This window comes from Variovorax palleresanus, from assembly GCF_051144945.1.
Lineage (GTDB): Bacteria > Pseudomonadota > Gammaproteobacteria > Burkholderiales > Burkholderiaceae_C > Variovorax > Variovorax paradoxus_S.
The window spans coordinates 3,968,004-4,023,673 of the sequence record NZ_JBJNVP010000002.1 but is presented as its reverse complement, the minus strand read 5'-3'; the positions used below and the strand labels follow the sequence as shown (position 1 = coordinate 4,023,673).

Sequence of the window (55,670 nt, the reverse complement as noted above, 5' to 3'; positions counted from 1 at the left end):
CTTCGACGGCTGCGGCGTCGTTCACGTTGAGCGCACGGCCGCGGCCGTCGAAGGCGCTCAGGGCCGAGGTGATCTTCGCTGCGCTGTCTTCGGTGGTGCCGGTGCCGACCACCTTGAGGCCGCGGTGCGCCAGTTCGAGCGCAATCGCTGCGCCGATGCCGCGTGACGCGCCGGTGACCAGGGCGACTTGCCCTTCGAATTTGGGAATGCTCATAAAAGTATCGGAGGCCTTGCGCCGTTCAGCCGGCGAGCAGTTGTCGGGTGTCCGCGAGAGTCGCCGGGTCGTACACCGACGCGGCTTCGAGTTCGGGGGCGATGCGCTTGACCATGCCGGCCAGCACTTTGCCCGGCCCGCACTCGATGATGGCGGCTACACCGCGCAGTTTCAAGGCTTGCACGCTTTCAACCCAGCGAACCGGCCCGGCCGCCTGGCGCACCAGGGCGTCGCGGATGCGTTCGGGATCGGTTTCAACGGCCACGTCGATGTTGTTCAGCACCGGAATCTGCGGCGCAGCGAGCGTGATCGTGGTCAGCTTTTCGCGCAGCGCCTCGGCGGCGGGCTTCATCAGGCTCGAATGGAAGGGTGCCGACACGGGCAGCAGCAGTGCGCGCTTGGCACCGTTGGCCTTGACCAGCTCGCAGGCCTTGTCGACGGCTGCCTTGCTGCCCGCAATCACGGTCTGCATCGGGTCATTGAAATTCACCGCCTCGACGATCTCTGCGCTTCCGGCGCCGAAGGACGCGGTCGCTTCCGCGCAGCTCGCCACCACCTTGGCCGCTTCCATGCCGAGGACGGCCGCCATGGCTCCCACCCCGACCGGCACGGCCTGCTGCATGGCCCGCGCCCGAAAACGCACCAGCGGCGCGGCCTGCGCCAAGGTGAGCACACCAGACGCCACCAGCGCGGAGTACTCGCCGAGCGAATGTCCCGCGACGACGGAAGGGGCCGCGCCACCTTCGGCCAGCCATGCGCGCCAGGCGGCAACGCCGGCCACCAGCATCACCGGCTGGGTGTTGGTGGTGAGCGCCAGTTCTTCCTTGGGGCCGTTCTTGATCAGCGCCGCGACGTCTTCGCCCAGCGCCTCGGAGGCTTCACGCAGGGTTTCGGCCACGGCCGGGTGGTCGCCCCAGGCGTCGAGCATGCCGACCGCCTGCGAGCCCTGGCCCGGAAAGACAAAAGCAAAGGATTTCATTGTTTCAAGCGTCATGTCGCACTGCCGCGCCCTGCGAGGGCGTTGCAATGGCTACAGGTTCAATAGCACCGCGCCCCAGGTGAACCCGCCGCCCACGCCTTCGAGCATGACGGTTTCGCCCTTCTTCACCTTGCCGGACCGCACAGCCTCGTCGAGAGCCAGCGGAATCGAGGCGGCCGAGGTGTTGCCATGCTCGTTCACCGTCACGATGAGTTTCTCGCGCGGAAGCTTCAGCTTCTTGGCCGTGCCTTCCATGATGCGGATGTTGGCCTGGTGCGGAATCAGCCAGTCGATGTCGGCTTCGGTCTTGCCTGCCTTTGCAAGCGTGGCGCGGGCCGCGTCTTCGAGCACGCGCACCGCCAGCTTGAACACGGCCTGGCCGTCCATGTGCAGCAGCGGCGTGCCCAGCACGTTGCCGCCCGAGACGTGGCCCGGTACGCAAAGAATGCCGACGTGCTTGCCATCCGCATGCAGGTCGCTCGCGAGGATGCCGGGCTCGTCGCTGGCCTCGAGCACCACGGCGCCGGCGCCGTCGCCGAACAGCACGCAGGTGGTGCGATCGTTGAAATCGAGGATGCGCGAGAACACTTCGGCGCCGATCACCAGCGCGCAGCGCGCGCTGCCGGTGCGAATCATCGCGTCGGCCACGGTCAGCGCATAGACAAAGCCGCTGCAGACCGCCTGCACATCGAATGCCGGGCAGCCGGCAATGCCGAGCTTGTTCTGCAGAATGGCGGCCGACGACGGAAACACCATGTCCGGCGTCGACGTGGCGACGATGATCAGGTCGACCTCTTCGGCCTTGCGCCCCGCCGCCTCGAGGGCGTGCCGCGCGGCTTCGAAGCCGAGATCGCTGCTCGTGACTTCAGGCGCCGCGAAGTGCCGCGCGTGGATGCCGGTACGCTCGACGATCCACTGGTTCGAGGTCTCGATGCCGCGCGATGCCAATTCCTTGGCAAGGTCGTCGTTGGTCACCCGGCGCGGAGGCAGGTAACTGCCTGTGCCGGTGATGCGTGAAAAAGGGCTCATCAAACGTGAAGGGCCGCCGCGTCGGCGGGCACCGCGGGCTCCTGCCGCGCGAGCAATGGCGCGGCGTGAGCAATACGGGCCCGGACGCGGTCGAGCAGGTTGTTGCGAGCGGCATCATAAGCGCGATCCAGCGCATGGCCGAAAGCCACTTCGTCAGCCGAGCCATGGCTCTTGAAAACCAGCCCGCGCAGGCCCAACAGGGCAGCGCCGTTGTACCGGCGATGGTCCAAGCGGTTTTTAAACGCTTTTAGCACCGGGTAAGCAACAATTGCCGCCGCTTTGGTCAAGATGTTCCGCGAAAACTCGACACGGATGAATTCGCCGATCATCGAGGCCACGCCTTCGCTGGCCTTCAGGGCGACGTTGCCCACGAAGCCGTCACAGACCACGATGTCGGTCGTACCCTTGAAGATATCGTTGCCTTCCACGTTGCCGTAGAAGTTCAGATCCTTCGAGTTGGCAGCCGTACGCAGCAGTTGACTCGCTTTTTTGATCGTTTCGCTGCCCTTGATGGCTTCCTCGCCAATATTGAGCAGCCCGACCGACGGGGCTTCGTTGCCGGTGAGCGCGGAGACCAGGGCCGAGCCGAGCACGGCAAACTGAAGCAGGTCTTCGGCATCGCAATCGACGTTGGCGCCCAGGTCCAGCACCGTGGTGGCGCCGCCCTTGGCGTTCGGGAGCTGAGGCGCAATCGCGGGACGGTCGATGCCGTCGAGCGTCTTCAGGAGATAGCGCGCAATGGCCATCAGGGCGCCGGTATTGCCGGCCGAGATGGCTGCTTGAGCGGCACCATCCTTGACCTGCTGGATCGCGACGCGCATCGAAGAGTCTTTCTTCTTGCGCAAGGCGATTTCGACCGGATCGTCCATGCCCACCACTTCGCTGGCGGCAACGATGCGGGCACGCGGATGCGCGGCAAACCCGGCCAAGGCGGCAGGCGCGCCGACCAGCAGCAGCGAAGCTTCGCTGTGCCGTTCGAGAAACGCGCGGCAGGCCGCGAGCGTGACGCGCGGCCCATGGTCACCTCCCATGCAATCGACGGCGAGCGTGATTGCGGAAGGCGCAGCGGTGAATTCGGGGGAAGAAGGCGTAGCCATCAAAACAAAGGCCCGACGCTACGGCAAAAGTAGCTTCGGGCCTTGGCCTTGGGATGCGAGATCAGGCTTCGGACTTGTTCTTGAGCACCTGGCGGCCACGGTAGAAACCGTTGGGGCTGATGTGGTGGCGCAGGTGCGTTTCGCCGGTGGTCGGTTCCACGGCGATGCCGGGCACGACCAGCGCATTGTGGGAACGGTGCATGCCGCGCTTGGAAGGCGACTTCTTGTTTTGCTGGACGGCCATGATGGCTCCTGGACTGTTAGGTGAGTGATTGGATGCGCTCTCTGGCGGTGGCAATACAGGGGCATGTATGGAATGCCTTGGTCTGTCTTGCTGCTCACGGCGGCGCGCGCGAAGCCCATGATTATAGCCTAGCCTGAGGAAAAGGGCTACTTGCCCTCTTCCGGCTTGCGCGAACGCAACGCGCCGAGCACCGCAAAGGGGTTGGGCTTGGCCTCTTCCGCCGCCTGGAAGTCTTCGTCGCTGGACGACAGCTGGATCGGCGTGGGGCAGACCTCGTGCACTGGCATGACGGGAATTTCCATCAGGAGCTCGTCCTCGATCAAGGCGTGAAGGTCGAAATCGCGACTCACGACAAGCAGGTCTTCTTCCGATTCGTCGTCCTCGGCGTCGGCCGTGGCCTCGTCGGCCACGAAGCGGAACCAGCGGTCCGATGCAACAAGCGTATCCACCGGTGCCAGGCACCGCTGGCAAACCAGCGGCACCGTGGTTTCGGCCATCAGGTGCAGCCAGGGCTCGGCCTTGCCCAAGGCGCCGGTGCGCTGCTCGCCCACGGCTTCCCAGTGGACCACGGCATCGAGCGCCGGCGAGGCCAGTTCCTGCGCCAGGCGGGGATAGTTGGGAACGGGATCGTCGGCTGAAAGCGCCGCGGCTTCGGCGGCAAAGGCGGCCACGTCGAGCCGTTCGGGAACAAATTCTCTCTTCATCCGCTCCAGTCTAGCGCGCCGGCCGCGGGAATTGGCGGAGCGCCGCCAAAGGCTTTTTGGCAGCTCACGCACAATCGTCGCCATGCAACGCCCCCTGATCCTTGCCTCGACCTCGCGCTACCGCCGCGAACTGCTGGCTCGCCTCCACCTACCCTTCGACGTGCAGCCCCCCGAAGTCGACGAAACCGCCCAGAGCGGAGAGACCCCGCGCGAACTGGCCGAGCGCCTGGCGCTGGAAAAGGCCCAGGCCGTCGCCGCGCGATTCCCCGAGGCGGTGGTAATCGGCTCGGATCAGGTGGCCGACCTCGCCGGCGAGGCGCTCGGCAAGCCGGGCGACCACGCACGCGCCACGGCCCAGCTGCGCCGGATGCGCGGCCAGACACTGGTGTTCCAGACCGCCGTGGCCGTCGTCTGCCAGGCCACGGGCTTCGTCCAGCGCGACCTGGCGCCGGTTCGGGTGGTGTTCCGCGAACTCAGCGATGCGGCCATCGAGCACTACCTGCAGGCCGAGCAACCTTACGACTGCGCGGGCAGCGCCAAGAGCGAAGGCCTCGGGATCGCCTTGCTGAGCGCGATCGACAGCGACGACCCGACCGCCCTGGTCGGCCTGCCGTTAATCCGCACCTGCCGGATGCTGCGTTCCGCCGGGGTCGATCTGCTGTGACCCGGGGCAAACTCTACCTGGTGCCCGCGCCGCTGGACTTCGGCTGCGATACACAGGCGCCCCTGCAGGACGCCCTGCCCTTGGGCACGCTGCAAGCGGCCGCCGGCATCACCCACTGGATCTGCGAGAACGCCAAGTCGGCACGCGCCTACCTGAAGCGCATCGACGCCGTCGTTCCGCTCGCAGCGCCCCTGCAGGCACAAGACATTCGCGAACTGCCGCGAGAAGTGCACAAAAAAGGCGACCACGCCGGCCAGTTCGATGCCAAGCCATTGCTGGCCGCCGCACTCGAAGGCCACGACATCGGCCTGCTCAGCGAAGCCGGCATGCCGGCGGTGGCCGACCCCGGCTCCTCGGTGGCGCGCGCCGCCCACGAGCTTGGCATTGCCGTGGTCCCGCTCACCGGGCCCGTATCGCTGCTGCTCGCGTTGGCGGCCAGCGGCCTCAACGGACAGAACTTTGCCTTCGTCGGCTACCTGCCGCAGGATTCGAGCGAGCGCCAGGTTCGAATCAGGGAGCTCGAGGCGCTGGCCCTCAAGACCGGCCAGACGCAGCTGTTCATCGAAACCCCCTACCGCAATGCCGCGCTGCTTCAAGCGCTGGTGCAAACGCTGCAGCACAACACCCGGCTGGCCGTGGCGCGCGGGCTGACGCTTGCAACAGCCCAGGTGCGCAGCGAAACCGTGAAGGCCTGGCGCTCCAAGGCGCAAAGCCCGACGGACGAACGCCTGCCCGCGGTATTCGCGATCGGGCGCTGACGATGGTGGTGACTGCCGGCGCCCGCTGGGCCACGCGCGCGCAGTTCTTTTCTTCCGGCTTCATCTTCGCGACCTGGGGCGTGCACGTTCCAACGGTCAAGTCGCACTACGGGATCGACGAAGCCGAGCTGGGGCTGGCCATGCTCGCGGCCGGCGCCGGGGCGATGTTCGGCCTGACCAGCGCGGGGCGCTGGATCGGCCGCCACGGCCCGCGGCGCATGGCCGCCCTCTGCGGCTGCGTCTACGCGCTGCTGCTGGCCGGGTTGATTGCCATGCCGGGCTACCTCTTCCTTTTGGCGCTGCTGGCAGTCTTCGGTCTTGTCACCAGCGTGTTCGACGTGGCCATCAACGCCGAAGCGGCGCAACTCGAGCTGCATGGCGGCAAACCGCTGATGAGCGGCATGCACGGCATGTTCAGCCTGGGCGGCATGGCCGGCGCCGCGAGTGGCAGCGCGGCACTGGCGGCCGGGCTCGGGGCCCAGGCCCATCTGCTGTGGGTGGCGGCGGCCATGGTGCTGGTGGTGGCCGTGTCTTCGTGGCACATGCTCCCCAAGCCACCTGCCGCAAGCGACGCATCCCCGGCCGACCACGCATTCCGGCTGCCTCGCGGCGTACTCGCAGTGCTGGGCTTGCTTGCCGCGCTGGGCCTGATTGCCGAAGGCGCGATCTACGACTGGAGCGTGCTCTACATGCAGCAGGAACTCGGCAGCCCGCAGAAGCAGGCCGCACTGGCCTACGCGAGCTTCTCGGCCGCCATGGCCGCCGCGCGTTTCGCTGGCGATGCGATGCGTGCGCGCTTCTCGCCGGCTGCACTGCTGCTCGGCAGCGGCCTGCTCGCGGCGGCGGCCATGACCCTGGTTCTGCTGACCGACCTGCCCTGGCTCGCGCTGATCGGCTTCGCGGGTGTGGGCGTGGGCTTCGCGAACGTGGTGCCGATCCTGTTCGGCGCATCGGCCCGCGTGCCCGGCGTCGAAGCCGCAACGGGCATCGCGGCCGTCTCGGCCATCGCCTACCTGGGCTTCATGGCCGGACCGGCCGTGATCGGCCTGCTGGCGCGGGCCAGTTCGCTGACAGCCGCGCTCTATGTGGTCGTGGTTTTCGCGGTGGCGCTGGCCGCCTCCGCCCGTTTCACGGACAGCGGCAACCCAAGCTGAGCCGGCCGCCGGCCTCAGCGCAGCGCCGGCGTGGCGAACTGCAGCGAACGCACGGTGGCATCGCCCATCGCGGCGCCGAATTTCTTGGCAAGCTTTTCTGCCACGTTGTCGCGCCGCGTGTAGTCGGTGACCTCTTCGGCCTTGATCACTTCGCGTGCCACGTAGTCCACGTTGCCGAGCTGGTCGGCCAGGCCGAACGCGACGGCTTGTTCGCCGCTCCAGAACAGGCCGCTGAAAAGCCCCGGGGTGTCGAGCTTGAGCCGGTCGCCGCGCCCGGCCTTCACCACGTTGATGAACTGCGTGTGGATCTGGTTCAGCATGGTCTGTGCATGAGCGCGCTGCGCGTCGCTCATCGGGCTGAACGGGTCGAGGAAGCCCTTGTTCTCGCCGGCCGTGAGCAAGCGGCGCTCCACGCCGACCTTGTCCATGACGCCGGTGAAGCCGAAGCCATCCATCAGCACGCCGATGCTGCCGACGATGCTGGCCTTGTCGACGAAGATCTTGTCGGTCGCCGCGGCAATGTAATAGGCGGCCGAGGCGCAGGTTTCTTCGACCACCGCGTACACCGGCTTCTTGTGCTTGGCCTTCAGGCGCTTGATCTCGTCGCTGATGATGCCGGCCTGCACGGGGCTGCCGCCGGGCGAGTTGATCAGCAGCACGATGCCCTTGGCGCCCTCGTCCTCGAAAGCGGTCTTCATTGCGGCTATGACGAATTCCGCGCTCGCGTCGCCGCCGTTGGCGATCTCGCCCTTGATTTCGACGACCGCGGTGTGGGCCGTGGTCTTGGCCGCGCTCGGCGCGTTGCGCGACATCGCGAGCCAGACCAGGAAGATGAAGAAGGCGAGCCACGAAAGACGCGTGAAGGTCTTCCAGCGGCGCGCGGCCCTCTGCTCGTTCAGGGAGGCGAAGGCAAGTTTCTCGAGCGTTGCGCGCTCCCACCCTGGGCGCTGCGTCGGGTCTTTGGCCATGTTTCTTGGCGCGCCCTGCGAGGACGCAATGGGAGTGGCCGGCTCAAAAGGATCAAAACCTTCGGGTTCCGTGCGGTTCGGGTCGGTCATTGTCAAAAAGTCAGGGGGTGGAGGTTCCAGGCAGTATGCCAGTGCACCACGCCGTCACGTTCGCTGAGGGCGATCTTCACGAGGCCGCCGCGGCACGGGCCGCCGGCGCACTCGCCGGTGTCCGGCCTGTAGACCGCGCCATGCGTGGCGCAGAGCAGCCACTGCCCGCTGTCGTCGAAGAAACGGTCGGGCTGGAAATCGAGTTCCATCGCCACGTGGCTGCATCGGTTCAGATAGGCATGCGGCTGCCCTTCGAAGCGCACCGCAAAGGCGCGGCAGGTTTCACCGCCGTAGACCACATCGAATGGCACGGCCCGGTCGCCTTCGACCAGGTCCGAGGCGTTGCAAAGGGGGATGGGCTCTTCTTCGCTCATCGCGAGATTTTCAGGCGTTGTCCAGAAGCCATGCTTCGAGGCTGGCCACCGAGTGCGCGACGAACAACGGCTTCAGCACGTCGAAGCTCTCGGGCTCGTGCGCGCCGTAGCTCACGCCCACGCTGGCGCAGCCGGCATTGAGCGCCAGCTGCAGGTCGTGCGTGGTGTCGCCGATCATCAGCGTGCGCTCGGCCGGAATGTCGAGCTCTTCCATCAGCTCAAGCAGCATGCGCGGATGCGGCTTGCCGAAAGTTTCGTCGGCCGTGCGTGAGGCATCGAAGCGGTCGCGCAGCGCCATCGACTTCAGCGCCTCGTTCAGGCCGCGGCGCGATTTGCCGGTGGCCACCGCGAGCTTGTGCCCGCGCGCGCGCAAGGCGTCGATCATCTGCAGCACGCCGTCGAACAGCACGAGGTCGTCCTGGTGCTGCAGATAGTGATAGCGGTAGCGTGCGCCGAGCTCGGCGTATTTTTCCTTCGGCACGTCGGGCGCCGCGCGCGCCAGGGCCTCCGCCAGGCCCAGGCCGATGACCCATGCGGCATCGTTCTCGCTTGGCTTGGCGCCGCCGACGTCAATCACGGCCGCCTGGATGCAGCGCACGATGAGCCGCGTGGAGTCGTAAAGGGTGCCGTCCCAATCGAAGGCGATCAGGTCGAAACGCAGGGGTCTGGAAGATTCAGTCATTGGCCGTGGGAGTCGGGTGTTGGGCAAGCGCCTCGAGCGCATGGGACGGCATCAACGCGTGCAGTTCGGGCGGCAGGCCGGCCTGCAGCGCCACACGCTCGCCGGTCGCGGGGTGGTTGAACTGCAACCGCCAGGCATGCAGGAACATGCGCCGGAGGCCGAGTTTATGGAGCACGCGCTGGCGTTCGAAGTCGCCGTACTTGTCATCGCCCGCAATCGCATGGCCGGCCGATGCAAGGTGCACGCGGATCTGGTGTGTGCGGCCGGTCTTGATGGTGACCGCCAGCAGGGACAGCGGCGCGGCATCGCCGGGCAGCGTGAGCCGCGCCAGCACGCGCACCAGCGTCACCGCGCGCATGGCGTCGGGATGGTCCTTGGCGACCACGCGCACGCGGCGCTCGCCGGCGCCGGCACCGTCGCCCGGCAGCAGGTACTTGGCGAGTGGCGCGTCGAGCACCTTCTTGTTGGCGGGCCAGGCACCTTCGACCAGCGCGAGGTAGGTCTTGCCCGTCTCGCGCTCGCGGAACTGGTCCTGCAGCGCCACCAGCGCGCTGCGCTTCTTCGCCACCAGCAGGATGCCCGAGGTCTCGCGGTCGAGCCGGTGCACCAGCTCCAGGAATTTCGCGCCCGGCCGTGCCGTGCGCAGCTGTTCGATCACACCAAAACTCACCCCGCTGCCGCCATGCACCGCCACGCCGGCGGGCTTGTCGATGGCAATCAGCGCGTCGTCTTCCAGCAGCACCGGAAATTCGCGCGCGGGCGCGGGTGCCGTGGCGCCCTCTTCGGCACGCGGCGAAATCCGCACCGGCGGCAGCCGCAGCACGTCGCCGGTCTCGATGCGGGAATCGGCCTGCGCCCGACCCTTGTTGATGCGCACCTCGCCCGACCGGATGATCCGGTAGACATGCGTCTTGGGGACGCCCTTCAGATGGCGGAACAGGAAGTTGTCCAGCCGCTGCCCAGCGGATTCCGCGTCCACAGTAATGAATTTGATGGACGCGTGCGGCGCCCCGGCATCGGCCGCGGCTTTTTGATCTGCGGGATTTGGAGCGGCCGCAGGGCTTTGCTTCGCACCTATAATGTTTTTCACCAGCGCGGTCGTGTAAGTGCTTGATTAGACAGAAGTTTAGATCACTGCAGTCAAACGCCCAGGACAACGCTGCGAGGTCGATGCCGCTTTGGCGCCGAGACTGCAAACCCCGCGCAATGGCGCAAAGTGGCAGACCCTGCACCCAAGTTAAGCCGACACCCACGAAACACCGATACGGAATACCCAGCCTGCAGCTTCCAAGCTGCAGGCGGATCGAAGCGAGTCCCTTGTGTTGATGCTGCTGATTCAAATGTGCCTGCGCTGGCCCACCTGGCTTCTGCCAGCGGCCTCAGGCATCGAGTCATCCGCACCGCGCGCCACCATTGCGCAACCAGCTATCAATAAGATAGCTGCTCAACACCGAATCTGGCTCGCGCCCATCCACGCGCCCCCACCCCGGCTGTCTTCTTGAGCTGACGCTCAAGAGGCCTGTTCGCGCTTGCCGCGGCAGTGACAGCAACCGGGGCCAAGCGGCAATTCCCCTCGTTTCGCGGGCGTCGTCCGTGCATCGTTGGCCCGTCATGGGCCGCAAGAACGATACATATAAGGACAACGCATCATGAAGCGGATGCTGATCAACGCCACGCAGGCCGAAGAACGCCGCCTGGCCATCGTCGACGGGCAAAAGCTCCTCGACTACGAAATCGAGATCGAAGGGCGCGAACAGCGCAAGGGCAACATCTACAAAGCCGTCGTGACGCGCGTCGAGCCCTCGCTCGAAGCCTGTTTCGTCGACTACGGTGAAGACCGCCACGGCTTCCTGCCGTTCAAGGAAATCTCCAAGCAATACTTTGCCGAAGGCGTTTCCGCCAACCAGGCACGCATCCAGGACGTCATCCGCGAAGGCCAGGAACTGGTCGTCCAGGTCGAAAAGGAAGAACGCGGCAACAAGGGCGCGGCCCTCACCACCTTCATCTCGCTGGCCGGCCGCTACGTCGTGCTGATGCCCAACAACCCGCGCGGCGGCGGCGTGAGCCGGCGCATCGAGGGCGACGACCGCGCCGAACTCAAGGAGGCGATGGACCAGCTCGAGTACCCGAAGGGCATGAGCATCATCGCGCGCACCGCCGGCATCGGCCGCTCGGCGCCCGAACTCCAGTGGGACCTGAACTACCTGCTCAAGCTCTGGAGCGCCATCGACGGCGCGGCCAAGGGCGGCAAGGGCGCCTTCCTGATCTATCAGGAATCGTCGCTCGTCATTCGCGCCATTCGTGACTATTTCAATCACGACATCGGCGACATCCTGATCGACACCGACGACATCTACGACCAGGCGCAGCAGTTCATGGCGCACGTCATGCCCGAGCATGCCGCCCGCGTGAAGCGCTACCGCGACGACGCCGCGCTGTTCAGCCGCTTCCAGATCGAGCACCAGATCGAGTCGGCCTATGCGCGCACCGTGCAGCTGCCCTCGGGCGGCGCCATCGTGATCGACCACACCGAAGCGCTCGTGTCGGTCGACGTGAACTCGGCCCGCGCCATCAAGGGCGGCGACATCGAAGAAACCGCCACCCGCACCAACCTCGAAGCCGCCGACGAAGTGGCCCGCCAGATGCGCCTGCGCGACCTGGGCGGCCTGATCGTCATCGACTTCATCGACATGGACGAGTCGAAGAACCGCCGCGAAGTCGAAAGCCGCCTGCGCGACGCGCTGCGCCAGGACCGCGCCCGCGTGCAGTTCGGCTCGATCAGCAAGTTCGGCCTGATGGAAATGAGCCGCCAGCGCCTGAAGCCGGCGCTCTCGGAAGGCTCGTCGATCCCCTGCCCCCGCTGCGGCGGCTCGGGCCACATCCGCGACACCGAATCGAGCGCGCTGCAGATCCTGCGCATCATTCAGGAAGAGTGCCTGAAGGACAACACGGCCGCCGTGCACGTCCAGGTGCCGGTCGAAGTGGCGTCATTCCTGCTGAACGAAAAGCGCCCCGAAATCGCCAAGATCGAGCTCAAGCAGCGCGTCACCGTGCTGATGGTGCCCAACAAGACGCTCGAAACGCCGAACTACAAGCTCGAACGCCTGAAGCACGACGATCCGCGCCTCGACCACATCGAAGCCAGCTACAGGATGGCCGACGAGATCGAAGACCCGACGGCCGTGACACGCCGTTCGCAGGAACCCACCAACAAGCAGACGCCGGTCATCAAGGGCGTACTGCCCGACGCACCGGCGCCCGTGGTGCCGCCCAAGCCCGAAGCCGTGCGCGCACCCGCCGTGGCCCCGGCACCGGTCGCACCGCCCGTGGCAAGTGCACCGGCTCCGGCCGAAATGGGCTTCTTCGCGCGCCTCAAGAGCTGGTTCGGCGGCACGCCGGCACCGGCTCCCGCACCGGCCGTGATTCCGGTCGAGGCACCGAAGCCCGCGCGCCGTGATGGCGGCCGCTCCGGCCGCGACGGTGAAGCGCGCGGCGCCCGCGATGGCGAGCAGCGCCGCGGTGGCCGCGGTGGCGAAGGCCGCAGCGAAAACGCTGGCCGCTCCGGTGGCCGCGACGGCGAACGCCGTGGCGGACGTGGTGGCGAGCGCCGTGGTGAAGGACGCGAAGGCCGCAGCAGCGAACTGCGCAGCGAAGCCGCCCAACCGCGCGAGCAGCGTGAGCCTCGCGAACAACGCGAACCCCGCGAGCAGCGCGAACCCCGTGAAGCACGTGGTCCGCGTGAAGGCGAACAACGCCGCGGCGGCCGTGGCGAACGCCGCGAAGGCGAAGGCCGCGAGGCCCGGCCAGTGGCTGCCGAATTCGACGGCAATCTCGAAGCACAGCAACTGGCGCCCAACGCGCCGGCTGGCGACGAAGGCAATGCACCGGCAGAACGCGCGCCCCGCGCCCGCGGCGAACGCCGGGAACGTGGCGAGCGCGGTGAACGTGCTGAGCGTGGCGAACGCAGTGACCGCGGCGACCAGCGCAATGCCGCCGAGGCACCGCGCGACGCGTTCGGTGGCGACAACGCCGACGCCCAGGACGGCACGCAAGCCGAACGCGCCCCGCGCGGCGGCCGTGAAGAGCGCGGCCCGCGTGGTGAACGCAGCGACGGCCGCCGCGAGCGCCGCGGTGAAGGCCAACCGCGTTTCGCCAACGGCGAAGCACCAGCACCTGCCGACGAAGCGGGTCTGCGCGGCGCCGAGCCGGCTGACGTCGCGCCCGGCAACGAAGGCGAGATCGGTGGCAACGAGCAGCAAGCGCCGCGCCGCGAAGGCGAAGAGCAGCGCCGCGGTCGTTCACGCGACCGTTATGGCCGCGACCGCCGCGAACGCGGTCCGCGCGACGAGAGCGAAGCCAATGTGGCCGGCGCATCGGCCGAGGCGAACGAAGCGCCCGTGCGACAGCAGCCGGAACACGCCGAAGCCCGCGCCGCAGTGCCCGAAGAAGCCTACACACCCGCACCGCGGAGCTACTTCGACCGTCCTGCAGCGGCACCGGCGCCCGCAGCAGTCGCTCCCGTTGCCGTTGCCGCAGCGCCCACCGTCGCTCCCGTCGTGGTCGAGAGCAGCGTCAGCAGCAGCAAGCCTGCCGCCAACGGCCGCGCCTTGCCGAAGGTTCAGCCTTTCGAACTGCCGCTGAGCGAACTGGCGCAGATCGCCGAGACTTCGGGTCTGCAGTGGGTGAACTCCGACGCCGAGCGCATTGCGCAGGCCCGTGCAGCCATCGCGGCCGAGCCAAAGCCGGTGCATGTGCCGCGCGAACGCCCGCCCGCCATCGTGCTCGACGCCGGTCCGCTGGTACTGGTCGAAACCCGCCGCGAACTCGGTTCGATGACGCTGCCTTTCGAAAAGGCGCCGTCCGACGCACAAGGCGTGAACTGAAGCATCCCGGGCCCGACGGCCCGAGAACAATAAAAAACGGCGCCAATTCGGCGCCGTTTTTTTATGGGGAACGAAACCGCTGAACCGCAGGAGCGGCCACTGTCTGGTGCACCGCGGGCAGCGTCAGGGGCTGCCAGCCCCTTCAGACCTTCTCGGTCTGCGCGGCGCGCTTCCAGGCCTCGGCCGCGTGCTCTGCATCCCCGCGCGCTTCGGCCAGTTCTGCGAGCGCGAGCCATGCACGGCGATAGAGGTCCGTGTCCTGCAGGCCCAGGCCGGCCTGGGTGAGCAACTGCTGGGCCTTGCCCCAGAGCTGTCGCTTCATGCACGCCATGCCCGCGAGGTACTGCAGGTTGGGGTCGCGCGGATTGTTTCGCTGGGCCGATTCGATGCGGGCGAGCCACTCCGCGTCCACTGAATCGAGCCCCGCTTCGAGCGCCCGCGCCAGCTTGACGCGCAGGGCGTCGCCCAGCGCGCGAGGCTGCGACACCATGCGCTCCCAGGCGGGCAGCAGCCATTCGCGCGCCAGTGCCAGGTCGCCGCGCAAGGCCACCATGCGATGGGCGGCATGAATCGCCACCTCGGGCATTTGACGCTCGGCCATGTCGAGTTCGGTCCAGGCACGAAGCAGTTGCGCCGGGTCGTGCGCGCCGGACAACAGCTCGGTCGCGAGGCCGCGCACGATGCTCTGCGCCGCAGCGTCCGAGAACGCGCGGTGCTTGGCGAGCAGGCGCGCGGTTTCCAGCGCTTCGAGCGTGCGCCGATCCTGGCGCGCTGCCTTCAGGCGAATGCGGAGCGCGAGGGTTCGCCGTTGCACGCCTTGGGGAAGCTCTTCGAGCCGGGCCAGCGCCGCCGCAGGATCGCGGTCTTCGAGCGCCCAGCGCGCGGCGCGCAACTGCACGCCTTCACGCGTTTCCGGCGTGGCCAGCATGGTGCGATCGGCGCTTTCGTTGAGGGCTTGCTGCAGGTGGGCATCGCGCGCCGGCCGGTCCTGCAGCGCCTGTGCGCTCTCGGCGGCCAGCAGGTGCGACAGCACGCGAACCTGATGAGCCTGCGGCAGGCTGGCATCGAGGGCCGCCAGCGTCCTTTCCTGGACCAGCGCCGCTTGCGCGGCCTTGCGCGCGCGCGAGAAGCGCCCCGACAGCAGTTGCACCATCGAATCGAGCAAGGCCGAATGCAGCATGCGTTCCTTCTGCTGCAGCCGCCATTGGCGGGCCTGGGTCGGCAGCGAGAACAGCGCCGCCAGGCCGCGCAGCGCAAGGTGCAGCAGGACAAAAGCGCCGAGCAGGATCACCAGCACCAGGTTGAGCGAAAGATCGACCCGCCATGGCGGCCAGAACACCGTGATCGTGCCCTGGTTGTTGCCGGCGAACAGGGCCACCGCCGCCGCAATGGCGAACAGCGCCAGGAGCCAGAGTGCTGCCCTCATGTCAGTCCTCCCGCCGGGCCGCCCCAAGGCAGGCCTGCGCCCCCTCGGGGGGCAGCGAATACACGAAGTGAGGAACGTGGGGGCTCATATCAGCGCCCCGCGGCCGCGGTTGCCAGCGCGGCCAGCGTGTCGTCGATGCGCGGAGCTTCGGAGGTCTTCACCTGGGCCTGGAGTTGCTGCAGCAGTGTTGCGGCGGCCTGTGTGCGCCGCGACGCCGGATCGAAATAACGGTTCAGCGTTGCCGAAACCGTGGCGAGCTCGCTGCGTGCGACATCCACCTGCCGCGACAGCAGCGAGAGGCGCGCATTGAGCAGCTTGAGCTTGAGGTTCTCACGCAGGAAAAAAGTCTGGTCGGGCGCCAGCAGCACGGCCTCCGGGCGATCGATGCGCCCGACCCGCACCAGCGACCGCGCCTCGGCGCGCACCGTGAGAAGCGCCCGCTCCCACCATGGCGCGTCGGCCGGAATGGGTTCGGCCTGCCAGGCGTTGAGTCCGTTCCCGCGCATGGCCACCGCATTGAGCGGCGGCAGATCGTCCACGCCGCGCGTCAGCTCGTCGATCTTCTGCAGGGCTTCGCCGCTGTCGAGGCTGGCGCTGCTGCGCAAGCGGTCGGCATCGCGCTGCATGGCGCGCTGCAGCGGCGCAAGCCGGGGTTGCGCCGCGCGCGCAATGCGCTGATCGCCGGCCTTGAGGGCCGCAAGCAGTGGCTCCACGCTGCCCGTGACCTGGGCCTGCTGCAGAGCAAGGCGCACGGCCGACTCGATGTCGACCACCAGGTTCTCGTCGCGCGAGCGCGAGAGGCTCTGCATCAGTTCTTCGAGCTGCGATCGCTGGAGCGCGACCTCGGCGACGCGGGTTTCGGTGAGGGCGGCACGCGCCGCGGTGTCGCGCACGGTCTCGATGGCCTGCCGTGCGAGCGTTCGCGCTTCGAGCGACTGGGCTTGTGCATCTGCGCTCTGGCGCGCCAGCTGCTCCTGCATACCGCTGACCTTCTGCCACAGGGAAATGGCAATCACCAGCGACGCGAGCGACACCAGGGCCAAGAGGCCGAGCCCGATGCGTGACAGCGTGGTCGCGGCGGCCGCCAGCGACTCCGGCGACTGCGATGCCGCCAGCGGTGCAGGCACCGGTGCGGTGGCGGATGGGGGGAGAAGTCGTCGGACGGGGACGCGGCACTCATGTGAAGGATTCTATCGACGCGATCAGTGCCTCACGCAGCGGCTTGCACACCCGCACCACGCCGAATCCCGCGGCCCGCGCGGCCTCGGCGATGCGGGCATGGGTAGCCACGGCGCCGGCCGCATGCCACTTGGTGCCGGGCATCGCATCGCACAGGTTCGCGATGGCTTCGGAGCTGCTGAACAGCCAGATCGCACGGCCCGCGGCGCCCTCGAGCGCCAGCGCGCGCGCCGCGTCATCGAAGGACGGCGGCAGGCGCCGATAGGCGACCACGGTGTCGCGGCAACCCTGCGCGGCTTCGATTTCGTTGGCGAGCCAGTCGCGCCCGCTCGGATGGCCGGCCGCGTCGCCGCCACGAACGATCAGCACGCGCACGCCCGCCGAGACCTGGGTTCGCACCCGTTCCCACAGCGCTTCGGAGTCGAAGCGCGCGGCATCGGGCAGAGGTGCATCGATGGCCTCTTTGGGCACGCCCGCACGCAGCAGCGCGCGCGCGGTGCCCGGACCGGTGGCCCAGAAACGCAGGCCCGCCGCAATCGCGGCTTTTGCTTGTGCGCCTTCCGCGTGAAGAAAGAAATGCTCGACGGCCGCGGCGCTCACGAACATCAGCGCCGCGTAGTCCGACAGGCGCTTCCAGGAGGCCCGCAGCGGCTCGGCGTCGACGGCGGGCTCGATGGCGATCAACGGCAGCGGGGCCGCCTCGAGCCCCGCGGCGCGAAATTCGTCCACCCACTGCACGGCCTCGCGCGCCGGCCGCGTCACGATCACGGGCTTGGCGGCAGCCATGTCTCTTGGGTCGCCTGCTTCAATGAGCGCCAGCGGCGCGCAGCAGCGCGGCGGCCTGCTCACCCAGCACGCCGGCCTGCGCAAAATCGGCCGCTTCAGCCTCTGCATGAACCCGCACCAGCGGCGCGTTGCCCTCGGGATCGCCCCACGCGGCATCGATGCGCAATGCGCCGTCGGCCTGCCAGCGCGCATGGGCCGCCAGCGGCATGGAGCAGCTTCCGCCCATCGACCGGCTGACCGCGCGCTCGGCGGCGGTGGCCAGCCAATCGCCCCTGTGATTTAGGGACGCAAGCAGCGCGATCAGGTCGGCGCGGTCGGCCCGCATCTCGATGCCGAGTGCGCCCTGCCCCGCGGCCGGCAGCATGGTGTCGGGCTCGAACGCGACACGGATGCGCTCTTCGAGGCCGAGCCGCTTGAGCCCGGCCGCCGCGAGCACGATGGCGTCGTACTGGCCTTCGTCGAGCTTGCGCAGGCGGGTGTCGAGATTGCCGCGCAGCGGCTCGATGCGCAGGTCGGGCCGCAGGGCACGCAACAGCACCACGCGCCGCAGGCTGGAGGTGCCGACGACCGCGCCCTGGGGCAGTTCGTCGAGCGAGGCATAGCGCGGCGACACCAGCGCGTCGCGCGGATCTTCGCGCTCCAGCACGCAGGCCAGCACAAAGCCTTCGGGCAGATCCATCGGCACGTCCTTGAGCGAATGCACCGCGATGTCGGCGCGGCCTTCCTCGAGCGCGAGCTCGAGCTCCTTCACGAAGAGGCCCTTGCCGCCCACCTTGCTGAGCGACTTGTCGAGGATCTGGTCGCCACGCGTGGTCATGCCCAGCAGGCTCACCGAGTGGCCTTTTTCTTGCAACAGCGCCTGCACGTGCTCGGCCTGCCACAAGGCCAGCCGGCTTTCGCGCGTGGCGATCACGATATTGCTCAAGACCGTCCCCAAAAAGTACAAGTTTCAGACCTCCGGAATGCTAGCATGTTGCGCCGCAGCAACGCAGGCGGCGCGTCCATTCAAGTCCCCAGGAACAACATCGAATGAAAGCCAGCACGACCCCTGCCGCGCCCAAGCGCCGCCAAGCCGAAGACCAGCCGCTGATCGACGACATCCGGCTTCTGGGCCGAATCCTCGGCGACGTGATCCGCGAACAGGAGGGTGAGGAGAGCTATGCGCTGGTCGAGAAGATTCGCACGCTGTCGGTGTCCTTCCGCCGCGATGCCGACCATGCCGCCGACCGCGCGCTCAAGAACCTGCTCAAGGGGCTCAGCGCGGCCGAGACGGTGCGCGTGATTCGCGCCTTCACCTATTTCAGCCACCTGGCCAACCTGGCGGAAGACCGGCACCTGATCCGCCGCCGCACCGAGGCCGAGCGCGCCGGCGAAAGCGCCGACGGCGATCTGCAAACGGCCCTCGCGCGCATCCGCAAGGCGGGCGTCAAGCCTGACGAGGTGGTGGCTTCGCTGGCCCACAGCTACGTGTCGCCGGTGCTGACCGCACACCCGACCGAAGTGCAGCGCAAGAGCATCCTCGATGCCGAGCGCGCCATTGCCCTGCTGCTCACCACGCGCGACGAGATCAAGCTGCGCCAGAACGCCTACGCGGGCGGAAAAGACGCGCTCTCCCCGCTCGAATTTGCCGAGAACGAAACGCAGATGCGCATCCGCGTCACGCAGATCTGGCAGACGCGCCTGTTGCGCTTCTCCAAGCTCACCGTGGCCGACGAGATCGAGAACGCGCTGAGCTACTACGAAGCCACGTTCCTGCGCGAAATTCCGCGCGTCTATGCCGACCTTGAAAAGGCGCTGGGCCAGGGCGGCACCGTGCCTTCGGTGGCGACCTTCCTGCGCATGGGCCAGTGGATCGGCGGCGACCGCGACGGCAATCCCAACGTCACGGCCGAAACGCTCGAATACGCTCTGCGCCGCCAGGCCGAACTGGCCTTGCGCCACTACCTCACCGAAGTGCACTACCTCGGTAGCGAACTCTCGCTTTCCGCCACGCTGGTGGACGTGTCGGTCGAGATGCAGGCGCTCGCCGAACGCTCGCCGGACACCAGCGAACACCGCAAGGACGAGCCCTACCGCCGCGCACTCACCGGGGTGTATGCGCGCCTTGCGGCCACGCTGCGCGACCTGACTGGCGGGGAGGCCGCGCGCCATGCCGTGCCGCCGCAAAACCCCTACACCCGGGCCGAGGATTTTCTGGCCGATCTTCACACCGTGGAACAGTCGCTCGCCGAGAAGCACGGCAGCGTGCTGGCCGCACCGCGCCTGCGGCCGCTGATCCGCGCGGTGGAGGTGTTCGGCTTCCACCTGGCCACGGTCGACCTGCGCCAGAGTTCGGACAAGCACGAGGCCGTGATCGCCGAGCTGCTGTCCACCGCGCGCATCGAGCCCGCCTACGCCTCGCTGGCCGAAGAGGCCAAGCAGACGCTGCTGCTCAAGCTGCTCGACGATGCCCGTCCGCTGCGCGTGCCCGATGCCGAATACTCGCCGCTCGCGAAGAGCGAACTCGCGATCTTCGCGGCCGCGCGCACATCGCGTGCGCGATACGGCGTGGCGGCCATCCGCCACTACATCATCAGCCACACCGAAACGGTGAGCGACCTGCTCGAAGCGCTGCTGCTGCAAAAGGAAGTGGGCCTGTTGCGCGGCGCGATGAACGGCAACGCCACCTGCGACCTGATCGTGGTGCCGCTGTTCGAAACCATCGAAGACCTGCGCAACGCCGCGCCCATCGTGCGCGCCTTCTATGCACTGCCGAACATCCAGGCGCTGATCGAGCGCTCGGGCGCCGAGCAGGACGTGATGCTCGGCTACAGCGACAGCAACAAGGACGGCGGCATCTTCACCAGCAACTGGGAGCTCTACCGTGCCGGCATCGCGCTGGTGGCGCTGTTCGACGAGCTCAACAAGAAGAAGAAAACCAACCCGATCCGTCTGCGCATGTTCCACGGCCGCGGCGGCACGGTGGGACGCGGCGGCGGCCCGAGCTACCAGGCGATCCTCGCGCAGCCCCCGGGCACGGTGCGCGGACAGATCCGCCTCACCGAGCAGGGCGAAGTCATCGGCTCGAAGTACGCGAATCGCGAGATCGGCCGGCGCAACCTCGAGACGCTGGTGGCCGCCACGCTCGAAGCCACGCTGCTGCCCCAGGCCAAGTCGGCGCCCGCCACATTCCTTTCGGCAGCCGGGGAGCTTTCGACCGCGAGCATGGCGGCCTACCGCAAGCTGGTCTATGAAACCCCGGGCTTCGGCGACTACTTCTTCGGCTCCACGCCGATCCGCGAGATTGCCGAACTCAACATCGGCTCGCGTCCTGCCTCGCGCAACCCGAGCCACAAGATCGACGACCTGCGCGCCGTGCCGTGGAGCTTCAGCTGGGGCCAATGCCGGCTCACCATTCCCGGCTGGTTCGGCTTCGGCTCGGGCGTGGAGCAGTTCCTGGCGTCGGCCGAAACGCCGGCCGCGCGCAAGGAACGCGTCGCGCTGCTGCGCCGCATGTATGCGCAGTGGCCGTTCTTTCGCACCCTGCTCTCCAACATGGACATGGTGCTTGCCAAGAGCGACCTCGCACTGGCCTCGCGCTACGCCGAACTCGTGACCGACCGCAAGCTGCGCCAGAAGGTGTTCTCGATGATCGACACCGAATGGCACCGCACCTCCGACGCGCTCACCCTCATCACCGGCGCCAAGCAGCGGCTCGAAGGCAATGCCGAGATGCAGCGCTCGGTGCGCCACCGCTTTCCGTACATCGACCCGCTGCATCACCTGCAGGTCGAACTGATGCGGCGCTATCGGGCGGGCGAAGGCGGTGAGCGGCTGCAGCGCGGCATCCACATCTCCATCAACGGGGTCGCGGCGGGCTTGCGCAACACGGGCTGATGCGAGTGAATCCATCGGTAAGCGCTCGTTCATGAGCACCATCCAGTCTCGCCGCAAACTCATCGTCATCATCCTTCTGTGCGTGGCGATAGGAGGAGCGCTCGTGCGGCACTACGCCGAGCGCGGGTCGACCACGCGCGACATCGGCACGCTTCTGATGGTGCTTTGGGTGCCCATCATCGGCAACGTAATCGGCTGGCTCATCGGCAAGCTGCCGCGGCGCACGCCGCCGGCCGAGCCCGTGAGCTTCGATGCGGCTGGCGCGTTCACGCCGCACCTTCGCATCGAACTCACGCTGCGGCCGACAGCGCTGCTTTCGCACAACGTGCCGCTTTCCGCCGGGGAATACCGCTCGGCGCTGGTGGTGGGCAACCAGGGCTTCTCCGCGCGATGGTTCGTGCCGCAGGGCGAAGTGCTCGAGCGGGGCACGCCGCATGCGATCGACGTCGAATTGCTGACGCCGGACACGGCAAAGGCGCACTTCCCCGAAGGTGAGGCCTTTCGTGTGCTGGTGGGCGACTCTTTCATTGCCGACGGCCGCGTGCTGCAGCTGCACGCAGCCCGCATCTAGCGGATCGAGAGAAGAGCGCGACAAGCAAAAGGGTCGATTGTTCGCTCTGGGGAAACTGACAACTGCTGGCGAGCCCCTTTGTGAAGGGCGCTTGCGCCTGGACACTGGGTGGCCTTTCGCAACAACGTGTCGGCACGCGCTTCGCCGATGCGATCCCAGGACCTCCTTCCCATGATGAATTCACCCAGCAGCAACCCCTGCGTCGACGATCTCGTGCACGAGCCGGCCAAGGTCGCCCGCTCCACCCGTTCCGACTGGTTGGCCGTCGGCTCGATTGCCGTGGGCACCTTCGCGATGGTGTCGACCGAGTTCATGCCCATCGGCCTTCTGACCGACATCGCCCGCGGCCTCCACGTGTCCGACGGCACGGCCGGCCTGATGATCACCATGCCCGGCGTGCTGGCCGCCTTCGCCGGGCCGGCGCTGATCGTCGCGTCGGGCCGCCTCGACCGGCGCACCGTGCTGATCGCGCTCACCACGCTTCTGATCGCCTCGAACCTGCTCGCCGCCTTTGCGCCCAACTTTGCCACCATGCTGGTCGCGCGGCTGATGCTCGGCCTGTGCGTCGGCGGCTTCTGGACCTTTGCGCCGGCCGCGGCCACGCAGCTGGTGCCGGACGCCTCCAAAGCGCGGGCCATGTCGCTGGTGCTGGCGGGCGTGTCCGCCGCCACGGTGCTCGGCGTACCCGCGGGCTCGTTCCTCGGCACGCTGTTCGGCTGGCGCGCTTCCTTCGCGGTGACGGGCGCGCTCGCGGCGCTGGTGCTGGTGGTGCAGCTGTGGCTGCTGCCTGCGATACCGCCGGTGCGCGCCATCGGTGCGCGCGACCTGCTCACGCCGTTGACGCGGCGCATGGCCCAGGTCGGCCTGCTCGCGGTGCTGTTCTTCATTGCCGGCCACTTCGCGGCCTACACCTACCTGAAGCCGCTGCTGCAGCAGGTATTCGGGCTGGCGCCGAACTCGGTCTCCACGCTGCTGCTGGTCTACGGCGCGGTGGGATTCATCGGCACCTTCATCGGCGGCAGCCTGGTGGCGCGCAGCGTGCGCGGCACCACCCTGCTGGCGGCGCTGATGCTCGCGACCGCGCTCTTGCTGTCCACGGTGATCGGCAGCGGCTTCGTGGCCGGCGCGGTCGTGGTCTTCATCTGGGGCGTGGCCTTTGGCCTGATCCCTGTGGCGCTCACGGGCTGGATGATGGAAGCCGTGCCCGATGCACCCGAAGCCGGCCAGGCCCTGCTCGTGAGCGGCTTCCAGGTGGCGATTGCTTCCGGCGCACTGATCGGCGGCGTCACGGTCGACAACTACGGCATCTCGAGCGCGATGGTGCTCAGCGGCGTGCTGGTGCTGATTGCCGCGCTCATCGTCGGCACGCTGGGCCGCGCACGCGGTGGCGCGGCGGCACTGGCTGCTTCGTCGGCCGAGTAAGGCGCCCGCCTCGGCTACTCCCCCAGCAACTCGCCGATCGGCTGCAGGTCTTCGACCCGGTCGCAGATCGACTTGATCACCATGGTGATGGGAATGCCGAGCAGCAGCCCCCAGACGCCCCACAGCCAGCCCCAGAAGATCACGCCGACGAACACGGCCACGGGGTTCATGCGGCTGGTGCGGCTGGTGAGCCAGGGCACCAGCAGGTTGCCGACGAGGGTGTGGATGACCAGCGAGGTGCCGGCCACCAGCAGGCCCATTTCGATGGTGTTGAATTGCACGAAGGCCACCAGCCCCGCCGCGGACATGACGATCACCGAGCCGATGTACGGCATGAGATTGGTCACCGCCGCCACGATGCCCCAGACGGCCGCGTTGTCCAGGCCGAGGGACCAGAACGCCAGCCCCGTGGCAACGCCCACAAGTATGCTGGTCAGGATCTGCACCAGCAGATAGCGCTCGATGTTTTGCGTGATGTCGTCCAGCACGTGCACGGTGATCTTTTTCTTCTCCAGGCTCGGGCCGGTGATCTTGATCAGCTTGCGCCGGAACGTGTTGCCCGAGCACAGCGCGAAGAAGGTGAGAAAGGCCACCAGGGTGAGCTGCCCCACGGCGGCGAGCAGCCCCACGGTGCCGCTCCACAGGTACTCGCGCACGTTGAACGGCGGCCGCTCGATGATGACGCGCGCCACGCCTTTGCGCGCCGCGACGCGGGCCGAGTTTTCCTCGGCCGCGCGTTCGAGTTGCGCGGCGGCCTGCTGCACGCTGTCCAGCGGCGTGGCGGCGGCGTTCTTGTCGCTGCGCGTGGCCTGGCGCAGCTTCTGCGCCGCCACCGGCAAGGCATCGAGAAGCTCGGAGGCGCTGCCCGACAGCGAATAGCCGGTCCAGCCCAGGCCGCCACCCAGGCTCAGCAGGATCACCGCCGCACCGATCCAGCGCGGCACCCTCCAGCGCTCGAGCACGTCGACCAGCGGCGACAGCGCGTAGCTCATCAGGAGGCTCAGCATCAGCGGAATGAAAACCGCCGACGCCCATTGCAAGGCAAAGACGCTGGCCAGCACGGCGAGCACCACCAGCGATGCGCTGCGCACGTCGACCGGCATGTGCAGCAGCACGCGGTCGGGCTCGGGTTCCGGTTCGGGCTTTGTTTCCGGTTCCGGTTCCGTGGCTTCCCGCAGCGGCTCGGGCACGGGTGCGGGGGGCAGTTCCGGCGGGGGCTCCACGACTTGCGGCTCCTCTTGCACCGCCGCATCCTGGCCGGCCGTTTTCTTGTCGTCGCTCATCGCGGTTCCTTCAGCACTTCGCGCACTGCAGCCAGTTGCCGCCGCGACACCGCGACGGGTTCGGGGATCGCGTCGAGCCGCAGGGCCCAGCCTTCGGCGTCTTCCCCGTCGTCGTATTTCTCGAGCGCGCGGATGGCCGAGCGTGCTACCAGCGCATTGCGGTGCACCCGCAAAAAGCGTCCCGGATACCGCTCCTCGAATTCATTCAGCGAACCGTCCAGGATGTGGCTGCGCGAGGCGGTGCGTACCGTGAGGTACTTGTACTCCGATTTCAGGTAGAGCACTTCGGACAGCGGCACCCGCTCGGCGCGGCCGCGGTCCTGGATGAGCACGCTTTCCTGCAGGGCGTTCGCCTGCAGCGCGCGCCGCTCCTTGAGAAAACGCTCGGCCTTCTGCAGCGCCTGCTGCAGGCGCTCGGCCCGCACCGGCTTGGTGAGGTAGTCGACCGCGTCCAGGTCGAAGGCGGTCACCGCATGGGCCGCATGGGCGGTCACGAACACCACGGCCGGCGCATCGGCCTGGCTGCGCAGGGCGCGCGCCACCTCGATGCCGTCGACGCCGGGCATGTGCACGTCGAGCAGCACCAGGTCGAGCGCCATGCTCTCCAGGTGCTGCAGTGCCTCGGCGCCCTGCGCGGCCTCGGCCACCACTTCGGCGGCGGGCGATCGGCAGTCGCGCAACAGGGTTCGCAGTCGCGAGCGGGCCAGGGCTTCGTCGTCGACGATCAGGGTCTTGAGAGTCATGGTTCGGCGGGAATGGCAATGCGTACGCGATAGTTCTTCTGGTCCATGCCGGCGCTGAACTGCATCTGCATGTCGTGCAGCAGCCGCAGGCGGTCGCGCACGTTGGCCAGCGCAATGCCATGGCCACGCGGCAGGGGCTCGTCGGCCCAGCGCAGGGGCGGCAGGCTGTTGACCACTTCGATCACCACCACGCTGCCGCGGCGCTCGGTACGGATGCGCAGCCTGGCGCCTTCGGGGCTGGGCTCCACGCCGTGCTTGATGGCGTTTTCCACCAGCGGCTGCAGCAGCAGCGGCGGCAGCCGGGCGTTGCTGGCGGCGGCATCGAGGTCCCAGCGGATGCGCAGGCGGTCGCCGAATCGCACCTGCTCGATGGCCAGGTAACGCTCGGCCAGCGCGATTTCGTCGGCCAGCGTGCCGGATTCGCCCGGGTCGGCCAGCGCCTGGCGAAACAGCTCGGCCAGGTCTTCCAGCATGGTCTCGGCCTTGGCGGGCTCCTCGCGCACCAGGGCAATGGCGCTGTTGAGCGTGTTGAACAGAAAGTGCGGCTGGATGCGCGACTGCAGTTCCTCCAGCCGGGCCGTCATGGCGGCCGGCGTCTGGCCGCGCGCCCGCAGCACCATCGCGGCCATGACCAGGCCCGAAATGAAGGCGCCCGCCACGGCGCTGGCAAGCCACGGCGCCGTGCCAAGAACGCCGGTGAGCCGCAGCAGGCCGCAGCCGTAGAGCGAGGACAGGGCACCCAGCGCGGCACCGGCCGCGTACTGCGCCTGCCGCGGCAGGCGCCCGAGCGGCTTCTTGAGCCCGCAGGTGGCCACCAGCCACAACAAGGTGGCAGGCAGGGCGCCGCCCGTGACGGTGGCGGTCTGCACCAGCCATCCCGTGGGGGAGGACGACACGAAGAGCGTGGCGGTCGCGACCAGCGCTTCCACGAAGAGCACGGTGCGCAAAACCACCCCGATCTGGCAGGCGTCGAACAGCCCGGCGCTGCCGCGCGCAGGCAAACGCCCTCTTTCCGGCGGGGCCGCAGGCGTGGGGGTGGAGGTGGCCGATAAAATCGACGGCTTGCGCATCACAGATACATTGGGTAACCAACCCATTATTGCCTCTCGAACGGCTCCCATGACTCAAAACCAACTCGACAAGAAATCCGAAGCCTGGTCGGCCCTGTTCTCCGAACCCATGAGCGACCTCGTGAAGCGCTATACCGCGAGCGTGTTCTTCGACAAGCGTCTGTGGCAGGCCGACATCGAGGGTTCTCTGGCGCATGCCGGCATGCTGGCCGCCCAGGGCATCATCGCCACGCAGGACCACGCCGAGATCGAGCGTGGGATGGCGCAGATTCGCAGCGAAATCGAATCGGGCGCCTTCGAGTGGAAACTCGACCTGGAAGACGTGCACCTGAACATCGAGGCCCGGCTGACCCAGCTCGTGGGCGACGCCGGCAAGCGCCTGCATACCGGCCGCAGCCGCAACGACCAGGTCGCCACCGACGTGCGCCTGTGGCTGCGCGGCGAAATCGACCTGATTGCCGAACTGCTCGTCGCGCTGCAGGTGTCGCTGGTGGACATCGCCGAGAAGAACGTCGAGGTCATCCTGCCCGGCTTCACGCACCTGCAGGTGGCGCAGCCGGTGAGCTTTGGCCACCACATGCTGGCCTACGTGGAAATGTTCAGCCGCGACGCCGAACGCCTGCAGGACGTGCGCAAGCGCGTCAACCGCCTGCCGCTGGGCGCCGCCGCGCTGGCCGGCACCAGCTATCCGCTCGACCGCGAACTGGTCGCCAAAACGCTGAAGATGGACGGCGTGTGCCAGAACAGCCTGGACGCCGTGAGCGACCGCGACTTTGCCATCGAGTTCACCGCCGCCGCCAGCCTGTGCATGGTGCACATCAGCCGCATGAGTGAAGAACTCATTCTGTGGATGAGCCAGAACTTCGGCTTCATCCAGATCGCCGACCGCTTCACGACCGGCTCTTCGATCATGCCGCAGAAGAAGAACCCCGACGTACCCGAACTCGCGCGCGGCAAGACCGGCCGCGTGGTCGGCCACCTGATGGCGCTCATCACCCTCATGAAGGGCCAGCCGCTGGCCTACAACAAGGACAACCAGGAAGACAAGGAGCCGCTGTTCGACACCGTCGACACGCTGAAAGACACGCTGCGCATCTTCGCCGAGATGATCGGCGGCATCACCGTGAAGCCCGAGGCCATGGAAGCCGCCGCCCTGCGCGGCTACGCCACCGCCACCGACCTGGCCGACTACCTCGTGAAGAAGGGCCTGCCCTTCCGCGACGCGCACGAAACCGTGGCCCATGCGGTGAAAGCCGCCACCTCGCACCAGGTCGACCTCGCGGAACTGCCGCTGGCCGTGCTGCAGCAGTTCAATCCGAAGATCGAAAAGGACGTGTACGACGTGCTGAGCCTGCGCGGCTCGCTCAATGCGCGCAACATTTTGGGTGGCACCGCGCCGGCGCAAGTGAAGGCGCAGATCGCGCGCCATCGCGCACGCCTCGCCTGAGCGAAAGCCCACTTGTTCTACGCCATTCCGCTCGAGAACAAACCGAGCTGGCGCAATCCACCGTGGATGACGGTGCTGCTGATCCTCGTGAACATGATCGTGTTCTGGGGCCCGCAGCGCAGCGAAGAAAAGGCCGACGAACGCGCGGCCCACTACTACGCGCACAGCGTGCTGCCCGAGCTGGAACTGCCGCCCTTCGTGGCCTGGCTCGAAGAAACGCGCTCGCCCCGCGCCAAGGCCGCCCGGCGCCTGCTGGCGCATGAGGAAACAGGGCTGCTGCTCGACGGCATGCAGCACGAGACGGTGTTCCTGCAGAAACTGCGGGCCGACGCCGTCGTCACGCCCGCCAATCCGCGCTACGCCGAGTGGAAGCGCGACCGCCAGCAGTACGAATCGATGCGGCCCGCGCCGTTTACCGAACGCTGGGCGCAGGACTACACCAAGGACGCCGAATTCAAGCCCTGGACCTGGATTACCGCGGCCTTCCTGCATGGCAGCACCGGGCACCTGCTGGGCAACATGCTGTTCCTCTTCCTGTTCGGGTTCTCGGTCGAGCTGGCGCTGGGCCGCGGCACCTACTTGACCTTCTACATCCTGGGCGCGGTGGGCGCCTCGATGCTGGCCGACTGGGCCTATGCGGGCAAGGGCAGCTACGGCCTCGGCGCCTCGGGCGCGGTGTCGGCGCTGATGGGCATGTACGCGGTGATGTACCGGCTGCGGCGCATCCGGTTCTTCTACCAGCTCTTCTTCTATTTCAACTACGTCACCGCGCCGGCCCTGCTGCTGCTTCCGGCCTGGATTGCCAACGAGCTACTCCAGCATCTGGTGGGCGGCCAGGGCATTGCCTACATGGCGCACCTGGGCGGCCTTCTGGCGGGCGCCACGCTGATGGCCTGCGCCACGGCGCTGGGCCGGGTGAAGACGCCGGAGACGGTGGCCTCCGAACAATCGGCCGACAACGGCGATTTCGATCGCCACGTGGCCGCGGCGCGCCGGATGGGCGCCGCCATGAAGTTCGAGGCCGCCACGGCCGAATGGCGTGCCGCCGCCGCATTGCGCCCCGGCGACACCGACACGCTGCGCGCCTGGTTCAACACCGCGCGGCTGCAGCCCGGGGGCGAAGATTTTCACCAGGCCGCGCGCCGCATCTTCCGCCTGCCGGCCACCGATCCGGACACGCTGGCCCTGCAACACGCCAGCTACACCACCTACCTCGACCAGGCCAAGCCGGGCGCCCGGCTCAAGCCCGACGACATGGCCCGGCTCGCGCGCCGCTTCACGCGCGTGCGCCAGTTCCAGGATGCCGACAAGCTGTGCCGCGTGCTGCTGAAGACCGCGCCCGACCATCCCGAGCTGGCCGACACGCTGTCGGTCTGCGCCAATGGCCTGCTGCATGCCGGCGAGCGCGACATGGCCGTCGGCTGGCTGCCGCACCTGCTGCGGATCGCGCCCAACGACATGGTGACGCGCGCCCTCGAGCGCGCTTGATCAGCCGGGCAACCTAGGCAGTCGGCCGCAGCAGCCAGCGCACTTCCTGCGTCTGCTCGCTGTCCGGAAAGCGCGATTCGAGCGTCGTGAGAATGGGCTGCGCCATGTCGGTGCGGCCCAGCCCCTGCACCAGCACCCGCGCTGCCAGCTCATAGGCTTGCGGAATGGCCGCATGCCCGCGAAACCGCCGGTCGAAACCCGACAGCAGCGCCAGCGCGGCATGCGCATCGCCATTGCGCCACTCGGCCTTGGCCAGCAACATCACCGTGGGTGCGTCGTCGATCGCAAAAGCCTTGTCCTTTTTGCGGCAGGCCCTGAAGACCTTGAGCGCCTCGGACGCCAGGTCGCGCCGCAGCAGCAGCGGTATGTAGCGGTGTCCATGGTCGAGCAAGGTGGCCGCCTTGTCGGGCGAGACCAGCAGCACCCGGTGATAGCGCCGCTGCGCCGCCAAGTCGTCGGGCGATGCCACGCGCTGCGCCTCGTAGGCCACGCCCAGCGCGCCGGCCAGGTCGCCCTCGGTGACCAGCTGCGCCACTTCGGCATCGGTACGCTGCGCGGCAATCTGCTCGGGCGTGCGGCGATCCGCCGGCGCGCCGTCGTCCACGCCGCCGCCGGGCAACAGGTCGATGCCGAAGGCGTCGTGGTGCTGGTACATCACGTAGCCCAGCAGGCTCGCCATCACCCAGCCGAAATAGATGAATGCGAAATTGGCGATCGGCAGCACGATGACCCCATCGATCATCGGCAGCAGCACGCCGATGGCGATCTGCGCCCCCGTGCTCAGCAGGAACAGGAAGAAGCACAGCAGCGCATAGGGCCAGCCGATGATGCGCATCGCATCCATCACGTGGCCGGGGTTCATGGCCTGGAAGAAGCTGCCCGACTGCACCAGCACGATCACCGCGGCCGGAAAGGTGAACGACACCACGAACAGCGCCACGGTGCCGAGCACCGGCTCGAACCATGCCAGCCAGCCGATCAGCGCGCCCTGCACCACCGAGATGGCGAACAGCTTCCACGGCAGGTTGACCCAGTCCTCGTTGAGCTCGCGCGGAAAATCGGCCGAGCGCCAGATGCCGCGCGAACCGAGCGCGGTCACCTTGAAACCATAGCGGCTGGCCGCGAGCACGATGCCCAGCTCGATCAGCAGCAGCGACAGCCCCGGGTGGACGAAGGGAAGCGCCTCGAACAGCAGGCTGCAGAACGCGAGCCCGAGGCCATACATCAACGGCCGCAGCTGGAACGGAAACGCGAAGAAGCTGTTGAGGCGATGCCAGAAAGGCGGCGGGGGCGGCAGCGAATCGTTGGCGAGCATGATGGCGGCGCCTGCCGTTACTTGAAGAAGTCGCTCTGGCTCATGGCGCCGCGCCCGCCCAGGCGCACCACCGTCACGTCGTCGCCGCGCACGAGCCGCATCTGGCCCATCTCGCGCTCCAGACGCTGCGTGAAGCTGCTCTTGAACTGCATCGCGGCCTCGCCCATCTTCAGCACGCTGGTGCCGGCGACAGTGGCGCTCTTGCGGTCGCTCGCGATCTCGACGCTGTCGATGTGGTACTCGTACTCGATGGTGAGAATGCCGCCCATCCCCTCGCCCACCATCTCGAACATCTTGAAGGTCTTGCGCAAGGACTCGCAGGCCTGTTCGCGGTCGCTGGTGGTCTCCTGCGTGCGGCCCATCATGACCGTCTTGCTCTGGAGGACGACCTTCTTGCTGAGCTGCTTGCACAGCTTCTCCGCGTCGCGCGAATAGATGGCGTGCGCCTCTTTCTCGTAGTACTGGCGCACCATGGCATCGTCGAGCTTGCGCCCGCCGATGAAAAAGTACCACGCGCCCACGCAGAGCGCGACAACGATCGCTATTTGTTTCATTCCCTGCCCCGCACCGTGGTGCGCCCCGCTCCGATTTTGCGAGGCAGTATACGTTGCCAAATGTTTTCCGGGTGACGGAAAGCGGGGCCCGAAGACGCTCAGATGGCGCGGTAGAAGATGTAGTCGGCCTGGTACTTCACAACCTGCTTGCGGCCCATGGCCGAGGCGTCGCAGGCCGCGGCCGGGGCCACGCCGCCTTGCGTCGACACGCGCTGGATGTAGCTCACGCCCTGCATGGCGCCCGTGCCCATCGCCGGATTCGCCTTCACCAGCTGGTGCGGGATGTTGCCGCTGCCGTTGGGCGCCACCGCCACCTGCGTGGCCGTGACCTTGGAGCCGTCCATGCTCTCCCAGGTGGCTGGCGGGCCGTAGTACCTGCCCACCTGCTTGCCGCTGCGGTCCATCAGCCTGGCGTCGGGGCCGACGAAGACCCATTCGTGCTGGCCGGGCATGCCGGCCTTGGCCCGGCATTCGTAGGTGATGTCGCCGGCGCCCACGGTCTCCATGGCCACCGCATGGCCGGCCGGCACCTTCACGGCATCCGGCAGGCCGGCCTGGGAATACATCGGGGGCTTGGCGCCCATGCCGGAACAGGCGGCAAGGCCGGCGGCGGTGGCGAGCGCGGTCAGGATGCGGATGGTCATGGTCGGTTCCTTTTTCTTTCGTATCGATGGCGGGTGAATGGACAGCGAGCCCGTGCTTGGTGTCGTGCGTTTCGACGGCCTCGCAGGCCTGTACGGAGGCCGCGGCCAAATGGATTCACGGCCGCCGAAGTGAATCTGCCCGGGCCGCCCCGCCGTATCTTTTCCATGCAGGCCAATGCCCCACAATCCGCGCATGACAGCACCCAGCCCCGATGCCGAACTGATCGCGCTGATCGATCGCATCGGCCGCCGCGACGAGGCCGCCCTGCGCCAGCTCTACGACCAGACGGCGCCCAGGCTCATGGGCCTGGCGATGCGGGTCGTGCGGCAGCGCGAGTGGGCCGAGGACGTGCTGCAGGAATCGTTCATGACGGTCTGGCGCGTGGCCGGCGACTACCGCGGCACGCTGAGCCCGCCGCTCGCCTGGCTGGGGCTGATCGTGCGCAGCCGCTCGCTCGACCTGCTGCGCCGCCGCACCGCCGACCGCGCCCAGCTCACCCAGGAGTTCGACGAGCTGATGGCCGAGACCCTCGAGTCCGACGCGCCCAACCCCGCCGACACGGCCGACGCCAGCGAGCAGGCCTGGGCGCTGCACCAGTGCCTGAGCCAGCTCGAGGCCCGCCAGCGCGAGGTCGTGAGCCTGGCCTACCTGCGCGAGCTGAGCCACGGCGAACTGGCCGAGCAGCTCAAGCTGCCGCTCGGCACGGTCAAGACCTGGATCCGGCGCGGGCTCGAAAAACTGCGCCTCTGCATGGGGCGCTTCGCCTAGCCGCGACGCCGACGACAAGCTTTCCATGAACCTTCTCGCCCACCCCGAACTGCTCGACCTGTTAGCCGCGAGCCATGCGCTCGGCACGTTGCGCGGCGGCGCCCGCAGGCGTTTCGAGACCCTGGCGCGCGAACAGGCGCCCGTGCGCGCCGCGGCGCTGGTGTGGCAGAGCCGGCTCGCGAGCATGACCGAGCTGCAAAGCCCGGTCGTCCCCGACGCGGCCGTGTGGACCCGCATCCGCAACATGATCGATGCCGAGCAGGCGCAGCACGCCATCGAGCGGCAGCGCGGTGCGGCCCCCAACGCTTCTCCGGCAGAGGGCGGCTGGCTGCGCAGCCTCGCACTCTGGCGCGGCGCCGCGGCGGCCGGTGCGCTTGCCACCGTCATGGCAGTGGGGGTCGGTCTGAACCTGCGCGACCAGTTGCAGAACGCGCCGGCCGTCCAGTACGTGGCGGTGCTGTCCGACGACAAGGCCACCGCCTCGATGCTCGTGACCTTCGATCCCAGGAAGCGGCAGCTGGTGCTGCAGCGCGTGGGCAGCTACGACGAAGGCGCCGACAAGTCGCTGCAGCTCTGGGCCCTGCCGCCGGGCGGCACGCCGCGCTCGCTCGGCGTGCTCGACCACGCGCCGGCGCTGCGGCTGCCTGCGTCAGAATCCGAAGTCCACGCCGTGCCGGCCCTGGCCGTTACCTTGGAAGCCAAGGGCGGCGTGCCACCCGGCAGTGGTCCGAAGGGCCCCATCGTATTCAAGGGCGCCCTGATTGAGAAAACCATCTGATCTGCTTCGTGTCTTCCCGATGTCTTCGATGAAATCCGCGCTGCTCGCAGCCGCACTATTGACGGCAGCGCTTGCCTCGCATGCCCAGACCGCATCGGCCGCCTTCCCTTACGAGGCGGACGGCGCCACCGCCGCGGACGCTTCCTCCGAATACCTCGCCGCAAAGGCGCGCTGGCACAACGAGCTGGCTGCCTTCGCCCGGGCCGACCAGCAACAGTTCCCACCACCCGGCGGCGTGGTGTTCGTGGGCAGCTCCACCGTGCGCATGTGGAAGAACCTCTCGCAGGATTTCCGCCAGGTACCCGGCATCGTCAACCGCGGCTTCGGCGGTTCGACCATGGCCGACTGCAGCCTGTTCGCGCGCGACCTGGTGGTGCGCTACAAGCCGCGTCAGGTGCTGGTGTATGCCGGCGACAACGACCTGGCCGAAGGCCGCACGCCGCTGCAGGTGCTCGAAAGTTTTGCGCGCTTTGCCAATGCCGTGCGCGCCGAGCTGCCCAACACGCGCATCAGCTTCATCTCGGTCAAGCCGAGTCCCTCGCGCGAACACCTGATGCCGCTGGTCCGCGAAACCAACAACGTGATCTCGGCCTACCTCAACCGGCTGCCCGACAGCGAATTCATCGACATCTTCACGCCCATGCTCGGCGCCGACGGCCGGCCGCGGCCCGAGCTGTTTCGCGGCGACCGGCTGCACCTGACCGACGAGGGCTACCGGCTCTGGCAGTCGATCATCTCGGCGCGCTTGCCGGGGGCGGTGCCGGCATCAATTCCCGCCCCGGCGGCTTCTCTGCCCTGAACGGCCTCAGGCGCGCGCAGGCTCGGCAGGCATATCGTCCGCCGGCGGCGGCACGTCGGCCCCGCGCGTGAAGCGCGCCACCGCGTACATGCCCACGAACACCGCCAGCAGCAGCAGGCCGTCGCCCCACCAGGGGCGCGCGGTCTGGCTGTCGCCATAGAACGCCAGCACCAGCAGCACCGCCACCAGGTGCGCGCAGAACACCGGCAGCGAGGCCGAGCCCATGGCCTCCAGCCAGTGCAGGCGCGGGATCTTGCGCATGAACCACGGTCCGAAGCGCACCGCCAGGATGCCCAGCGCCACCAGGTTGACGATGCGCAGCGGCCCCAGTTGCCACTTGTCGAACAGCAGGTTCAGTTCCACGTCGCCGCCGAACGGCGCCTGGCCGTTGATGCCGTGGTGGCGCCACCAGAACCCATAGAGCGCAATGGCCAGCGCCGGCGCCCACAGCCAAGCCGGAAAGCGCAGCGGCCGCGCATCGGGCCGGTTGCGGCTGGCGCCGAGGCAAAGGCCCGAAAACCACAGGAACTGCCAGGCATAGGTGTTGAAGGCGCCCATTTCGTGGAACGGAACCGGCAGCCCCAGGTGGCGCTGCGCGAGCTCGTAGATCCATTCGCTCAGGCCGAACTGCGCCAGCGTCCACAGCAGGGCGCTGGCACCCATCACCAGCGTCCAGCCGTGCCGCATCGCAAAGGCCAGCACCCACGGGCTCATCAGCATGAAGAAGATGTACATCGGCAAGATGTCCAGCAGCGGGGGCTCGTAGATGAGCAGCAGGCCGAACAGGAAGCCGTCGCGCGGCTCCGCGAGGTAGTAGGACACCAGGTTCTTCACGGCCGGCTGGTCGATGTGCAGCCCCAGCGCCGCAATCACGGTGAAGAGAAACAGCAGGATCGCCGCCTGGCAGAGATACACCTTGAGCACGCGCCGCCAGAAGGCCTGGCGCATCGAGTCGACGCCGCGCACGTAGCCGATGCGGCTGTAGACCAGCCCGGCCACGAAGGCCGACAGCAGCACGAAGCCTTCCGCCGCCGAGACGAAACCGAAGGGCTGGCCCAGCGGGTCCGTGAGCCGGGTCGGCAGGTGGGTGACGGTCATCAGCACGAGCATCAGCCCGCGCAAGGCGTCTATTTCCCAGTAGCGTTTCATCGGTCGGCGGCGAGGTCTTGGTGGCGGTCCGCGCGGCGCACGCACGACAGTGCCGATTGTATGAAGTCGGGGCGAGGCATATGGCGACTGGCACAGCCGAAGCGTCGTGCAAATCGGCTACGCTGCGCGTGCTTCAAGGTGGAGAAAAAATTGAAAAGAAATATTCCAGCGTTGCTCCTGGCCGGCAGCGCCTTTTTGGCCGCGCCGGGCCATGCGCTCCAGATCACCAGCCTGACGCCGCAAGGCGAAGTGGCGCGCGTGCGCCAGATCGTCGCCAAGTTCGACCAGCCCGCGGTCAATTTCGGCGACCCGAAGGCGCCCGCGCCGCTCACGGTGAGCTGCACCGACGCGCAAGCCGGCAAGGGCACAGGCCGCTGGACCGACGCCAAGCAGTGGGTCTACGACTTCGAGAACGACCTGCCGCCCGGCGTGCGCTGCACCGTCACGCGCATCCCTACCTTCAAGCCCAGCGCCGGCGGCGAGCTGACGGGGCCGGATCGCTATCAATTCAATAGCGGCGGACCGTTCGTGCGCAATTTCATGCCGGGCAGCTATGGCCGGATCGACGAACAGCAGATGTTCGTGCTCGAACTCAACGGCGCGGCCACGGTGGAGAGCGTGCGCCAGAACGTCTGGTGCGCGGCCGACGGCATCGGTGAGCGCATTCCGGTCAAGCTGCTCGACGGCGAGCAGCGCACCGGTCTGCTCAAGGCCTTCAGCCGCGAAAAGGAAGCCGCGAAGGACCCGCTGCGCTTCATTGCGCTGCAATGCAACCGCACGCTGACGCCGGGCAGCAAGGTGCAGATCGTCTACGGCAAGGGCGTGGCCACGCCATCGGGTGTGGCCAACAACGTGGAGCGCCGCCTGAGCTTTCAGGTGCGCGAGCCGTTCGCGGTGTCTTTCACCTGCGAGCGCGAGAACGCGCAGGCCGCCTGCCTGCCGCTGCGGCCGATGCAGTTGCAGTTCAATGCGCCGGTCACGCGCAAGCTGGCCTCGCAGATCCAGCTCAAGGGCGGCGGCAAGACGATTGCCGCCACGCTCGAGAACGACGGCGGCGCGGCCAGCGAAGACGACGTGGTCAGCTCCGCGAGCTTCAGCCCGCCGCTGCCGGAAGACACCAAGTTCACCATCGAACTGCCCGCCAAGTTCGAGGATGCCTCGGGCCGGGCGCTGGCCTCGCCCGGCACTTTTCCGCTGAAGGTCGCGACCGGCGCGATGCCGCCGCTGGCCAAGTTCGCGGCCTCGCCCTTCGGCGTGGTCGAACGGCTCGCCGAACCCGGCATGCCGGCCATGATGCCGGTGACCGTGCGGCGCGTGGAACCCGCGCTCATGGTGCAGGCGCTCACGCCCGGCAAGGTCAGCGACATGAACCCGAAGACCGACGCCGAAATCATCGCGTGGTTCCGCAAGGTGCGCCGCTACGACGAGTACACCGTGAGCCGCGACCAGGCACGCAAGGACGTCAAGGGCACGCTGCCCGCGGTCATTGAATCCAGCGAGCGCAGCCGCGTGCAGAGCCGCATGCTCTCTCTTCTCGCGGGCCAGCCGGGCGTGAAGGCGCTCGACATGCCCAAGGCCGAGAGCGGCGATCCGCGCCCCTTCGAAGTCATCGGCATTCCGCTGACGCCGGGCTTCCACGTGCTCGAGATCGCCTCGCAGAAGCTGGGCGACGCGCTGCTCGACGAGCGCTACGGCGCCAGCCGCACGATGTACGTGCGCACCACCGCGCTGGCCACCAACCTGGCCGTGCACTTCAAGCTCGGCCGCGAGAACTCGATGGCCTGGGTCACCACGCTCGACAAGGGCAAGGTGGTGGCGGGTGCCGAGGTGCGCGTGTCGGGCTGCGACGGCAAGGCCGTGGCCACCGGCACCACCGACGCGAACGGCATCGTCAACCTCACGGGCATCTCGCCCGAGGCGCCCAACTGCAATGGGCCGGACGAATACAACGCGGGCGCCTGGTTCGTCAGCGCCCGCGCCAAGGACGACAAGGGCGTCGAGGACCTGGCCTTCACCTGGAGCGACTGGCAGCGCGGCATCGAGCCCTGGCGCTTCAACGTGCCCACCAACCTGCAGCCCGAGCCCGACCGCGTGGCGCACACCATCTTCGACCGCACCTTGCTGCGCGCCGGCGAAACGGTGTCGATGAAGCACCTGATCCGCACCCAGACCAGCAAGGGCTTCGGCCTGCCCGAGAACCGGCCCGACACGCTGGTGGTGACCCACACCGGCAGCGGCCAGCGCTTCACGCAGCCGCTGGCCTGGCGCAAGACGCCGACCGGCGGCCTGAGCGCGGAAAACACCTTTGCCATACCGCCGGCCGCCAAGCTCGGCGTGTACGAAGTGATGCTGCGCACCGGCAAGGGCAAGGACGCCGACAGCGGCGACTCCGAAGGCGAAGGCGACGAGAGCGGCCGCAACCGGAGCTTCTCCACCGGCCAGTTCCGCGTCGAGGAATTCCGCCTGCCCGTGCTCGAAGGCCGCATCGCCCCGACCGACAAGAAGCCGCTGGTGAACGTGCTCTCGGTGCCGGCCGACGTGCAGATCAACTACGTGGCCGGCGGCGGCGCCGCCAACCTGCCGGTGCGCGTGTCGGCCATGGTGCGCGGCAAGAGCCTGAGCTTCGCCGACCATGACGCCTTCAGCTTCAACCCGCCGCGCGTGCAGGCCGACGGCGCGCAAGCGGCCGCGGCTGAGACAGCAGGCGGCGAAGAAGACATCAACAGCGCCAGCGACACCCGCGTGATTGCCGACAAGCTGCCGCTCACGCTGAACAAGGACGGCGCCGGCAAGGTCACGATCGACAAGGTGCCCAAGGTCAAGGCCGCGCGCGAGCTGCTGCTCGAAGCCACCTATGCCGATCCGAACGGCGAGGTGCAGACCATCCGCAGCACGCAGACGCTGTGGCCCGCGTCGGTCATCGCGGGCATCAAGACCGAAGGCTGGGTCTCGACCAGCCAGAAGCTCAAGTACCAGGCACTCGCGCTCGACCTTTCGGGCAAGCCCCAGGCCGGCGTCACGCTCAACGTGCGCGCCGTGGCGCGCATCACCACCACCAGCCGCAAGCGCATGGTGGGCGGCTTCTACACCTACGACAACAAGACCGAGACCAAGGACATCGGCACCGTCTGCAGCGGCAAGAGCGACGCGCGCGGCCTGCTGCTGTGCGAGTCCGAGTTGAAGGAGCCCGGCGAGGTCGAACTGGTGGCCAGCGCCACCGACAGCGAAGGCCGCGACAGCCGCGCCGCCAGCTCGGTGTATGTGACCAAGCAGGGCGAACTCTGGTTCGGCGGCGAGGACAACGACCGCATCGACGTGCTGCCCGAGAAGAAGAGCTACCAGCCCGGCGAGACCGCCAAGTTCCAGGTGCGCAGCCCGTTCCGCTTTGCCACCGCGCTGGTGTCGGTGGAACGCGAAGGCATCATCGAAACCCGCGTGGTGCAGCTCGACGGAAAAGACCCGACCGTGAGCCTGCAGGTCAAGCCCGAGTGGGGGCCGAACGCCTACGTGAGCGTGCTCGCGCTGCGCGGCCGCCTGCGCGAAGTGCCGTGGTACAGCTTCTTCACATGGGGCTTCAAGGCACCGCGCGAGTGGTGGACCGCCTTCTGGTACGAAGGCAAGGAATACGTCGCCCCCACCGCGATGGTCGACCTGAGCAAGCCCGCCTACCGCCTCGGCATGGCCGAGATCCGCGTCGGCACGCGCGCGCACCAGATCGACGTGACCGTGACCAGCGACAAGCCCAGCTACCCGGTGCGCAGCAAGGCGCAGATCACCATCTCCGCCAAGCTGCCCGACGGCAAGCCCGCGGCCGGTGCCGAAGTGGCCTTGGCCGCGGTCGACCAGGCCTTGCTGGAGCTGATGCCCAACGACAGCTGGAACCTGCTCAACGCCATGCTGCAGCGGCGCAGCTGGGGCGTGAGCACGTCTACCGCGCAGATGGAAATCGTCGGCCGGCGCCATTACGGGCGCAAGGCCGTGCCCGCGGGCGGCGGCGGCGGCAAGGGGCAGACGCGCGAGCTGCTCGACACCCTCCTCTTGTGGAACCCGAAGGTGGTGCTCGACGCCAACGGCCAGGCCGTGGTGACGGTGCCGCTCAACGACGCGCTCACCACCTTCAAGATCGTGGCCGTGGCCGATTCGGGCACCAGCCTCTTCGGCACCGGCCAGGCCAGCATCCAGGCCACGCAAGACCTGCAGATCATCAGCGGCCTGCCGCCGCTGGTGCGCGAGGACGATCAGTTCCGCGCCCAGATCACGCTGCGCAACACCACGCAAAAACCCATGAAGGTGGAAGCCACGCCGCGCGCCACGCTGCTCACGCTCGAAACGCAGACCGTGGACATCCCGGCCGGTGAAGCGCGCGAAGTCGCATGGACCGTGACCGCACCCGCGCAGCTCGCGCAGACGCGCGCCGAAGCCATCCTGTGGGAGATCGAGGCCAAGGACACGCTCGGCGGCGCGCGCGATGCGCTCAAGGTGCGCCAGCGCATCGTGCCCTCGGTGCCGCTCACAGTGCAGCAGGCTACGCTGGTGCAGGTCGATGGCCCCTTCACGCTCGACGTGGCGCCGCCCGCCGACGCCCTGCCCGGCCGCGGCGGCCTGAAGCTTTCCCTGCAACCCAAGCTCGCCGAAGGTTTGCCGGGCGTGCAGGACTGGTTCGCGAACTATCCCTTCAGCTGCCTCGAACAGAAGACCAGCAAATCGGTGGGCCTCCGCGACGCGAAGATGTGGCAGGGCGTGCTGGCCCAGCTGCCGACGTACCTGGACAGCGACGGCCTGGCCAGCTACTTTCCGCCGCGCGACGGCGAATCCAACCGCGGCAGCGACATCCTCACCTCGTACCTGCTGGCGGCAACGCACGAGGCGGCGGCGCTGAACCCGGCCTTTGCGCTGCCCGACGAAGCGCGCGCGCCGATGGAGTCGGGCCTCATCGCTTTTGTCGAAGGCCGCATCCAGCGCGAGTTCTGGAGCCCGCGCAAGGACCTGGACGTGCGCAAGCTCGCCGCGCTGGAGGCCCTGTCGCGCTACGGCACGGCCAAGGGCAGCATGCTCGGCAGCATCACCATTGCGCCGAACCAGTGGCCCACCGGCGCCGTGATCGACTGGCTCAACATCCTGAAGCGCGTGCAGGACGTGCCGCAACGCCAGCAGCGCCTGGACGAGGCCAACAACGTGCTCAAGGCCCGGCTGTCGTACCAGGGCACCAAGCTCGTCTTCAGCACCGAGCAGGACGACTACTGGTGGTGGCTCATGACCAACGGCGACGTCAACACCGCGCGCCTCCTGCTCAGCGTGATGGACGATCCGGCCTGGAAGGACGACATCGGCAAGCTGGCCAACGGCTTCATCGGCCGCCAGCAGAACGGCGCCTGGCACACCACCACCGCCAACCTGTGGGGCGGGCTCGCGCTCGAGAAGTTCTCCAAGGTGTTCGAAAGCACGCCGGTGGCCGGCGTTACCGCCGCCACGCTGGGTGCCGTGAAGGCCCAGGTCGACTGGCGCAACGTCACGCGCGTGAAGACCACCGACGCGGCCGGCGCGCCGAACCAGGCCACCTTCTTCGGCGCGCCTGCTTCGCCGGGCAACCTGAAGAACAACACCATGTTCCTGCCCTGGTCCGCATCACCCGCGGGCGCGCCGGTGCGCGACACGCTGCTGGTCACCCAGCAGGGCACCGGCAAGCCGTGGCTCACGATGCAGTCGATTGCCGCGGTGCAGTTGAAGGCGCCGTTTGCCGCCGGCTATGCCATCAAGAAGACCATCACGCCGGTCGAACAGGCCGTCGCGGGCAAGTACACCCGCGGCGACGTGCTGCGCGTGACCGTCGAGGTGAACGCCAGCACCGACATGACCTGGGTCGTGGTCAGCGACCCGATCCCGGGCGGCGCCACCATCCTGGGCAGCGGCCTGGGCCGCGACTCGCAGATCGCCACGCAGGGCGAGAGAAAGTCGGGCGCCGGCTGGCTGGCGTTCGAAGAGCGCAGCTTCGAGGCCTTCCGCAGCTACTACGAGTACCTGCCCAAGGGGGTTGTGAAGGTCGAATACACCGTGCGCCTCAACAACGTGGGCGACTTCGCGCTGCCGCCGAGCCGCGTCGAAGCGATGTATGCGCCGGAGATGTTCGGCGAGACGCCCAATGCGCGGGTGAAGGTGGAGGCGACGAAGTAAGGCGCGGCGGGGATCTGCACTTCTATGGAGATCCCGCTGCCGCAAGCGCCGCCTGGTACACGGCAAGGTCCGCGTCCGAGAAGCAGCAGAACGTGACCTCTTCCACGCTGGCACTCTCCGCCAGCGCCGATCGGACCGTGGCCACCGCAAGGGGTGCCGCGAGTTCGATCGGGTAGCCGTAGATGCCCGTGCTGATCGACGGAAACGCAACGGTCCGTGCGCCGCACTGCGCTGCGAGTTCCATCGACTTTCGATAGCACGACGCCAGCAGCTCCGGCTCACCGTTCGAGCCGCCGCGCCAGACCGGCCCCACGGTGTGAATGATGAACCGGGCCGGCAGCCGATAGCCCTTCGTCAGCTTGGCGTCGCCGGTCTTGCAACCCGCCAGCAGGCGGCACTCGTGCACCAGCTCGGGCCCGGCCGCGCGATGGATCGCGCCATCGACGCCGCCCCCGCCCAGCAGCGATGAATTCGCTGCATTGACGATGGCATCGACCTGCAGCCTGGTGATGTCGCCGCGCACGGCGCGAAGAGCTTTCTGCATGGCTTTGATCTGCGTCATCTGCGTCGAATGGAATGGTTGGCAGGTTACTCCCAGCTCCAGATCCATGCCGGATGCCCGGCTGTTCGCGCAGTGGGTTCTCCTACCGATAGAACGCCTCGACCCGGCCCTTCAGCTTGATCAGCAGCGGCTTGCCCTTGCGGTCCACCGTCTTGCCAGCGGGCACCTTGATCCAGCCTTCGCTGATGCAGTATTCCTCCACGTCGAGGCGTTCCTTGTCATTGAAGCGGATGCCGATGTCGTGCTCGAAGACGGCGGCCACGTGATGGGGGCTGCGCGGGTCCGTGGACAGGTGATCGGGCAGAGGCGGAAGGGGATTGGCTTCGGTCATGGCTAAAAACGGTTTCCTGAAAGCGATACCGCCCCGGACTCGTTCGCTGCGGGGCCGGCGGTGAAGACGCGGATGATATGGCTTCTCTCGCGGGCCGCGGCCAGCGGCCTGTCCTAGCGCCGCTTCTTCGTGGTCTTGGCGGCAGGTTTGGGCGCAAAGCCCAGCGAGGCACGCGCGAGCGCGTCGGCCTCGTGGTTGCGGTGCCGCGGCACCCATCGGAGGTGCGCCTCCTCGAACGAACCCAGCAAGGCGCGGGCATCCTCGAACAGGCCGGCCATGCGTGCGATCGGCCTCGCACCGGGCGCGCCGAGCTGCTCGACGAGGATGCTGTTGTCGGTATAGGCCAGCACCGAGGTCGCGCCCCTTGCCTTCAGTTCTTCGAGGGCGAGGGTCAGCGCCCGGAGCTCGGCTTCGTTGTTGCAGCCAATGGCATGGCTCGCGAGCGACAAGGTGTGGCGGGTGCCATCGGGCTCGGTGATGACCGCACCGGCTCCCATGCGGCCGGGGTTCGGCATCGCGCTGCCGTCGCAATACACGGTCCAGTGGCGAAGTTGCATCGGCTCCGGCGGCTCAGCAGTTGTTGCGCTTGATACCCGCGAGGTTCTGGCAGGGCCGCTGGCCCGGCGGCGGGCCCGGGTCTTCCTGCGGGCGGGGGTGCCGTGGACGAACGATGGGGCGGCCACCGTCGTAGTAGGGCTCCGGCCCCCAGCTGTAGACCGGTGGTGCCGGCTCGGGCACCTGGCGCGGCTCATCGACGTTGCGCGGAATGATGGCCGGCCCCTGCGGCGCATTGCCGGCCTGCTGCTGCTGCTGCTGCGGCGGCGGCTGCGGCAGCGCCGCGCGCGGCGGGGGCGTGGACGACGGCCGGCGCGCTTCGCCGGGAGAATCAGACGGAACCACCCTCACCGGCTCGGTGAGGGGTACCTGGCGCGAGAGCCGGCTGCCTGGGGGGCAAGGGCCGTCGGTATAGACGGTGTTTCCGCTGGCATCGGTGCAGCGAACCACGTCGGCAGCCTGCGCGCCGATGGCGGCGACGACCGCTGCAGCGGCGAGCGCCGGAATGAAGAGAACCGATGTGCGCATCATGCGACCTCCGTTGTGGGCTGCCGAAGACGACCGTGTCTCCCTGAGCCGCATTCTGGCCCCAAGTCGCGCCTCGCGCCGGTCCGCGTGGCCTTCGCGGTTTTCACGCCGAGACGCGCAGCCGCGCGGGGCCTTGCTCCATCCGGCCGATGACGGCGGCCTGCGCAAAGCCTTCGGCCCGAAACACCTGCAGTACCGCATCGGCCGATTCGGCCGCGCAGCTCACGAGCAGCCCGCCCGAGGTCTGCGGGTCGCTCAGCAGCGCCTGCGCGGTGGCGGGCAGGCCGTCTGCCAGCTCGATGTCCTTGCCATACCCGGCCCAGTTGCGTCCCGAGGCACCGGTGACGAAGCCGTCCGCCACCATCGCGGCCACGCCATCGAGCAGCGGCACGCGCGGCCAGTCGATGGTGGCGGTGAGCCCTGCGCCGCGCGCCAGTTCCAGCGCATGGCCGGCCAGCCCGAAGCCCGTGACATCGGTCAGCGCGTGCACGCCGGGCATGGTGGCCAGCGCAATGCCCGGCGTGTTGAGCCGCGTGGTGTTCTCGATGAGCTGCCGATAGCCGGCAAGCGACAGCTTCTCTTTCTTGAGCGCGGCCGAGAGCACGCCCACGCCCAGCGGCTTGCCCAGCACCAGCACGTCGCCTGCGCGCGCCTCGGCGTTGCGCTTGACGTGGGCCGGATCGACCAGGCCCATCACCACGAGGCCGTAGATCGGCTCGACCGAATCGATGGTGTGGCCGCCCGCAATCGGAATGCCGGCCGCGCGGCACACGTCCTGCCCGCCGCGCACGATGTCGCCGATGACCTCCACCGGCAGCTGGTTGATGGGCATGGCAACCAGCGCCAGCGCCATGATCGGCTTGCCGCCCATTGCGTAGACGTCGCTGATGGCGTTGGTGGCGGCAATGCGGCCGAACTCGTAGGGGTCGTCGACGATCGGCATGAAGAAGTCGGTTGTCGCTATCAGCGCCTGCTTGTCGTTCAGGCGGTACACGGCCGCGTCGTCGGCGGTTTCGATGCCCACCATCAGCTCCGGCGGAATCAGGCCGCCGCCGCTGTTCTTCAGTATTTCCGACAGCACGCCGGGCGCGATCTTGCAGCCGCATCCGCCGCCATGCGAGAAGCTGGTGAGCCGCAGCGGCGCCAGGGGGTTGAGCGGAGAAATCGTCGGGGTGTCGGTCATGGCGCAATTCGGATCGGGGCGGTCGTCCATTATCGAAGGGGGCCGCAAACGGCACCCGCGCGCGGGTTTCTACAATCGAAGGTTGTCCGTCCTCCATTGCGCCATGCCGCGCCACCCCATGAAACCCCTCCTTCGCATCGCCCTTGCACTTTCGCTCTCCGTCCTCGCCCTGGGTGCTTCGGCGCAGGGCAAGGTGCTGCGCGTGTCCGCCATTCCCGACGAGGCGCCCACCGAACTGCAGCGCAAGTTCACGCCGCTCGGCGACTACCTGAAGAAGGAAACCGGCATGGACGTGCAGTTCACGCCCGTGACCGACTACGCCGCCGTGGTCGAAGGCCTGGCGACGAACAAGATCGACCTGGCCTGGCTCGGCGGCTTCACCTTCGTGCAGGCTCGCATCCGCACCAACGGCGGCGCGGTGCCGATCGTGCAGCGCGCCGAAGACGAGGTGTTCACGAGCAAGTTCATCGTGCCGGTCGATAGCACCGCCAAGACGCTGGCCGACCTGAAGGGCAAGACCTTCGCGTTCGGCGCGCCTTCGTCCACCTCGGGCAGCCTGATGCCGCGCTATTTCCTGATGCAGGCGGGCATCGATCCCGAGAAGGACTTCAAGACGGTCGCTTTCTCGGGCGCGCATGACGCCACCGTGGCCTTCGTGGCCGCCTCGCGGGCCGAGGCCGGCGTGCTGAACGCATCGGTGTGGGAGAAGCTGGTCGAAAGCAAGAACCCGAACGCCGCCAAGGTGCGCGTGTTGGCCACCACCCCAACCTACTACGACTACAACTGGACGGTGCGCCCCGGCCTCGACCCGGCACTGACCAAGAAGCTCACCGAGGCATTCCTGAAGCTCGATCCCGCGGACCCGGCCATGAAGGAGATCATGAGCCTGCAGCGCGCGAGCAAGTTCATTGCCACCAAGTCGTCGAACTACGACGGCATCGAAGCCGCCGCCAAGTCGGCCGGTCTGGTCAAGTGATGCCATCGGGGCGCACCGCCGGAGCCGTCGCGTGAGCTTTTCGCTCGACGACGCCGGGCTGGTGCACCCGAACGGCCATCGTGCGCTGCAGGGCGTGTCGCTTGCCGCGCGCGACGGCGAGCGGCTGGCCGTCATCGGCCCCTCGGGCGCCGGCAAGACCACGCTGCTGCGCGTGCTCGGCGCAGCGCTGCGGCCGGGCGAAGGCACGGTGCAGCTGCTCGGCGAAGCGCCGTGGGGCCTGGCCGCGCCGGCGCTGCGCAAGCTGCGGTCACGCATCGGCACCGTGCACCAGAGCCCGCCAATCGCACCGCGCCTGCGCGTGGTCACCGCCGTGCTCTCGGGGCGGCTCGGGCAATGGAGCGCGATGCGCGCGCTCGGCTCGCTGCTGCGTCCGTCGGACCTCGAAGGCGCGCACGAAGTGCTGTCGCGGCTCGCGCTGGAAGACCGGTTGTTCGACCGCTGCGATCGCCTCTCCGGCGGCCAGTTGCAGCGCGTGGGCATTGCGCGCGTGCTCTACCAGCGGCCCGCGCTGCTGCTGGCCGACGAGCCCGTGTCCGCGCTCGATCCGACGCTGGCCGACGCCGCGCTGCAGCAGCTGGTGGCGCAGAGCGAATCGACGGGCGCCACGCTCGTGGCCTCCTTGCATGCGGTGGACCTGGCGCTGCGCTGGTTTCCGCGCATCGTGGGCATGCGCAGCGGACAGGTGGTGTTCGACGAGCCCGTCGGCAACGTGACGGAACCGATGCTCGCGGCGCTCTATGCCAGTGAGGGCGGGTTGCCGATGCAGGCACCTGGACTGCCGCTGGACATGCCATCCCGAAAATTCACCGCGGCTTCCGCGAATTCCGTCGAACGGCCGGATTGCCTGTGACCACTGCGCAATCGCTGCCGCCACGCACGCCGCCCGCCCTGCGCGATCCGATGGCGCGGCGCCGCGTAGTGTGGCTCCTGGCCGCACTCGTCATCGCCTGGCCGATGCTGCAGCTGTCGGGCTTCGCGCCCTCTGCCCTGTTCGCGCCGGGCAACCTGCAGGTGATCGGCGGATTCCTGGCCGGCTTCATGCCGCCGGAGACCGCGCCGGACTTCCTCGCGATGCTGGCCAAGGCCACGCTGGAGACACTGGCCATGGCCACGGCGGGCACGGCGCTGGCTTTCGCCATCGGTGCGCCGTTGGCCTTCGTGACCACGCGCGCGCTCTCGGTCTCGCGCATCGGGCCCGGCCCGGGGCGCGCGCAGGCCGCCGTGGTGCGGCAGGCCGGGCGTTCCGTGCTGATGGTGCTGCGCGCCATTCCGGAAATCGTCTGGGCGCTGGTCTTCGTGCGCGCGCTGGGCCTCGGCCCCGCGGCCGGGGTGCTGGCGCTCGCCATCACCTACGGCGGCATGCTCGGCAAGGTGTATGCCGAGGTGCTCGAATCCACCGACACGCGGCCCGCCCGCGCATTAATGGAAAGCGGCAGCGGCCGCATCGCCGCGCTGGTTTACGGCCTGTTGCCCCACTGCGGGCAGGAACTCGTCTCGTACACGGTGTACCGGTGGGAATGCGCCGTCAGGGCCTCGGTCGTGATGGGCTTCGTGGGCGCGGGCGGCCTGGGCCAGCTCATGGACCAGTCGATGAAGATGCTCAACGGCGGCGAAGCCAGCAGCATCCTGCTGGTGTTCCTGGTGCTGGTGCTGCTCGCCGATGCGCTGAGCAATGCGTTGCGGCGGTTGCTGGCATGAAGGACAACGCCGCGCAATTCGCCCGTCCGCCCCGATGCATTCGCTGCTGGGCCGCATCGGCGCTGGTGCTGGTGGCTGTGGTGGCCAGCTTCGCGTACCTGGCCATCGACTACAGCGCCCTCTTCACGGCCGAATCGATCGGTTTCATGGGCAAGTTCATCGCCGAGTTCTTTCCACCGGATCTTTCGAGCGCCTTTCTTGCCAAGACCGCATGGGGCGCGCTGCAGACACTGGCCGTGTCGGCGCTCGGCACGCTGCTGGCGGCCGCGGGCGCCGCCGTGCTCGCGCTCCCGGCCTCGGGGCGATCGGGCCTGCTGGTGCGGCAGGGCTGCCGTTTTGTCCTCAACTTCTTGCGCAGCGTGCCGGAGCTGGTGTGGGCCGCACTCATGGTGCTGGCCGCGGGCATCGGCCCGTTCGCGGGCGCGCTGGCGCTCGCGCTGCACACCACCGGCGTGCTCGGCCGCCTGTTCGCCGAAAGCCTGGAGAACGCGCCGCGCGAACCCGAACAGGCCCTGGCGCTGGGCGGTGCCGGCGCGGTGGCGGCCTTCGGCTACGGCAGCCTGCCGCTCGTGCTGCCGCAATGGGTGGCCTATGCGCTGTATCGTTGGGAAATGAACATCCGGATGGCCGCGGTGCTGGGCTTCGTCGGCGGCGGCGGCCTGGGGCAGCTTCTCTACTTTCATTTGTCGATCTTTCAACAGCAGCAGGCCATGACCGTACTGATTGCAATGTTCGGGCTGGTGGCCCTCGTCGACCTGGCGAGCGGCCGGCTGCGGCGCAACCTGGGGCACGCCCATGCGTGAGCACGACAGCAACCCGCGCCACCAGCCCACGCGCGTGGCCGACATGCACCGGTTCGACACCGTCATCGACGCGCGCTCGCCCTCCGAGTTCGCGCTCGACCACATTCCCGGCGCCATCAACTGCCCGGTGCTCGACGACGAAGAGCGCCGCATCGTCGGCACCATCTACAAGCAGACCGGCGCCTTCGAGGCGCGGCGTGTCGGCGGCGCCATGGTGGCCGCCAACCTCGCGCGGCACCTGCGCGAGCGCTTTGCCGAACAGCCCGCCAACTGGCGGCCGCTCGTGTATTGCTGGCGCGGGGGCTTGCGCAGCGGCTCGATGGTGACCTGGCTGCGTCTCGTCGGCTGGGACGCGCAGCAGCTCGCCGGTGGCTACAAGAGCTTTCGCCATCACGTGCTGGCGCAGATCGAAGCCACCGTACCCAAGCTGCAGCTGCGGGTGATCTGCGGCGCCACCGGCAGCGCCAAGACGCGGGTGCTGCAGGCGCTTGCCGCGCGCGGCGAACAGGTGCTCGACCTGGAGCATTGCGCCAGCCACAAGGGCTCGCTCTTGGGCGCCCTGCCCGGCGTGCCGCAGCCTTCGCAAAAGCAGTTCGAGACGCGCATCGCCACCTGCTTCGATGCGCTCGACCTCTCGCGCACGCTCTATGTGGAAGGCGAAAGTGCGCGCATCGGCCGGCTCTCGGTGCCGATTCCGCTGGTTGCGCACATGCGCGCGGCAGCGTGCATCGAAATCCAGGCCGATGCGGCCACGCGGCTCGACTACCTGCTGCGCGACTACGCCTACCTCGGCGACGACCGCGCCGCGCTGGCGGCGCAGCTCGACAGGCTGAAGGAAATGCAGGGCAAGGCGGTGGTGCAGCGCTGGCAGGAGTGGGCGCTCCAGGGCGATCTGCCGCCGCTTTTTGCGGAACTGATGGCGCTTCATTACGATCCGCACTACGAACGCTCGCAGGCGCGCCATTTCGAGAAGTGGCCGCTGCGGCAGCAGGTGGCGGCAGCCGACCTCACGGACCCCGGCATCGAGGCCGTGGCGGACGCCATCCTGCGGTTGAACCCCGCCGGCTGACCGGCCCAACAAGAGGCACGCTCCATGACACTCGAATGGCGCCATTCGCTCGAAGACATCGATTGGGAAGAACTCTCGCGGCTCTACCAGGCCGCGCCACTCGGCAACAAACAAGCGGACGGCCTGAAGCTCGTGTTTTCCAACAGCATGTTCAAGTGCTTTGCGTATGACGACAGCCGACTGGTCGGCGTCGGCCGCGCCATGGCCGACGGGCTCGACTGCTCCTACATCTGCGACGTGGCCGTGCATCCGAGCCACCAGGGCACCGGCCTTGGCAAGGAGATCGTCTCGCGGCTCGTGGCGGCCTCCAGCGGGCACCGCAAGATCATTCTGTATGCGGTGGCCGGCAAGGAGCCCTTCTACGAAAAGTTCGGCTTCAGGCGCATGAAGACCGCGATGGCGATCTTCGAGAACCCGGCGCAGGCCGTCGAGCGCGGGCTCGTCGAATGAACACGCGCTTCGTCTCGCGCGCATGAACCATTCCGTCGTTCCCACCGCGGAGCAACACTTCGAGAGCCTGCACAAGGCGCTCGATGTCGTGGCGCGCGAGCAGAGGTATCTTGCGCTGACCCAGGCGCCGCCGTGGGAGCAATCGCTCGCCTTCTACCGCAACGTGCTGGCAGCGGGCTTCCCTCATTTCGTGGCGATCGATGGCAACGGCAAGGTCGTGGGCTGGTGCGACGTTTCGCCGGTCTTCGGCCACTCGCGGGCCCACATCGGTGTGCTGGGCATCGCCATGCTGCCCGAGACACGGGGCCGGGGACTCGGCGCAGCGCTGCTGCAGGCGGCCATCGACAGGTCGTGGTCGCGCGGGCTGACCCGCATCGAGCTTTCCGTTCGCGCGGACAACCTGAAGGCGAAGGCGCTGTACGAGCGATTCGGTTTCGAACACGAAGGCCTCATCCGCCGCGCCAGCCTGATCGACGGCATTTATCACGATGCCCACGCTATGGCGCTGCTTCGCTAGGGCCTGTCAACAGGCTCTAAACTGGCGCATCCCCTGCCGTATGGAGTTCCCATGTGCAGAAGCATCAAGACCCTCTACAACTTCGAGCCTCCCGCCACCGAGCAGGAGATCCGCGCCGCCGCGCTGCAGTTCGTGCGCAAGCTCAGCGGCTTCAGCGTGCCATCGAAGGCGAACCAGGAAGCCTTCGAGCGCGCGGTCGATGAAATGGCCGCCAGCGCAACGCGGCTCATCGATTCGCTGGTAACCACGGCCGAACCGCGCGACCGCGCCATCGAGGCCGAACGCGCGCGGGCCAGGTCGGCCGCGCGCTTCGGCGCCTGAACATCACAACAACCTTGGAGACTCTTCATGCCCGTTGAACTCTGGCTCGCCTTCGTTGCCGCATCCGCCGTGCTCTTGATCATTCCCGGCCCGACCATCCTCACGGTGATCAGCTATTCCATGTCGCACGGACGCCGCGCCAACGTGCCGCTGGTGGCCGCGGTGGCGCTCGGCGACTCGACCGCGCTGGTGGTTTCACTGCTGGGCCTGGGGGCGCTGCTCGCCACCTCGGCGTTCTGGTTCACGGTGGTGAAGTGGGCGGGCGGCCTGTACCTGATCTATCTCGGCATCAAGCTGCTGCGGGCGGGCATCACATCGGCGGACATGGCTGCGCCGGCGGCGCCCGCTTCGCGCTGGAGGCTGTTCGCCAACACCTACCTGGTGACGGCGCTGAACCCCAAGGGCATCGTGTTCTTCGTAGCGTTTCTGCCGCAGTTTCTGAGTCCCACGGCCGACGTGACGCGCCAGCTGTGGGTGCTGGCGGTCACCTTCGTGGCCATGGCCGCGCTCAATGCCACGCTCTACGCGGTGTTCGCGGGATCGGCCCGCAGGCTGCTTTCCTCGCCGCGCGCGCAGCGGCGCTTCAACCTTGCGGGCGGCTCGCTGCTGAGCGCGGCAGGCGTGTGGGCGCTGCTCGCGCGCCGGCCCGCCTGAGGTGCGCTCCCGCCAGCGTCAGCGGTAGTACGGGTTCCTCGGATTGCGGTCGTAGCGGTTCGGCACGCCGTCGCCATCGCGGTCGCGGTCGTAGCGGTTGGGCACACCGTCGCGGTCGCGGTCTCCGTAGCCATAGTGCGGACGCGGCGCCGGCCGGTCATAGGGTGCAACGACGCAGCCGGCCAGAGCGGCCGATGCGGCAAGCAGAACGGCCAATGTCTTCACCATCATTTGATTTCTCCTTGGAGTTCTAAAAAGACGGCTTGCCTCCGCAAGCCGGCAACTGCATTGAAGGCCACCTCCGTCTCGGCTCCGTATCTGCAATGAGGCCGGGGCGTGAAGTTCGTTACCGGATGTGGAACGTGCTGCAAACTTTGGCGCTAAGTTCTTACGCGCGCAGACGGCGGCGCGCCCGTCTGCAAGTAGGTGCAGTTCCCGTGGCCGCATGGCCGAGAATGGCGCTCCGGGGCGCCGATTTCCGCCCCTGCCTTCACACCGCTTTTCATGCACCGCTCGCCTCTCGCCGCAAGCCGCCGTTGCCTTACCGCAACGCTGACGACCATCCTCTGCGCGCAGCCGGGGCTGGCATTGGCCGGCATCGTGAGCTTCGACGAGGTGAAGCGCGAGTTCCGTTCTTCCGACACCGCGGTGCTCGATCGCAACGGCGAGCTGCTGCAGCGCGTGCGCACCGACGCCACCGTGCGCCGCGGCCAGTGGATTGCGCTGGCCGACGTTTCGCCCGCGCTGCGCATGGCCATGGTGCTGAGCGAAGACCGGCGCTTCTACGAGCACAGCGGCATCGACTGGCGCGCCGTGTCGGCCGCCGCCTGGGGCAACCTGTGGAACACGCGCACCCGCGGCGCATCGACCATCACGATGCAGCTCTCCGGCCTGCTCGACGAAGACCTGCGCCGCGCCAACAGCGGACGCACCTTCACGCAGAAGATCGGCCAGACCGTGGCGGCCACGCAGCTGGAACGCAGCTGGCGCAAGGACCAGATCCTGGAGGCCTACCTCAACACCGTGCCGTTCCGCGGCGAGATCGTGGGCATCGACGCGCTCTCACGCACGCTGTTCGGCAAGGCGCCGAACGGCCTCGACGCGCGCGAGGCCAGCGTGGCCGCCGCGCTGGTGCGCGCGCCCAACGCCAAGCCAGCGCTGGTGGCGCAGCGCGCTTGCGAGCTCATGCGCGCCATGGAGCCGGGGCAAAAGATCGATTGCGATGCGATCGACATGTTCACCAGCGCGGCGGTGCAGCGGCGCGCCTTCGATGCGAACGAAGGCATTGCGCCGCATGCGGCGCGGCGTGCGCTGCGCGAGTTGCGCGACGCCGGTGAAGCGGCCGCCGCCGCTTCTTCCACGACACCCGCGCGGCAAGCGGCAAACAAGGAGACGGCCGTCAGGACCACGCTGCGCGCACCATTGCAGCGCTTTGCGCTCGGCGCGCTGCAACGCCACCTGAAGGAACTGCGCGGCCGGCACGTGGAAGACGGCGCGCTGGTGGTGCTCGACAACGCGAGCGGCGAGGTGCTCGCCTGGGTCGGCTCGTCGGGCCCGCTGAGCCAGGCGGCCGAGGTCGATGCAGCCACCGCGCTGCGACAGCCCGGCTCCACGCTCAAGCCGCTGCTCTATGCGCAGGCCATCGCCGAGCGGCGGCTCACCGCGGCATCGCTGATCGACGATTCGTCGGCGCAGATCAGCACCGCGAGCGGCCTCTACATTCCGCAGAACTACGACCGCCAGTTCAAGGGGCCCGTGTCGGCGCGCACCGCGCTCGCCGCCTCGCTCAACGTGCCGGCGGTGCGCACGCTGGTGATGGTGTCGCCCGAGTCGTTTGCGCGGCAGCTGCGCGCGGTGGGCCTGCCGCTGCGCGAAAGCGGCGACTACTACGGCTACAGCCTCGCGCTCGGCAGCGCCGAGGTGTCGCTGCTGTCGCTCACCAACGCCTATCGCATGCTGGCCAATGGCGGGCGCTACGGACCGACGATGCTGACTGCGCGGCCTGCGACACCGGCTTCAACCGCGAAAGCGAGGGCTGGCGACGACTCGGCCGCGCTCGTCCTCGATCCGCGCGCCGCCTTCATCGTCGGCGACATCCTGTCCGACGCGAATGCGCGCACGCGCACCTTCGGCCTGGACAGCATTCTTTCCACGCGCTTCTGGACCGCGGTGAAAACCGGCACCAGCAAGGACATGCGCGACAACTGGGCCGTGGGCTGGTCGCAGCGCTACACGGTCGGCGTGTGGGTCGGCAACGCGAGCGGGGCCTCGATGTGGGACGTGAGCGGCACCAGCGGCGCGGCGCCGGTCTGGGCCGAGGTGATGCGCTTCCTGCACGCGCGTGAACCCAGCCGCGCACCCAGGCCGCCCGCCGGCCTCGTCGAAGCGCACGTGACATTCGGACCCGGTGCCGACGGCAACCCGATCGAGGCGGCGCGCGGCGAATGGTTCCTGCAGGGCACGGAGCAACCGCTCTTCGCGCTCGACAACGGCGGCGCCGGCACATCGTCCGACGCGGCAGCCGCGCGCATCACCGCGCCGGCCGACGGCACCATCATCGCGCTCGACCCGGACATTCCGCCCCTGCACCAGCGCGTGCGTTTCGAGTCCGAGGGGCGCGGCGTGCAATGGCGCATCGACGGCAAGCACTTTGCGCGCGGCAACAGCGCGCAATGGCTGCCCTGGCCGGGGCGCCATGTGATCGAACTGGTCGATGCCACGGGCAAGGTGGTGGACCAGCGCAAGCTCGAAGTGCGCGGCGCGGGCGTGGTCGCGAAAGGCGCGCGCCGATAGCAAGTGATCGCGACCGCTCAGTCCACCTTCACGCTGAAGAGCACCGACCCCGACCCGCCCGGCGCGAGCGAGCCGGAAAACTCCCAGCTCAGCGTGCCGGTACCGCCGGCGGTCTGCGCCACCGCGCAGGCCACCGAGGGAGCGGGAATGGCGTTGGCAGGCGTGTTCTTGCGGCAGCCGGTGAGCGAAGCGGGCGTGGTGCCGGCTTGCGCAGCGCCGAAACTGGTGTACTGCGGCGTCGTGTCGTTGATCTTCATGTCGGAGATCGGCGTCGTTCCGTTGTTGGTGTAGGTGACACGGTACTCCAGCGTCTCGCCCGACTTGGCCTGGTTGTTCACACCGAAGCTGCCGCCCTGCGTGACGTTGCGCACTTCCTTCTTGAGTTCGAGCGCGCTGTTCGACACCGTCGTGGTGTCGAGCACCGTGTAGCTCGCGCTCAGGGCCGGGCCGGCGTTGGTGAAGCTGAAGCTGGCCTGCACCGTGCTCTGGTTGTTGTTGCCGTTGGCCGCATTGGCGGGAATGAACTCCTGCATCACGATGCACACGTTCTGCCCGGCAGCCACCGTGACCGGCGCCGCGGGCGGATACAGCAGCGCAGCGCCGGCCTGCTGCGCGCCGGTGCAGCCGGTGTCGGCAAAGATCTTGCCGCTCCAGCCGCTGACGGCCGGCGTGTCGACCGAGTTCGAGATGCTGAAGCTCACCGTGCCGCCGGTCCGCGCAATGAAGGTGTGCGCATAGCTGACGGTGCTGCCCGGCATGCCGCTCTTGGCGCCGTCGGCTGCGAAGGTGTTGCGGTCCACGTCGCCGAAGTTGAGGCCGGTGTGGCCTGCGCCGTTCCAGGTGAAGGCAATGCGGTCGGGCGTGCCGGTGCGCGTGTAGGTGTAGCTGGTGCCGCCGCTCGCCACCGCCGAGCCCGAAGGCAGCGGGACGGCACCGAACGAAGCGCCGGTCGAGAGGCGCAACGCGGTGTTGGTTTCTTCCACGCACAGCGGCGCGTTCGCGGCGGTGGCAAAGGGCACGTCGAGCGCGTAGTTGCCGGCGCCGTCGGTGGTGGCGGTCGACAGCACCGTGGCGCTGCAGTTGGTGAGCTGCACGCCCACGCCGGCAATGCCGCCCTCGCTGCCGTTGATCAACCCGTCGTTCGCGACGCCCGAGCCCGTGCCGTTGTCCAGGAACACGCGGCCCGTCACGGTGTAGCCAAAGCCGTTGACGAAGGTGCAGGTGATGTTGGCACCGGCCACCATGTTGGCCGCGGGAATGGTGAGCTCATTGCCGGCCAGCGTGCCGAAGGGCACGGTGGGCGTGGCACTGGCTGCATCCAGGCAGCTCGCGCTGATCGGGTTGGCGGGCCAGCCGGCGGGCACGCTTTCCCTGATCGTCGCGAGCGCGCCGGCCGTGCCGGTCAGGTTGGCGGCACCGCTCGCGCTGCCGGCACCGGTGACGGTGATGCTGTCGGTGGCGGCCGAGAGCCCGCTGAGCGCAAAGCCGAACAGGTTGGCGCCGCTGCCGCCGGTGGTGGTCTTCACGATTTGCACCCGGGGGAACGGCGGCGTGAAGGTATTGGTGAAGGTGCAGGCGATGTTGCTGCCCGCCGCGGTGGCGGCCGCATCGAGCGTCACCCTGCGGTTGGGCAGGTCGGGCGTGGCGGTGCCGCCCGCGCCCAGCCCGGTGCAACTCACGCCGGTGAGCGCGTAGTTGGCGGGCAGCGGATCTTCGGTGATGGTGGTGGCGACGCCGGGTGCGGTCAGCGTCTGGATCGCGCCCGCGACCGCGGCGCCGGCCGCGGTGGTGGTGATCGTCTGCGCCGCGAGGCCGTTGTTGCCGGTGAAGCCGAAGGGGCCCACGCCGCCGTTGCTCACCTTGCTGACCGTCACCGTGGCCGAGGCCGCATTGGTGAAG

The 55,670-nt window shown here is 68.2% G+C and carries 51 protein-coding genes (2 of these 51 cut by a window edge); 23 read left to right on the top strand and 28 right to left on the bottom strand.

From position 1 onward, the window contains the following. From fabG to ACJ7Z0_RS22650, 6 genes are all read right to left on the bottom strand, one after another. Window positions 1-214 carry the 5' portion of a 3-oxoacyl-ACP reductase FabG gene (gene fabG / locus ACJ7Z0_RS22675; RefSeq protein WP_093018790.1) on the bottom strand. 530 nt of this gene lie to the left of the window's left edge, so the window shows 214 of its 744 coding nt (coding positions 1-214); it begins with the start codon at window positions 212-214; its stop codon lies beyond the left edge, outside the window. 25 nt (window positions 215-239) lie between these two features. Next, entirely contained in the window at window positions 240-1,193 is a 954-nt protein-coding gene (gene fabD, locus ACJ7Z0_RS22670; RefSeq protein ID WP_434791633.1) for an ACP S-malonyltransferase, read from the bottom strand. 51 nt (window positions 1,194-1,244) lie between these two features. After that, window positions 1,245-2,222, bottom strand: a complete 978-nt coding sequence (locus ACJ7Z0_RS22665; protein ID WP_431123729.1) for a beta-ketoacyl-ACP synthase III — start codon at window positions 2,220-2,222, stop codon at window positions 1,245-1,247. Beyond that, window positions 2,222-3,319, bottom strand: a complete 1,098-nt coding sequence (gene plsX, locus ACJ7Z0_RS22660; protein ID WP_431123731.1) for a phosphate acyltransferase PlsX — start codon at window positions 3,317-3,319, stop codon at window positions 2,222-2,224. The genes ACJ7Z0_RS22665 and plsX overlap by 1 nt, the downstream gene beginning before the upstream one ends. A 61-nt stretch (window positions 3,320-3,380) precedes the next feature. Then, a complete protein-coding gene (gene rpmF / locus ACJ7Z0_RS22655) occupies window positions 3,381-3,563 on the bottom strand; it encodes a 50S ribosomal protein L32 (RefSeq protein WP_007830466.1) in 183 nt (60 codons plus the stop codon). A gap of 146 nt (window positions 3,564-3,709) precedes the next feature. Continuing rightward, window positions 3,710-4,267: a YceD family protein gene (locus ACJ7Z0_RS22650; RefSeq protein WP_434791632.1), complete on the bottom strand. Its 558-nt coding sequence runs from the start codon at window positions 4,265-4,267 to the stop codon at window positions 3,710-3,712. A gap of 82 nt (window positions 4,268-4,349) precedes the next feature. Here ACJ7Z0_RS22650 and ACJ7Z0_RS22645 point away from each other — a divergent pair, with 82 nt between their 5' ends. From ACJ7Z0_RS22645 to ACJ7Z0_RS22635, 3 genes are read left to right on the top strand one after another with little or no spacing between them, the layout of a single operon-like run. Next, the gene (locus ACJ7Z0_RS22645) at window positions 4,350-4,931 is read left to right on the top strand and encodes a Maf family protein (protein ID WP_093018800.1); all 582 of its coding nucleotides are present in this window, start codon (window positions 4,350-4,352) and stop codon (window positions 4,929-4,931) included. Next, a complete protein-coding gene (locus tag ACJ7Z0_RS22640) occupies window positions 4,928-5,689 on the top strand; it encodes an SAM-dependent methyltransferase (RefSeq protein WP_434791631.1) in 762 nt (253 codons plus the stop codon). The genes ACJ7Z0_RS22645 and ACJ7Z0_RS22640 overlap by 4 nt, the downstream gene beginning before the upstream one ends. Before the next feature lie 2 nt (window positions 5,690-5,691). Continuing rightward, window positions 5,692-6,843, top strand: a complete 1,152-nt coding sequence (locus tag ACJ7Z0_RS22635) for an MFS transporter (protein ID WP_434791630.1) — start codon at window positions 5,692-5,694, stop codon at window positions 6,841-6,843. A 14-nt stretch (window positions 6,844-6,857) separates the two neighbouring features. On the opposite strand, the gene ACJ7Z0_RS22630 is transcribed toward ACJ7Z0_RS22635, so the two are convergent. From ACJ7Z0_RS22630 to ACJ7Z0_RS22615, 4 genes are read right to left on the bottom strand one after another with little or no spacing between them, the layout of a single operon-like run. Further along, a complete protein-coding gene (locus tag ACJ7Z0_RS22630; RefSeq protein WP_434791629.1) occupies window positions 6,858-7,901 on the bottom strand; it encodes a S49 family peptidase in 1,044 nt (347 codons plus the stop codon). Window positions 7,902-7,903: 2 nt separating this feature from the next. Next, window positions 7,904-8,275 carry a Rieske (2Fe-2S) protein gene (locus tag ACJ7Z0_RS22625; RefSeq protein ID WP_434791628.1) on the bottom strand — a complete coding sequence of 124 codons (372 nt, stop codon included), beginning with the start codon at window positions 8,273-8,275 and terminating at the stop codon, window positions 7,904-7,906. Between the two features lie 10 nt (window positions 8,276-8,285). Next, window positions 8,286-8,957, bottom strand: a complete 672-nt coding sequence (locus tag ACJ7Z0_RS22620) for an HAD family hydrolase (RefSeq protein ID WP_434791627.1) — start codon at window positions 8,955-8,957, stop codon at window positions 8,286-8,288. Continuing rightward, complete coding sequence (locus ACJ7Z0_RS22615) at window positions 8,950-10,047, bottom strand: RluA family pseudouridine synthase (RefSeq protein ID WP_434791626.1); 1,098 nt, start codon at window positions 10,045-10,047, stop codon at window positions 8,950-8,952. The genes ACJ7Z0_RS22620 and ACJ7Z0_RS22615 overlap by 8 nt, the downstream gene beginning before the upstream one ends. Before the next feature lie 559 nt (window positions 10,048-10,606). On the opposite strand from ACJ7Z0_RS22615, the gene ACJ7Z0_RS22610 reads away from it, so the two are divergent. Continuing rightward, window positions 10,607-13,840, top strand: a complete 3,234-nt coding sequence (locus ACJ7Z0_RS22610) for an Rne/Rng family ribonuclease (protein ID WP_434791625.1) — start codon at window positions 10,607-10,609, stop codon at window positions 13,838-13,840. A 142-nt stretch (window positions 13,841-13,982) separates the two neighbouring features. Here the strand turns inward: ACJ7Z0_RS22610 and ACJ7Z0_RS22605 are convergent, their stop codons facing one another. The 4 genes from ACJ7Z0_RS22605 to hemC form a co-directional block, all read right to left on the bottom strand. Continuing rightward, on the bottom strand, window positions 13,983-15,266 hold the full coding sequence (locus tag ACJ7Z0_RS22605) for a heme biosynthesis protein HemY (RefSeq protein WP_434791624.1): 1,284 nt from the start codon (window positions 15,264-15,266) through the stop codon (window positions 13,983-13,985). Window positions 15,267-15,355: 89 nt separating this feature from the next. Beyond that, window positions 15,356-16,393, bottom strand: coding sequence for a uroporphyrinogen-III C-methyltransferase (locus ACJ7Z0_RS22600; protein ID WP_434791623.1), 1,038 nt, complete (start codon window positions 16,391-16,393; stop codon window positions 15,356-15,358). A gap of 49 nt (window positions 16,394-16,442) precedes the next feature. Further along, window positions 16,443-17,231, bottom strand: a complete 789-nt coding sequence (locus ACJ7Z0_RS22595; protein WP_434791622.1) for a uroporphyrinogen-III synthase — start codon at window positions 17,229-17,231, stop codon at window positions 16,443-16,445. A 19-nt stretch (window positions 17,232-17,250) separates the two neighbouring features. Then, window positions 17,251-18,177 carry a hydroxymethylbilane synthase gene (gene hemC, locus ACJ7Z0_RS22590; protein WP_434791621.1) on the bottom strand — a complete coding sequence of 309 codons (927 nt, stop codon included), beginning with the start codon at window positions 18,175-18,177 and terminating at the stop codon, window positions 17,251-17,253. Between the two features lie 83 nt (window positions 18,178-18,260). Here hemC and ppc point away from each other — a divergent pair, with 83 nt between their 5' ends. The 3 genes from ppc (at window position 18,261) to ACJ7Z0_RS22575 (ending at window position 23,100) form a co-directional block, all read left to right on the top strand. Further along, entirely contained in the window at window positions 18,261-21,107 is a 2,847-nt protein-coding gene (ppc, locus tag ACJ7Z0_RS22585) for a phosphoenolpyruvate carboxylase (protein ID WP_434791620.1), read from the top strand. Between the two features lie 31 nt (window positions 21,108-21,138). Further along, the gene (locus ACJ7Z0_RS22580) at window positions 21,139-21,678 is read left to right on the top strand and encodes a hypothetical protein (RefSeq protein ID WP_434791619.1); all 540 of its coding nucleotides are present in this window, start codon (window positions 21,139-21,141) and stop codon (window positions 21,676-21,678) included. 171 nt (window positions 21,679-21,849) lie between these two features. Beyond that, entirely contained in the window at window positions 21,850-23,100 is a 1,251-nt protein-coding gene (locus tag ACJ7Z0_RS22575; protein WP_434791618.1) for an MFS transporter, read from the top strand. Between the two features lie 14 nt (window positions 23,101-23,114). Here the strand turns inward: ACJ7Z0_RS22575 and ACJ7Z0_RS22570 are convergent, their stop codons facing one another. From ACJ7Z0_RS22570 to ACJ7Z0_RS22560, 3 genes are read right to left on the bottom strand one after another with little or no spacing between them, the layout of a single operon-like run. Next, window positions 23,115-24,383 (bottom strand): AI-2E family transporter, encoded by a 1,269-nt coding sequence (locus tag ACJ7Z0_RS22570; RefSeq protein ID WP_434791617.1) that lies wholly within the window; start codon window positions 24,381-24,383, stop codon window positions 23,115-23,117. Further along, window positions 24,380-25,126, bottom strand: coding sequence for a LytR/AlgR family response regulator transcription factor (locus tag ACJ7Z0_RS22565; protein ID WP_434791616.1), 747 nt, complete (start codon window positions 25,124-25,126; stop codon window positions 24,380-24,382). Before ACJ7Z0_RS22565 ends, ACJ7Z0_RS22570 begins: the two co-directional genes overlap by 4 nt. Then, window positions 25,123-26,223 carry a sensor histidine kinase gene (locus tag ACJ7Z0_RS22560; protein ID WP_434791615.1) on the bottom strand — a complete coding sequence of 367 codons (1,101 nt, stop codon included), beginning with the start codon at window positions 26,221-26,223 and terminating at the stop codon, window positions 25,123-25,125. Before ACJ7Z0_RS22560 ends, ACJ7Z0_RS22565 begins: the two co-directional genes overlap by 4 nt. 22 nt (window positions 26,224-26,245) lie before the next feature. On the opposite strand from ACJ7Z0_RS22560, the gene argH reads away from it, so the two are divergent. Both argH and ACJ7Z0_RS22550 read left to right on the top strand, forming a co-directional pair. Beyond that, window positions 26,246-27,643: an argininosuccinate lyase gene (argH, locus tag ACJ7Z0_RS22555; protein WP_434791614.1), complete on the top strand. Its 1,398-nt coding sequence runs from the start codon at window positions 26,246-26,248 to the stop codon at window positions 27,641-27,643. Between the two features lie 12 nt (window positions 27,644-27,655). Continuing rightward, on the top strand, window positions 27,656-29,131 hold the full coding sequence (locus tag ACJ7Z0_RS22550; RefSeq protein WP_434791613.1) for a rhomboid family intramembrane serine protease: 1,476 nt from the start codon (window positions 27,656-27,658) through the stop codon (window positions 29,129-29,131). A 13-nt stretch (window positions 29,132-29,144) separates the two neighbouring features. On the opposite strand, the gene ACJ7Z0_RS22545 is transcribed toward ACJ7Z0_RS22550, so the two are convergent. The 3 genes from ACJ7Z0_RS22545 to ACJ7Z0_RS22535 form a co-directional block, all read right to left on the bottom strand. Further along, window positions 29,145-30,446, bottom strand: coding sequence for a tetratricopeptide repeat protein (locus ACJ7Z0_RS22545; protein WP_434791612.1), 1,302 nt, complete (start codon window positions 30,444-30,446; stop codon window positions 29,145-29,147). Window positions 30,447-30,463: 17 nt separating this feature from the next. Next, window positions 30,464-31,000: a hypothetical protein gene (locus ACJ7Z0_RS22540; protein ID WP_431123781.1), complete on the bottom strand. Its 537-nt coding sequence runs from the start codon at window positions 30,998-31,000 to the stop codon at window positions 30,464-30,466. A 98-nt stretch (window positions 31,001-31,098) separates the two neighbouring features. Then, the gene (locus ACJ7Z0_RS22535) at window positions 31,099-31,644 is read right to left on the bottom strand and encodes a DUF3455 domain-containing protein (RefSeq protein ID WP_434791611.1); all 546 of its coding nucleotides are present in this window, start codon (window positions 31,642-31,644) and stop codon (window positions 31,099-31,101) included. Between the two features lie 193 nt (window positions 31,645-31,837). Here ACJ7Z0_RS22535 and ACJ7Z0_RS22530 point away from each other — a divergent pair, with 193 nt between their 5' ends. The 3 genes from ACJ7Z0_RS22530 to ACJ7Z0_RS22520 are packed head-to-tail and all read left to right on the top strand — an operon-like array spanning window position 31,838 to window position 33,990. After that, window positions 31,838-32,413 (top strand): RNA polymerase sigma factor, encoded by a 576-nt coding sequence (locus tag ACJ7Z0_RS22530; protein ID WP_431123785.1) that lies wholly within the window; start codon window positions 31,838-31,840, stop codon window positions 32,411-32,413. A gap of 25 nt (window positions 32,414-32,438) precedes the next feature. After that, a complete protein-coding gene (locus ACJ7Z0_RS22525) occupies window positions 32,439-33,191 on the top strand; it encodes an anti-sigma factor (protein WP_434791610.1) in 753 nt (250 codons plus the stop codon). Between the two features lie 28 nt (window positions 33,192-33,219). Beyond that, window positions 33,220-33,990 carry an SGNH/GDSL hydrolase family protein gene (locus tag ACJ7Z0_RS22520; protein ID WP_434792710.1) on the top strand — a complete coding sequence of 257 codons (771 nt, stop codon included), beginning with the start codon at window positions 33,220-33,222 and terminating at the stop codon, window positions 33,988-33,990. A gap of 6 nt (window positions 33,991-33,996) precedes the next feature. Here ACJ7Z0_RS22520 and opgC read toward each other — a convergent pair whose 3' ends face one another. Beyond that, window positions 33,997-35,139 carry an OpgC domain-containing protein gene (gene opgC / locus ACJ7Z0_RS22515; RefSeq protein ID WP_434791609.1) on the bottom strand — a complete coding sequence of 381 codons (1,143 nt, stop codon included), beginning with the start codon at window positions 35,137-35,139 and terminating at the stop codon, window positions 33,997-33,999. Window positions 35,140-35,289: 150 nt separating this feature from the next. Between opgC and ACJ7Z0_RS22510 the strand changes: the two genes are divergently transcribed. Further along, on the top strand, window positions 35,290-41,310 hold the full coding sequence (locus ACJ7Z0_RS22510) for an alpha-2-macroglobulin family protein (protein ID WP_434791608.1): 6,021 nt from the start codon (window positions 35,290-35,292) through the stop codon (window positions 41,308-41,310). A gap of 22 nt (window positions 41,311-41,332) precedes the next feature. Here the strand turns inward: ACJ7Z0_RS22510 and ACJ7Z0_RS22505 are convergent, their stop codons facing one another. The 5 genes from ACJ7Z0_RS22505 to selD all read right to left on the bottom strand — a co-directional run bounded on the left by ACJ7Z0_RS22505 (window position 41,333) and on the right by selD (window position 44,469). Further along, window positions 41,333-41,854, bottom strand: a complete 522-nt coding sequence (locus ACJ7Z0_RS22505; protein WP_434791607.1) for an O-acetyl-ADP-ribose deacetylase — start codon at window positions 41,852-41,854, stop codon at window positions 41,333-41,335. A 100-nt stretch (window positions 41,855-41,954) separates the two neighbouring features. Further along, complete coding sequence (locus tag ACJ7Z0_RS22500; RefSeq protein ID WP_431123796.1) at window positions 41,955-42,203, bottom strand: DUF3297 family protein; 249 nt, start codon at window positions 42,201-42,203, stop codon at window positions 41,955-41,957. Between the two features lie 113 nt (window positions 42,204-42,316). After that, on the bottom strand, window positions 42,317-42,760 hold the full coding sequence (locus ACJ7Z0_RS22495) for a ribonuclease HI family protein (RefSeq protein WP_434791606.1): 444 nt from the start codon (window positions 42,758-42,760) through the stop codon (window positions 42,317-42,319). 13 nt (window positions 42,761-42,773) lie between these two features. Then, window positions 42,774-43,286 carry a hypothetical protein gene (locus ACJ7Z0_RS22490; RefSeq protein WP_434791605.1) on the bottom strand — a complete coding sequence of 171 codons (513 nt, stop codon included), beginning with the start codon at window positions 43,284-43,286 and terminating at the stop codon, window positions 42,774-42,776. Between the two features lie 103 nt (window positions 43,287-43,389). Continuing rightward, a complete protein-coding gene (selD, locus tag ACJ7Z0_RS22485) occupies window positions 43,390-44,469 on the bottom strand; it encodes a selenide, water dikinase SelD (protein ID WP_434791604.1) in 1,080 nt (359 codons plus the stop codon). A gap of 118 nt (window positions 44,470-44,587) precedes the next feature. On the opposite strand from selD, the gene ACJ7Z0_RS22480 reads away from it, so the two are divergent. From ACJ7Z0_RS22480 to ACJ7Z0_RS22440, 9 genes are read left to right on the top strand one after another with little or no spacing between them, the layout of a single operon-like run. After that, the gene (locus ACJ7Z0_RS22480) at window positions 44,588-45,445 is read left to right on the top strand and encodes a putative selenate ABC transporter substrate-binding protein (protein ID WP_434791603.1); all 858 of its coding nucleotides are present in this window, start codon (window positions 44,588-44,590) and stop codon (window positions 45,443-45,445) included. A 31-nt stretch (window positions 45,446-45,476) separates the two neighbouring features. Next, window positions 45,477-46,316, top strand: a complete 840-nt coding sequence (locus ACJ7Z0_RS22475) for a phosphonate ABC transporter ATP-binding protein (protein WP_434791602.1) — start codon at window positions 45,477-45,479, stop codon at window positions 46,314-46,316. A 50-nt stretch (window positions 46,317-46,366) separates the two neighbouring features. After that, window positions 46,367-47,164: a PhnE/PtxC family ABC transporter permease gene (locus ACJ7Z0_RS22470; RefSeq protein ID WP_434792709.1), complete on the top strand. Its 798-nt coding sequence runs from the start codon at window positions 46,367-46,369 to the stop codon at window positions 47,162-47,164. Then, on the top strand, window positions 47,161-47,967 hold the full coding sequence (gene phnE, locus ACJ7Z0_RS22465) for a phosphonate ABC transporter, permease protein PhnE (RefSeq protein ID WP_434791601.1): 807 nt from the start codon (window positions 47,161-47,163) through the stop codon (window positions 47,965-47,967). Before ACJ7Z0_RS22470 ends, phnE begins: the two co-directional genes overlap by 4 nt. Further along, entirely contained in the window at window positions 47,960-49,036 is a 1,077-nt protein-coding gene (mnmH, locus tag ACJ7Z0_RS22460) for a tRNA 2-selenouridine(34) synthase MnmH (protein ID WP_434791600.1), read from the top strand. Before phnE ends, mnmH begins: the two co-directional genes overlap by 8 nt. A gap of 24 nt (window positions 49,037-49,060) precedes the next feature. After that, a complete protein-coding gene (locus tag ACJ7Z0_RS22455) occupies window positions 49,061-49,486 on the top strand; it encodes a GNAT family N-acetyltransferase (RefSeq protein ID WP_434791599.1) in 426 nt (141 codons plus the stop codon). 22 nt (window positions 49,487-49,508) lie between these two features. Continuing rightward, window positions 49,509-50,003 carry a GNAT family N-acetyltransferase gene (locus ACJ7Z0_RS22450; RefSeq protein WP_434791598.1) on the top strand — a complete coding sequence of 165 codons (495 nt, stop codon included), beginning with the start codon at window positions 49,509-49,511 and terminating at the stop codon, window positions 50,001-50,003. A 51-nt stretch (window positions 50,004-50,054) separates the two neighbouring features. Then, window positions 50,055-50,324: a DUF2277 domain-containing protein gene (locus tag ACJ7Z0_RS22445; protein WP_434791597.1), complete on the top strand. Its 270-nt coding sequence runs from the start codon at window positions 50,055-50,057 to the stop codon at window positions 50,322-50,324. Window positions 50,325-50,351: 27 nt separating this feature from the next. Then, the gene (locus ACJ7Z0_RS22440; protein WP_434791596.1) at window positions 50,352-50,978 is read left to right on the top strand and encodes a LysE family translocator; all 627 of its coding nucleotides are present in this window, start codon (window positions 50,352-50,354) and stop codon (window positions 50,976-50,978) included. 18 nt (window positions 50,979-50,996) lie between these two features. Here the strand turns inward: ACJ7Z0_RS22440 and ACJ7Z0_RS22435 are convergent, their stop codons facing one another. Then, window positions 50,997-51,209, bottom strand: coding sequence for a hypothetical protein (locus ACJ7Z0_RS22435; protein ID WP_431123830.1), 213 nt, complete (start codon window positions 51,207-51,209; stop codon window positions 50,997-50,999). A 273-nt stretch (window positions 51,210-51,482) separates the two neighbouring features. On the opposite strand from ACJ7Z0_RS22435, the gene pbpC reads away from it, so the two are divergent. Beyond that, window positions 51,483-53,771 (top strand): penicillin-binding protein 1C, encoded by a 2,289-nt coding sequence (gene pbpC / locus ACJ7Z0_RS22430; protein WP_434791595.1) that lies wholly within the window; start codon window positions 51,483-51,485, stop codon window positions 53,769-53,771. A gap of 17 nt (window positions 53,772-53,788) precedes the next feature. Here the strand turns inward: pbpC and ACJ7Z0_RS22425 are convergent, their stop codons facing one another. Next, window positions 53,789-55,670, bottom strand: partial view of a prealbumin-like fold domain-containing protein gene (locus ACJ7Z0_RS22425; RefSeq protein WP_434791594.1) — the final stretch only. The gene runs 3,371 nt beyond the window's last position; the window shows 1,882 of its 5,253 coding nt (coding positions 3,372-5,253); its start codon lies beyond the right edge, outside the window; it ends in the stop codon at window positions 53,789-53,791.

Excerpts from the sequence above, each read along its gene's own strand:
- fabD (WP_434791633.1), bottom strand. The coding sequence starts at position 1,193 with ATGAAATCCTTTGCTTTTGTCTTTCCGGGCCAGGGCTCGCAGGCGGTC.
- ACJ7Z0_RS22665 (WP_431123729.1), bottom strand. The coding sequence starts at position 2,222 with ATGAGCCCTTTTTCACGCATCACCGGCACAGGCAGTTACCTGCCTCCG.
- plsX (WP_431123731.1), bottom strand. The coding sequence starts at position 3,319 with ATGGCTACGCCTTCTTCCCCCGAATTCACCGCTGCGCCTTCCGCAATC.
- rpmF (WP_007830466.1), bottom strand. The coding sequence starts at position 3,563 with ATGGCCGTCCAGCAAAACAAGAAGTCGCCTTCCAAGCGCGGCATGCAC.
- ACJ7Z0_RS22650 (WP_434791632.1), bottom strand. The coding sequence starts at position 4,267 with ATGAAGAGAGAATTTGTTCCCGAACGGCTCGACGTGGCCGCCTTTGCC.
- ACJ7Z0_RS22645 (WP_093018800.1), top strand. The coding sequence starts at position 4,350 with ATGCAACGCCCCCTGATCCTTGCCTCGACCTCGCGCTACCGCCGCGAA.
- ACJ7Z0_RS22635 (WP_434791630.1), top strand. The coding sequence starts at position 5,692 with ATGGTGGTGACTGCCGGCGCCCGCTGGGCCACGCGCGCGCAGTTCTTT.
- ACJ7Z0_RS22630 (WP_434791629.1), bottom strand. The coding sequence starts at position 7,901 with ATGACCGACCCGAACCGCACGGAACCCGAAGGTTTTGATCCTTTTGAG.
- ACJ7Z0_RS22625 (WP_434791628.1), bottom strand. The coding sequence starts at position 8,275 with ATGAGCGAAGAAGAGCCCATCCCCCTTTGCAACGCCTCGGACCTGGTC.
- ACJ7Z0_RS22620 (WP_434791627.1), bottom strand. The coding sequence starts at position 8,957 with ATGACTGAATCTTCCAGACCCCTGCGTTTCGACCTGATCGCCTTCGAT.
- ACJ7Z0_RS22610 (WP_434791625.1), top strand. The coding sequence starts at position 10,607 with ATGAAGCGGATGCTGATCAACGCCACGCAGGCCGAAGAACGCCGCCTG.
- ACJ7Z0_RS22605 (WP_434791624.1), bottom strand. The coding sequence starts at position 15,266 with ATGAGGGCAGCACTCTGGCTCCTGGCGCTGTTCGCCATTGCGGCGGCG.
- ACJ7Z0_RS22595 (WP_434791622.1), bottom strand. The coding sequence starts at position 17,231 with ATGGCTGCCGCCAAGCCCGTGATCGTGACGCGGCCGGCGCGCGAGGCC.
- ppc (WP_434791620.1), top strand. The coding sequence starts at position 18,261 with ATGAAAGCCAGCACGACCCCTGCCGCGCCCAAGCGCCGCCAAGCCGAA.
- ACJ7Z0_RS22580 (WP_434791619.1), top strand. The coding sequence starts at position 21,139 with ATGAGCACCATCCAGTCTCGCCGCAAACTCATCGTCATCATCCTTCTG.
- ACJ7Z0_RS22575 (WP_434791618.1), top strand. The coding sequence starts at position 21,850 with ATGATGAATTCACCCAGCAGCAACCCCTGCGTCGACGATCTCGTGCAC.
- ACJ7Z0_RS22570 (WP_434791617.1), bottom strand. The coding sequence starts at position 24,383 with ATGAGCGACGACAAGAAAACGGCCGGCCAGGATGCGGCGGTGCAAGAG.
- ACJ7Z0_RS22565 (WP_434791616.1), bottom strand. The coding sequence starts at position 25,126 with ATGACTCTCAAGACCCTGATCGTCGACGACGAAGCCCTGGCCCGCTCG.
- ACJ7Z0_RS22560 (WP_434791615.1), bottom strand. The coding sequence starts at position 26,223 with ATGGGTTGGTTACCCAATGTATCTGTGATGCGCAAGCCGTCGATTTTA.
- argH (WP_434791614.1), top strand. The coding sequence starts at position 26,246 with ATGACTCAAAACCAACTCGACAAGAAATCCGAAGCCTGGTCGGCCCTG.
- ACJ7Z0_RS22545 (WP_434791612.1), bottom strand. The coding sequence starts at position 30,446 with ATGCTCGCCAACGATTCGCTGCCGCCCCCGCCGCCTTTCTGGCATCGC.
- ACJ7Z0_RS22540 (WP_431123781.1), bottom strand. The coding sequence starts at position 31,000 with ATGAAACAAATAGCGATCGTTGTCGCGCTCTGCGTGGGCGCGTGGTAC.
- ACJ7Z0_RS22535 (WP_434791611.1), bottom strand. The coding sequence starts at position 31,644 with ATGACCATCCGCATCCTGACCGCGCTCGCCACCGCCGCCGGCCTTGCC.
- ACJ7Z0_RS22530 (WP_431123785.1), top strand. The coding sequence starts at position 31,838 with ATGACAGCACCCAGCCCCGATGCCGAACTGATCGCGCTGATCGATCGC.
- ACJ7Z0_RS22525 (WP_434791610.1), top strand. The coding sequence starts at position 32,439 with ATGAACCTTCTCGCCCACCCCGAACTGCTCGACCTGTTAGCCGCGAGC.
- ACJ7Z0_RS22520 (WP_434792710.1), top strand. The coding sequence starts at position 33,220 with ATGAAATCCGCGCTGCTCGCAGCCGCACTATTGACGGCAGCGCTTGCC.
- opgC (WP_434791609.1), bottom strand. The coding sequence starts at position 35,139 with ATGAAACGCTACTGGGAAATAGACGCCTTGCGCGGGCTGATGCTCGTG.
- ACJ7Z0_RS22505 (WP_434791607.1), bottom strand. The coding sequence starts at position 41,854 with ATGCAGAAAGCTCTTCGCGCCGTGCGCGGCGACATCACCAGGCTGCAG.
- ACJ7Z0_RS22500 (WP_431123796.1), bottom strand. The coding sequence starts at position 42,203 with ATGACCGAAGCCAATCCCCTTCCGCCTCTGCCCGATCACCTGTCCACG.
- ACJ7Z0_RS22495 (WP_434791606.1), bottom strand. The coding sequence starts at position 42,760 with ATGCAACTTCGCCACTGGACCGTGTATTGCGACGGCAGCGCGATGCCG.
- ACJ7Z0_RS22490 (WP_434791605.1), bottom strand. The coding sequence starts at position 43,286 with ATGCGCACATCGGTTCTCTTCATTCCGGCGCTCGCCGCTGCAGCGGTC.
- selD (WP_434791604.1), bottom strand. The coding sequence starts at position 44,469 with ATGACCGACACCCCGACGATTTCTCCGCTCAACCCCCTGGCGCCGCTG.
- ACJ7Z0_RS22480 (WP_434791603.1), top strand. The coding sequence starts at position 44,588 with ATGAAACCCCTCCTTCGCATCGCCCTTGCACTTTCGCTCTCCGTCCTC.
- ACJ7Z0_RS22470 (WP_434792709.1), top strand. The coding sequence starts at position 46,367 with ATGGCGCGGCGCCGCGTAGTGTGGCTCCTGGCCGCACTCGTCATCGCC.
- phnE (WP_434791601.1), top strand. The coding sequence starts at position 47,161 with ATGAAGGACAACGCCGCGCAATTCGCCCGTCCGCCCCGATGCATTCGC.
- mnmH (WP_434791600.1), top strand. The coding sequence starts at position 47,960 with ATGCGTGAGCACGACAGCAACCCGCGCCACCAGCCCACGCGCGTGGCC.
- ACJ7Z0_RS22455 (WP_434791599.1), top strand. The coding sequence starts at position 49,061 with ATGACACTCGAATGGCGCCATTCGCTCGAAGACATCGATTGGGAAGAA.
- ACJ7Z0_RS22450 (WP_434791598.1), top strand. The coding sequence starts at position 49,509 with ATGAACCATTCCGTCGTTCCCACCGCGGAGCAACACTTCGAGAGCCTG.
- ACJ7Z0_RS22445 (WP_434791597.1), top strand. The coding sequence starts at position 50,055 with ATGTGCAGAAGCATCAAGACCCTCTACAACTTCGAGCCTCCCGCCACC.
- ACJ7Z0_RS22440 (WP_434791596.1), top strand. The coding sequence starts at position 50,352 with ATGCCCGTTGAACTCTGGCTCGCCTTCGTTGCCGCATCCGCCGTGCTC.
- ACJ7Z0_RS22435 (WP_431123830.1), bottom strand. The coding sequence starts at position 51,209 with ATGATGGTGAAGACATTGGCCGTTCTGCTTGCCGCATCGGCCGCTCTG.
- pbpC (WP_434791595.1), top strand. The coding sequence starts at position 51,483 with ATGCACCGCTCGCCTCTCGCCGCAAGCCGCCGTTGCCTTACCGCAACG.